Source organism: Metabacillus sp. 84, from assembly GCF_050107715.1.
GTDB lineage: Bacteria > Bacillota > Bacilli > Bacillales > Bacillaceae > Metabacillus_B.
Window position 1 is genome coordinate 1 of record NZ_JBNILN010000019.1, and the last position, 43,191, is coordinate 43,191.

The 43,191-nt window shown below is 45.0% G+C and carries 46 protein-coding genes; 28 read left to right on the top strand and 18 right to left on the bottom strand.

Features of this window, described 5'->3' with window-relative positions; all coding sequences use genetic code 11:
- Positions 1-273 precede the first annotated feature (273 nt).
- Entirely contained in the window at positions 274-1,395 is a 1,122-nt protein-coding gene (locus ACQCV8_RS19175; RefSeq protein WP_426847068.1) for a hypothetical protein, read from the top strand.
- 323 nt (positions 1,396-1,718) lie between these two features.
- Here the strand turns inward: ACQCV8_RS19175 and ACQCV8_RS19180 are convergent, their stop codons facing one another.
- Positions 1,719-1,904: a YhzD family protein gene (locus ACQCV8_RS19180; protein ID WP_426847069.1), complete on the bottom strand. Its 186-nt coding sequence runs from the start codon at positions 1,902-1,904 to the stop codon at positions 1,719-1,721.
- Positions 1,905-2,064: 160 nt separating this feature from the next.
- Between ACQCV8_RS19180 and ACQCV8_RS19185 the strand changes: the two genes are divergently transcribed.
- Together ACQCV8_RS19185 and ACQCV8_RS19190 are read left to right on the top strand one after the other, a co-directional pair.
- Positions 2,065-2,964 (top strand): ABC transporter ATP-binding protein, encoded by a 900-nt coding sequence (locus ACQCV8_RS19185; protein WP_426847070.1) that lies wholly within the window; start codon positions 2,065-2,067, stop codon positions 2,962-2,964.
- Complete coding sequence (locus ACQCV8_RS19190) at positions 2,957-4,207, top strand: ABC transporter permease (RefSeq protein ID WP_426847071.1); 1,251 nt, start codon at positions 2,957-2,959, stop codon at positions 4,205-4,207. The genes ACQCV8_RS19185 and ACQCV8_RS19190 overlap by 8 nt, the downstream gene beginning before the upstream one ends.
- A gap of 133 nt (positions 4,208-4,340) precedes the next feature.
- Here the strand turns inward: ACQCV8_RS19190 and ACQCV8_RS19195 are convergent, their stop codons facing one another.
- A complete protein-coding gene (locus ACQCV8_RS19195; RefSeq protein WP_426847072.1) occupies positions 4,341-4,670 on the bottom strand; it encodes a DUF3889 domain-containing protein in 330 nt (109 codons plus the stop codon).
- A gap of 111 nt (positions 4,671-4,781) precedes the next feature.
- Here ACQCV8_RS19195 and ACQCV8_RS19200 point away from each other — a divergent pair, with 111 nt between their 5' ends.
- Together ACQCV8_RS19200 and ACQCV8_RS19205 are read left to right on the top strand one after the other, a co-directional pair.
- The gene (locus ACQCV8_RS19200; protein ID WP_426847073.1) at positions 4,782-4,973 is read left to right on the top strand and encodes a hypothetical protein; all 192 of its coding nucleotides are present in this window, start codon (positions 4,782-4,784) and stop codon (positions 4,971-4,973) included.
- Positions 4,974-5,087: 114 nt separating this feature from the next.
- A complete protein-coding gene (locus ACQCV8_RS19205) occupies positions 5,088-5,906 on the top strand; it encodes a GNAT family N-acetyltransferase (RefSeq protein ID WP_426847074.1) in 819 nt (272 codons plus the stop codon).
- A 203-nt stretch (positions 5,907-6,109) separates the two neighbouring features.
- Here the strand turns inward: ACQCV8_RS19205 and ACQCV8_RS19210 are convergent, their stop codons facing one another.
- Positions 6,110-6,394, bottom strand: coding sequence for a hypothetical protein (locus ACQCV8_RS19210; RefSeq protein WP_426847075.1), 285 nt, complete (start codon positions 6,392-6,394; stop codon positions 6,110-6,112).
- 539 nt (positions 6,395-6,933) lie between these two features.
- Between ACQCV8_RS19210 and ACQCV8_RS19215 the strand changes: the two genes are divergently transcribed.
- The 4 genes from ACQCV8_RS19215 to ACQCV8_RS19230 all read left to right on the top strand — a co-directional run bounded on the left by ACQCV8_RS19215 (position 6,934) and on the right by ACQCV8_RS19230 (position 12,454).
- Positions 6,934-8,181 (top strand): metallophosphoesterase family protein, encoded by a 1,248-nt coding sequence (locus ACQCV8_RS19215; RefSeq protein WP_426847076.1) that lies wholly within the window; start codon positions 6,934-6,936, stop codon positions 8,179-8,181.
- Positions 8,178-11,195 (top strand): AAA family ATPase, encoded by a 3,018-nt coding sequence (locus tag ACQCV8_RS19220; protein WP_426847077.1) that lies wholly within the window; start codon positions 8,178-8,180, stop codon positions 11,193-11,195. The genes ACQCV8_RS19215 and ACQCV8_RS19220 overlap by 4 nt, the downstream gene beginning before the upstream one ends.
- A gap of 61 nt (positions 11,196-11,256) precedes the next feature.
- Positions 11,257-12,201 (top strand): 3'-5' exoribonuclease YhaM, encoded by a 945-nt coding sequence (gene yhaM / locus ACQCV8_RS19225; protein ID WP_426847078.1) that lies wholly within the window; start codon positions 11,257-11,259, stop codon positions 12,199-12,201.
- Positions 12,202-12,265: 64 nt separating this feature from the next.
- Entirely contained in the window at positions 12,266-12,454 is a 189-nt protein-coding gene (locus ACQCV8_RS19230; protein WP_426847079.1) for a sporulation YhaL family protein, read from the top strand.
- Between the two features lie 219 nt (positions 12,455-12,673).
- On the opposite strand, the gene ACQCV8_RS19235 is transcribed toward ACQCV8_RS19230, so the two are convergent.
- Both ACQCV8_RS19235 and ACQCV8_RS19240 read right to left on the bottom strand, forming a co-directional pair.
- Positions 12,674-12,874 carry a cold-shock protein gene (locus ACQCV8_RS19235; RefSeq protein ID WP_123914794.1) on the bottom strand — a complete coding sequence of 67 codons (201 nt, stop codon included), beginning with the start codon at positions 12,872-12,874 and terminating at the stop codon, positions 12,674-12,676.
- A 227-nt stretch (positions 12,875-13,101) separates the two neighbouring features.
- Positions 13,102-13,989, bottom strand: a complete 888-nt coding sequence (locus ACQCV8_RS19240) for a peptidylprolyl isomerase (RefSeq protein WP_426847080.1) — start codon at positions 13,987-13,989, stop codon at positions 13,102-13,104.
- A 351-nt stretch (positions 13,990-14,340) separates the two neighbouring features.
- On the opposite strand from ACQCV8_RS19240, the gene ACQCV8_RS19245 reads away from it, so the two are divergent.
- Positions 14,341-14,424, top strand: coding sequence for a YjcZ family sporulation protein (locus ACQCV8_RS19245; protein ID WP_035406462.1), 84 nt, complete (start codon positions 14,341-14,343; stop codon positions 14,422-14,424).
- A gap of 102 nt (positions 14,425-14,526) precedes the next feature.
- Positions 14,527-14,613 carry a YjcZ family sporulation protein gene (locus ACQCV8_RS19250; RefSeq protein ID WP_426847109.1) on the top strand — a complete coding sequence of 29 codons (87 nt, stop codon included), beginning with the start codon at positions 14,527-14,529 and terminating at the stop codon, positions 14,611-14,613.
- Between the two features lie 98 nt (positions 14,614-14,711).
- Here ACQCV8_RS19250 and ACQCV8_RS19255 read toward each other — a convergent pair whose 3' ends face one another.
- A complete protein-coding gene (locus ACQCV8_RS19255; RefSeq protein WP_426847081.1) occupies positions 14,712-14,891 on the bottom strand; it encodes a hypothetical protein in 180 nt (59 codons plus the stop codon).
- Between the two features lie 306 nt (positions 14,892-15,197).
- Between ACQCV8_RS19255 and ACQCV8_RS19260 the strand changes: the two genes are divergently transcribed.
- Positions 15,198-15,332: a hypothetical protein gene (locus tag ACQCV8_RS19260; RefSeq protein ID WP_426847082.1), complete on the top strand. Its 135-nt coding sequence runs from the start codon at positions 15,198-15,200 to the stop codon at positions 15,330-15,332.
- 308 nt (positions 15,333-15,640) lie between these two features.
- Here the strand turns inward: ACQCV8_RS19260 and ACQCV8_RS19265 are convergent, their stop codons facing one another.
- The 3 genes from ACQCV8_RS19265 to ACQCV8_RS19275 all read right to left on the bottom strand — a co-directional run bounded on the left by ACQCV8_RS19265 (position 15,641) and on the right by ACQCV8_RS19275 (position 17,599).
- Positions 15,641-16,177: a DUF3267 domain-containing protein gene (locus tag ACQCV8_RS19265; RefSeq protein ID WP_426847083.1), complete on the bottom strand. Its 537-nt coding sequence runs from the start codon at positions 16,175-16,177 to the stop codon at positions 15,641-15,643.
- A 259-nt stretch (positions 16,178-16,436) separates the two neighbouring features.
- Positions 16,437-17,042 carry an HTH-type transcriptional regulator Hpr gene (locus ACQCV8_RS19270; protein ID WP_426847084.1) on the bottom strand — a complete coding sequence of 202 codons (606 nt, stop codon included), beginning with the start codon at positions 17,040-17,042 and terminating at the stop codon, positions 16,437-16,439.
- A gap of 200 nt (positions 17,043-17,242) precedes the next feature.
- Positions 17,243-17,599 carry a YtxH domain-containing protein gene (locus tag ACQCV8_RS19275; RefSeq protein ID WP_426847085.1) on the bottom strand — a complete coding sequence of 119 codons (357 nt, stop codon included), beginning with the start codon at positions 17,597-17,599 and terminating at the stop codon, positions 17,243-17,245.
- Between the two features lie 185 nt (positions 17,600-17,784).
- On the opposite strand from ACQCV8_RS19275, the gene ACQCV8_RS19280 reads away from it, so the two are divergent.
- Entirely contained in the window at positions 17,785-17,967 is a 183-nt protein-coding gene (locus ACQCV8_RS19280) for a hypothetical protein (RefSeq protein WP_426847086.1), read from the top strand.
- A 131-nt stretch (positions 17,968-18,098) separates the two neighbouring features.
- Here ACQCV8_RS19280 and ACQCV8_RS19285 read toward each other — a convergent pair whose 3' ends face one another.
- From ACQCV8_RS19285 to ACQCV8_RS19300, 4 genes are all read right to left on the bottom strand, one after another.
- Positions 18,099-18,620, bottom strand: coding sequence for a tryptophan transporter (locus ACQCV8_RS19285; RefSeq protein ID WP_426847087.1), 522 nt, complete (start codon positions 18,618-18,620; stop codon positions 18,099-18,101).
- A 99-nt stretch (positions 18,621-18,719) separates the two neighbouring features.
- Positions 18,720-19,823, bottom strand: coding sequence for a 3-phosphoserine/phosphohydroxythreonine transaminase (gene serC, locus ACQCV8_RS19290; protein ID WP_426847088.1), 1,104 nt, complete (start codon positions 19,821-19,823; stop codon positions 18,720-18,722).
- A gap of 236 nt (positions 19,824-20,059) precedes the next feature.
- Positions 20,060-20,488 (bottom strand): HIT family protein, encoded by a 429-nt coding sequence (locus ACQCV8_RS19295; RefSeq protein WP_426847089.1) that lies wholly within the window; start codon positions 20,486-20,488, stop codon positions 20,060-20,062.
- Positions 20,489-20,601: 113 nt separating this feature from the next.
- Positions 20,602-22,053: a carbon starvation CstA family protein gene (locus ACQCV8_RS19300; RefSeq protein ID WP_426847090.1), complete on the bottom strand. Its 1,452-nt coding sequence runs from the start codon at positions 22,051-22,053 to the stop codon at positions 20,602-20,604.
- A gap of 243 nt (positions 22,054-22,296) precedes the next feature.
- Here ACQCV8_RS19300 and ACQCV8_RS19305 point away from each other — a divergent pair, with 243 nt between their 5' ends.
- The 5 genes from ACQCV8_RS19305 to ACQCV8_RS19325 all read left to right on the top strand — a co-directional run bounded on the left by ACQCV8_RS19305 (position 22,297) and on the right by ACQCV8_RS19325 (position 26,376).
- Entirely contained in the window at positions 22,297-22,614 is a 318-nt protein-coding gene (locus ACQCV8_RS19305) for a hypothetical protein (RefSeq protein WP_426847091.1), read from the top strand.
- Positions 22,615-23,077: 463 nt separating this feature from the next.
- Positions 23,078-23,827 carry an ABC transporter ATP-binding protein gene (locus tag ACQCV8_RS19310; RefSeq protein WP_426847092.1) on the top strand — a complete coding sequence of 250 codons (750 nt, stop codon included), beginning with the start codon at positions 23,078-23,080 and terminating at the stop codon, positions 23,825-23,827.
- The gene (locus tag ACQCV8_RS19315; RefSeq protein WP_426847093.1) at positions 23,811-25,040 is read left to right on the top strand and encodes an ABC transporter permease; all 1,230 of its coding nucleotides are present in this window, start codon (positions 23,811-23,813) and stop codon (positions 25,038-25,040) included. Before ACQCV8_RS19310 ends, ACQCV8_RS19315 begins: the two co-directional genes overlap by 17 nt.
- Positions 25,041-25,445: 405 nt before the next feature.
- Positions 25,446-25,850: a DUF3992 domain-containing protein gene (locus tag ACQCV8_RS19320; protein ID WP_426847094.1), complete on the top strand. Its 405-nt coding sequence runs from the start codon at positions 25,446-25,448 to the stop codon at positions 25,848-25,850.
- 67 nt (positions 25,851-25,917) lie between these two features.
- Entirely contained in the window at positions 25,918-26,376 is a 459-nt protein-coding gene (locus ACQCV8_RS19325; protein WP_426847095.1) for an S-Ena type endospore appendage, read from the top strand.
- A gap of 178 nt (positions 26,377-26,554) precedes the next feature.
- Here ACQCV8_RS19325 and ACQCV8_RS19330 read toward each other — a convergent pair whose 3' ends face one another.
- Complete coding sequence (locus tag ACQCV8_RS19330) at positions 26,555-27,055, bottom strand: antibiotic biosynthesis monooxygenase family protein (protein WP_426847096.1); 501 nt, start codon at positions 27,053-27,055, stop codon at positions 26,555-26,557.
- Positions 27,056-27,182: 127 nt separating this feature from the next.
- Between ACQCV8_RS19330 and ACQCV8_RS19335 the strand changes: the two genes are divergently transcribed.
- The 4 genes from ACQCV8_RS19335 (at position 27,183) to hemY (ending at position 32,968) form a co-directional block, all read left to right on the top strand.
- Complete coding sequence (locus ACQCV8_RS19335) at positions 27,183-29,324, top strand: transglycosylase domain-containing protein (RefSeq protein ID WP_426847097.1); 2,142 nt, start codon at positions 27,183-27,185, stop codon at positions 29,322-29,324.
- A gap of 127 nt (positions 29,325-29,451) precedes the next feature.
- A complete protein-coding gene (gene hemE / locus ACQCV8_RS19340) occupies positions 29,452-30,495 on the top strand; it encodes a uroporphyrinogen decarboxylase (protein WP_426847098.1) in 1,044 nt (347 codons plus the stop codon).
- A gap of 114 nt (positions 30,496-30,609) precedes the next feature.
- On the top strand, positions 30,610-31,542 hold the full coding sequence (gene hemH / locus ACQCV8_RS19345; protein WP_426847110.1) for a ferrochelatase: 933 nt from the start codon (positions 30,610-30,612) through the stop codon (positions 31,540-31,542).
- Positions 31,543-31,561: 19 nt separating this feature from the next.
- A complete protein-coding gene (gene hemY / locus ACQCV8_RS19350) occupies positions 31,562-32,968 on the top strand; it encodes a protoporphyrinogen oxidase (RefSeq protein WP_426847099.1) in 1,407 nt (468 codons plus the stop codon).
- Positions 32,969-33,112: 144 nt separating this feature from the next.
- On the opposite strand, the gene ACQCV8_RS19355 is transcribed toward hemY, so the two are convergent.
- Positions 33,113-33,430, bottom strand: coding sequence for a hypothetical protein (locus tag ACQCV8_RS19355; protein WP_426847100.1), 318 nt, complete (start codon positions 33,428-33,430; stop codon positions 33,113-33,115).
- Positions 33,431-33,764: 334 nt separating this feature from the next.
- On the opposite strand from ACQCV8_RS19355, the gene ACQCV8_RS19360 reads away from it, so the two are divergent.
- From ACQCV8_RS19360 to ACQCV8_RS19370, 3 genes are all read left to right on the top strand, one after another.
- Positions 33,765-34,337: a TetR/AcrR family transcriptional regulator gene (locus tag ACQCV8_RS19360; protein ID WP_426847101.1), complete on the top strand. Its 573-nt coding sequence runs from the start codon at positions 33,765-33,767 to the stop codon at positions 34,335-34,337.
- Between the two features lie 74 nt (positions 34,338-34,411).
- Positions 34,412-36,619, top strand: coding sequence for a YhgE/Pip family protein (locus ACQCV8_RS19365; RefSeq protein ID WP_426847102.1), 2,208 nt, complete (start codon positions 34,412-34,414; stop codon positions 36,617-36,619).
- A gap of 203 nt (positions 36,620-36,822) precedes the next feature.
- Positions 36,823-37,845 carry a LacI family DNA-binding transcriptional regulator gene (locus ACQCV8_RS19370; protein WP_426847103.1) on the top strand — a complete coding sequence of 341 codons (1,023 nt, stop codon included), beginning with the start codon at positions 36,823-36,825 and terminating at the stop codon, positions 37,843-37,845.
- A gap of 222 nt (positions 37,846-38,067) precedes the next feature.
- Here ACQCV8_RS19370 and yhfH read toward each other — a convergent pair whose 3' ends face one another.
- Positions 38,068-38,202 carry a protein YhfH gene (gene yhfH, locus ACQCV8_RS19375; RefSeq protein ID WP_426847104.1) on the bottom strand — a complete coding sequence of 45 codons (135 nt, stop codon included), beginning with the start codon at positions 38,200-38,202 and terminating at the stop codon, positions 38,068-38,070.
- Positions 38,203-38,410: 208 nt separating this feature from the next.
- Here yhfH and ACQCV8_RS19380 point away from each other — a divergent pair, with 208 nt between their 5' ends.
- Positions 38,411-39,148, top strand: coding sequence for an MBL fold metallo-hydrolase (locus tag ACQCV8_RS19380; protein ID WP_426847105.1), 738 nt, complete (start codon positions 38,411-38,413; stop codon positions 39,146-39,148).
- Between the two features lie 21 nt (positions 39,149-39,169).
- Positions 39,170-40,159 (top strand): lipoate--protein ligase, encoded by a 990-nt coding sequence (locus tag ACQCV8_RS19385; protein ID WP_426847111.1) that lies wholly within the window; start codon positions 39,170-39,172, stop codon positions 40,157-40,159.
- 26 nt (positions 40,160-40,185) lie between these two features.
- Here the strand turns inward: ACQCV8_RS19385 and ACQCV8_RS19390 are convergent, their stop codons facing one another.
- Both ACQCV8_RS19390 and ACQCV8_RS19395 read right to left on the bottom strand, forming a co-directional pair.
- Positions 40,186-40,665: a hypothetical protein gene (locus ACQCV8_RS19390; protein WP_426847106.1), complete on the bottom strand. Its 480-nt coding sequence runs from the start codon at positions 40,663-40,665 to the stop codon at positions 40,186-40,188.
- On the bottom strand, positions 40,628-41,221 hold the full coding sequence (locus tag ACQCV8_RS19395) for a hypothetical protein (RefSeq protein WP_426847107.1): 594 nt from the start codon (positions 41,219-41,221) through the stop codon (positions 40,628-40,630). The genes ACQCV8_RS19390 and ACQCV8_RS19395 overlap by 38 nt, the downstream gene beginning before the upstream one ends.
- A gap of 106 nt (positions 41,222-41,327) precedes the next feature.
- Here ACQCV8_RS19395 and ACQCV8_RS19400 point away from each other — a divergent pair, with 106 nt between their 5' ends.
- A complete protein-coding gene (locus ACQCV8_RS19400) occupies positions 41,328-42,992 on the top strand; it encodes a pyruvate oxidase (protein WP_426847108.1) in 1,665 nt (554 codons plus the stop codon).
- Positions 42,993-43,191 lie beyond the last annotated feature (199 nt).

Genomic DNA, 43,191 nt, shown 5'->3' on the forward strand with positions numbered 1-43,191 from the left:
AAGAACAAAACATTTCGGATACTTGAAGCACCACAAACCTTACGGTTTTCAGTGGTACTCCGTATCCGACCTCACTTTCATCCCACACCTAAAGGAATGGGCTTTCCTGTTCGGAAAATCTGTAAAAACAAGTGTGGTATTAGAGGCCGTAGCTTCAATCACATAAATTCAAGTGCGAAAGTTGAGTGCTTTGAATAAATTCAGAAAAATATTTAAATAAAAAACTTTTATTCACATACTCAAGGGGTATAGCTGAAATAGGGGGTGTTAAAAATGGAAAAAATGACAAAAATATCCGGAATGTTTACCGTAGCTTTTCTAATCGCTGGTTGTTCAAGCTCAGGGGAAGAAGAAAACTCACAGACTGCTGATTTTACTGAAAACAAAACGGCTGATTCACAAGAGGTTGAGGGCACTACTGAGGACAACGGCGAAGATAATGTTGATAGCGATGGCAGCTCAGACACGGAAGAAGGGTCATCGGATGATGGCAGCACTGAAAAAATGGACACATCAGAAGGTGAAACCAACGAAGAAACTAATACCAATGAAGAAACTGGATCGTCTGATGAAAAAGGTGGCGACACAGAAGTTTATGGTGGAGCTCAGTTAAATCCGAATTATTTCATTGACACTCAAGTCATTAGTCAAGATAAAAGTTTTTATATTGCATATTCTATCGATCGTGATAGAGAATCTGAAGAAATGATTTCTCCGGAACAACGCTTGGAAACGTCATTATTTAATAATGATCCTTCTGAGCAGGACATACTCAATTCATATGCTGATTTGACACTTGATTGGCCTAGTTTATACGTGGAGTTTAGTCAACAAGGGAGTGAATTAGACGCAACTTCTGCGCAAAGCCGTTTATTTTACGAGTCGTTGTTTGGTATTAGTGATCTACACGGGATTGAAGATGTTACGTTACTAAATCCTGGTGGTGAAACAAGGGTCACTGTTGCTCAAAGAACGTTCGATGATGCGGTGGTCGTCAAAGAGGAAAGAGGTGCAACACGAGGCTACTATGCAGTCTATGATAAAGAGTTACAAGAGACTTTATTTATTGCTGGCGGACCGTTAGAGGAGCAAATAGTAAATGATAGCGGTGAGCCGATGACGTTCCCTGAAACCATTGAGAAAATGAAGTCGGTTGAAGGCGATGTGTTTTATTCATCAGCGGTTGCGGACGGGATTGAGATTCTTGACTCGTCAATTACGAATGGTGTTGCTCAAGTGCAATACACTATGGATAAAAATTCCGTGACGGACGCAGACCGTACTGTATTTGAAAATGCTGTCCAATTGGCAGCTTTGGATTTTCATGCATGGGAAGTTGAAATTATGAACGATACACTTAAAGAGAGCCGAACGTATCCATTGGTTGGTCAGTAGCATGAAACAAAGAATACCAGCTTGAAATTAAAATAGACCCGCCCCAAAATATTAATTTACTCTAATTTTTTGGGGTATTATATCGTGAGGAATATCAAGCAATGGATCTCCCCGTTCACATTATTTTATTGCTTATCCGGATGTTACAAGTTCATTATCTAAATGTTCCCGATCTATACATTTATTGAGTGAAAATATTGATATATCAGCGAAATAAGAGACCAAATCACTATGCGATTTGGTCTGTACATTAATATGTTATTTCCATTGTTCTCCACAAAAACTGAACTGCTTACTCTTAGAGTCCCGGACCTCTTTTTTTCCTACCGTTCAAATAAAATCATTTTGCCGGCTGCATTCACACACCGGTGGGTATTTTTTGTATAGTTTTTTTCTTCTAGTTTTTTTGTCCCCAGAACTTTTGCTTCCTGATCGTTTGCTGCTTCATAGCTTTCATCCAGCAGCTTTTCCCCGTTTTTCTCGAATACAGTCAAATAATACATTCCCATTTTCATTTCCCCCTTTGATGGCAGTCAAATTTGCAGCTTCTATATATTATTTCGGAAACAGGTTCCGAAAATCCTTCCAGCAGCATTCAATTTCATAATTTAAGATAAAATGAAACTTTTTCCACAAAGAGCCGTAACTATAGATGAAGGAGGGATACACATGTCATTAGTGCTTAATGATGTAACAAAGAATTTTGGTGCGCATACCGCTGTCAATCAGCTGGATATCAGTATACCTGAAAAAGAGATTTTCGGATTTTTGGGTGCGAATGGTGCAGGAAAAACTACGACATTCAGGATGGTTCTCGGTCTGCTGAATCCGAGTGCGGGTGAGATCAGCTGGCAGGGAAAACCGGTCAATTACAAAGTTACAAATCAAATTGGATACCTTCCGGAGGAGAGAGGGCTATACCCTAAGATGAAGGTTAAAGATCAGCTGGTCTATCTGGCTAAGCTGAAGGGGATGAATAAGAGCGAATCTGAAAAAGAACTGGTACGCTGGCTCGACCGTTTTAAAGTTCCCGAGTATTTAAACAAAAAGGTAGAAGAGCTCTCAAAAGGGAATCAGCAAAAAATTCAATTTATTACAGCGGTCCTCCACCGCCCGAAACTGCTTATTCTGGATGAGCCGTTCAGCGGACTGGATCCGGTCAATGTAGAAATGTTAAAAGAAGCTGTTGAAGAACTTAGGCAGCAGGGCACTTCCATTGTATTTTCCAGTCACCGTATGGAGCATGTGGAGGAGCTGTGCAATCATTTGTGCATCATGCATAAGGGCAAGCCGGTTGTTCATGGCGGTCTTAAAGAAATCAAACGGTCTTTTGGAAAGAAAAATGTTATTATTCATGCAGATTTTGATCTGTCTTACCTAAGCGAGCTTCCGGGTGTAGTAAAAGCGAAGAAAATCTCAGAAGGAATCCGGCTTCAGGTAACAGGCGAGGAAGTTTCCCAGGATATCTTATTGGCCATTCAAAACAAGGGCTTTATCCGCAGATTTGAGCTCGAAGAACCGTCTTTAAATGATATTTTCATCGAAAAGGTAGGTGCTTCCTATGAGTAAATTCTGGGTTGTTCTAATGCATACATACCTGAGCAAAATTAAATCGAAATCATTTTTGATTACAACTGGAATCACGGTTTTGCTTATATTGGGAATATCAAATCTTCAAAACGTGATGGAGCTGTTCATTAAGGATGAACCGAAGCAAATTGCGGTGATCGATCAGTCCGGAACATTTTTTGAGCCGTTCCGCCAAAATGCGGAGACTCTGGAACCGGATTTAACTATTAACCAGTCCTCAGCGAATCCGGAAACGCTTGAGAAACAAGTAATGGACGGGGAACTGGATGCATATGTCGTTTTAAGCAGTGATGCTCAGGGGCTTCCGAAAGGGACCTTTCATGCAGAGTCCGTCATGAATGCCGAATTTGCTTATACGCTGGACCAGTCGCTGCAGCAGACTAAGGTTGCCGCAGGAACCGAAAAACTGGGAGTGGAACCCGAACAGGTTGCAGAGCTTCTTGCTCCTGTAGCAATGGAAAAAATCGCGCTTGAGGAAAATGCCAAGTCAGCGGAAGAACTCAATCAGGCCAGGGGACTCGTTTATGTGATGCTGTTTGTTATTTATTTTTCCGTTATTACCTATGCAAGTATGATTGCAATGGAGGTTGCGACGGAGAAAGCTTCAAGAATCATGGAGATTCTGATCTCAAGCATATCCCCGATCCAGCAAATGTTTGCGAAAATACTTGGTATTGCACTGGTCAGCTTAACCCAGCTTGCCCTGATGATCGGCTTTGGTTATTTGGCCGTTAAAGACCGGATGGAAGAGATTGATGCAATGAGCGGTGGAATTTTTGGATTTTCAAATACCTCTCCTGCTACGATTGCGTATTGCATTATTTTCTTTCTGCTGGGGTACTTCCTTTATGCAACTCTCGCTGCGTTTTTAGGATCGCTTGTCAGCCGGATTGAAGATGTGCAGCAGATGATTACACCGATGATTTTCATCGTTGTAGCCGGATTCATGATTGCGATGTTCAACCTCGGTAATCCGGATAATACGTTTGTTACCGTGACATCGTATATTCCGTTCTTTGCCCCGATGATTATGTTCCTTCGGGTAGGCATGCTCGATGTACCGTTCTGGGAAGCCGGTTTATCGATTGTTATTCTTCTCGGAACAATCTTTTTGCTTGCTTACTATGGAGCACGTGTTTACAAAGGCGGGGTTTTAATGTATGGAAATTCAAGCTCGCTGAAAGATATTAAAAAAGCGATTAGCATGGGGAAAGATAACTGATCAAGCAGCAGTGCTGCAGACCGTGCTGCTTTTGAATCTGAAAAGTTCAGTAAACGTCTTTATCAGCAAAACAGCGAAAACCCGGGAATGCTCAAGCAGCTCTCCCGGGTTTTCCTTTACGTTCTGTTTAGCATTATTTCAATTCATGCACTTGAATGGAATGAATCTTCTTCGTGCCGGTTTTGTATTGAACAATAACGAGAACTTCTTTATTGCGCTGTCCATTTGCCAGAGTAAGCTGATAATGTTTGAGGGATTTATCCTGGCGGGTTTGCTCCCATATTTGCCTCGCTGCCAGCACCGGGCTCAACGGATAAGCTTTGGCGGCTTCTTTTTTTGCTTCCTTTGTAAAATCCGGAGTTTTAGCAGCTGCAGCTATTTCGCTGGTAAATGAAACCTTTTCGAGGTTCCATCCGTAGAAAAGAACAAGGGAAGCCAGCAGGATCATACACAATTTTTTCATTTTTATCACCTTCCTGCCGGTTAGCATTCCCGATAAGAAGGCTGATATCCGCTTATACGCAAGTTCACACGGTTTTCTGTGTTGACTATTTAAAGGATGGAGGAAATCAGAATGGGATTTATGGTACTTATTCTTTTATTTGGACTAATTTTCATCATAGTAAAGGCAGGCAAGTCAAAAGGAGGTCACTCCGGCTCAAGCAGCGGCAGCGACGGAGGCTTCTTCTACTCCTCCTCTGACTCCTCAGACAGCGGAGGCGGAGATGGTGGAGGTGGAGACGGCGGAGGCGGGGGAGGAGATTGACATCCACCCATCCAAGCCTTTTCAGCCGCCTGCACATGCCCTGAAACTGAGGCAGATAGGCTTTATTAAACAAATTTTCTTAAATTCCGTACTTCACAAGTTGGGGGATTGGTCATGTTAACGGAAAAGCAGCTTGAGGACATCAAAAGCCTGCAGAAGACATGCGAGGAGCATGAAAACATTCTGCTGAAGCTGAATTGGGAGATGCTAAAAAACCGCGATCATCACGTAAAACAGGATTTTTTTTACTATGAGGAAGACGTATTAAAAGGGTTCACTGCCATATATGGCTTTGGAAACAAGGCGGAGATCTGCGGGATGGTCCATCCCGGGAGCAGGAGGAACCGGATCTTTTTTAACCTCCTTCAGCAGGCAATAGGAGAAGTGAAAAATCAGGGGTATCGGCAAATTCTGCTGAATGCACCAGGAAACTCGCAATCCGCTAAAGGGTTTTTAAGCAAGACTGAGGCAGTATTTGTTTTTTCTGAGCATCAGATGAAGTGGGAAGGCGGTCCGCTTAATCCGGACACTGACCTTGTATTGCGAAGACCGGAAGCAGCAGATTTTCCATTCGAAGTACAGATTGATGTTGACTGTTTTGGATTTTCGCCAAAAGATGCAGAGGAATATAATAGAAGATTAAAAATGGAAAATGAACAGCAATCGTACATAATTGAGTACAAGGAGGAGCCTGCAGGAAAGGTACGGGTTTCAGAAGAAAACGGAGAGGCATGGATTTATGGTTTCGCAATTTCTCCCGAACATCAAAAAAGGGGCATTGGCCGCAAAACGCTGATTTCCATCCTTTCGAAAGAAACAGAAAAAGGAAACCCGGTTTTTCTTGAAGTCGAAGCAAAAAACACAGGTGCCCTGAAACTTTATGAGTCTTGCGGATTTAAAGCTTATTACGCTCAGGATTATTATTTGATATAACACCTTGCAGTGCAGTCAGAATGCCTTTTCACGGGCTGAGGAGTAAAGGAGGTCTGTCATCAGGATAACCACTGAAATGCTGAAAGTTATTAAAAAACAGAACTTCCACTGCAATCGGGAGTTCTGTGTAGTTCATTGACTTGAAAACTGCCGCCCCCGGAACTCCATAGTCATCCCGAATGATGTAAATGGATGACAAAAAGTCATGATCTCTTCCCTTTTCGTTCTAAAAGGACAGGTGCAATATTCAGTAAGATCGAAACAATGGTCAAAAACCATAATACCCTTTCAAAATTAGGTGCTTCCCCTAAAGCTGACCAATCTTCCCTTTTTACCCAATCTGATACAAGACTGTATTCTGCACAAAGTGTCAATGCTGTAAATGATAATCCTAACGCCATAGCATGCTTATAATCCTTTCCTGCTGCATAAAAATAAAGGTTTATAAAAGTTGATGCTATAGCAATAACCCCTAATAATATCCACATACCTATTCCTCCACATATTTTTACTTATCACGTGCAATCACACCAATGTGCTTCACCTCAATTTTAAATCTAATTTTTTTCTTTCATCTTGATCAAAAAATGCTGTTCCGTAAACTTTAGATCATTCTATTTTACTATATATTTCGAAAATTGGAATCAAGCCTCTTTCCATGATCCTATCATTGACGTTTCCTCCGTAAAGTTGATGATTGATGCATTCAGGCACTTATAACCGTGCACTGGAGTTATTAGTAACCGCCGCAAACTGGAGTACCCGTTCCTTGCTGATGGACAGTTTTAGGGCTTTACTGCCACGTTTACAGGGGGTCTGCCTGTAATAAAAGAGTACAGAGACCACGTTTCAATCATTTCAACGATACCTTACTTGCGAAGGGAGGATCCATCATCATCTATTAAAGCAAGAGTAACAGCGGGATTCACCAGAGCTTTCATTTAATGAATCATTCAGGAGAGAACGTGCATTCGCTTTGTCCGGATGATAAAATAAAAGGAAAGGCTTTACGAAAGCAGGGGTTATTATGACATCTTTGAAATTTATTCATGCAGCCGATTTGCATTTGGATAGTCCTTTTGCGGGGCTGCGGCACCTGCCGGTAAGCGTGATTAACCGGCTTAAGGAAAGCACATTTGCGAGCTTTGCCAACCTTATATCCTATACGATTAAGGAAAGAGCGGATTTTCTGATCATCGCCGGAGATTTATTCGATGGGGAAAACAGGAGCCTGAAAGCTCAGCTTCGGCTGAAAAGGGAATTTGAAAAACTGGACAGAGCCGGGATAGAGGTGTTTGTGATCCACGGGAACCATGATCATATGGGAGGGAGGTGGTTGCAGGTGGAATGGCCTGAATCAGTCCATGTTTTCAGTCATGAAGCAGTTGAATGCATTCCATTCCTGAAAGCAGGAGAGCCTGCTGCCCACCTTTATGGCTACAGCTATCCGGAACGTTCCGTAACACAAAACCTAACGTCCTCCTACATAAAAAAAGAAGGGGCCCCTTTCCACATCGGTTTGCTGCATGGATCGGCTGAAGGAGGAAATGAAGAGCATGATGTTTACAGCCCCTTCACGATTCAGGATCTCGAGAGAACAGGATTTGATTATTGGGCGCTGGGGCACATTCATAAGCGGTCTGTTTTGCCATCCCCGGTAACTTCGATTGTGTACCCGGGGAACCTCCAGGGACGCCACAGAAAGGAAACAGGTGAGAAAGGCTGCTATTGCGTATCTATCAATGAGGAAGGTGTGAAAACAGATTTTATCCCGCTCTGTGATGTCATATGGGAAGAACTGTGTGTGAATCTAAATGAGGCTCAAACTGCCGGCAGACTGATGGAATTGTGCAGGGAGGCGAAAGAGCAGCTGAGAACCGGCGGCCGCCCGGCAGTTCTTTCAATTCAGCTCACTGGAGAAACTCCGATGGCAGCAGATTTAAAGCAAAACGATGCAGTAAAGGACATCATGTCTGTTTTAAACGAGGAGGAAGAGGAACGGGAGGATTTTGTCTGGGTTGGGAAAATAACCGATCACACAGTGCTTCAGATGGATAGGGATCGGCTAAGACAGGATTCTGTTTTTTACAGGGACTTCTTTAGGATAACAGAAACGTATCAATCCTTTGCTGAAGCGGCGGCCCCTTTATTTAGTCACGCCTCTGTCCGTAAGCACTTATCTGAATTTACCGAAGAAGAGCAGCTGGAAATGATCCGGGAAGCGGAGAATCTCGTTCTGACAGAGCTTTTGAGGGAAGGGGAGCTTCACAAATGATCATCAGAGAGCTCATTATTTATGGATACGGCCAGTTTGTAAGCCGGCGGATTGTTCTGGAAGAAGGCAGGGAGGTATTGTTTTATGGAAAGAACGAGGCTGGCAAATCCACCATCATGTCGTTTATCCACAGTATATTATTTGGTCTTCCTTCAAAACAGCAGGCTGACAGCAAATACGAACCTAAAAGCAGTGAAATTTTTGGCGGGGCCATAATTGCCGAAGTTCCAGGTACCGGACGGGTGAAAATTGAACGGGTTCGCGGAAAATCCGGTGGAGAAGCTGTCATTGAATTGCCCAGCGGCGGTTCGGCAGGGGAAAAATTGCTTCGAGAATGGACAGGCGGAATGGATCGGACCTTTTATCAATCTGTATTTTCATTTGATTTGCATGGTCTTCAGCAAATTGAGAAGCTAAATGAAGAGGAGATTGGAAAATTCCTTTACGTAACAAGCATGGTGGGTACCGATACGGTGTATAAGCTTGAGCAGAGGCTTGCAAAAGAACAGGAAAGGCTGTTTAAACCAAATGGCAAAAAACCTGTATTAAATGAGCAGCTGGGACGGCTTAAGCGCACTGCTGATGCGGCGGGAGCAGCAGCGCAGCGGGAAAGGGATTACCAGCCGCTTGTACAGCAGGAAGGAGAAATACAGACCGGGATTCAAGAAATCGAGGAACGCTTGGAGTACCTTCGCGAACAGCAATCCTTTTTAAGCAAAGCGATTTCCTGCCTCCCGCTGCTGAATGAACAAAGAAACCTGAAGCAGGAGCTTGCGACCATGCCTGATACGAGCCTTTTTCCTGCAGACGGCACAAATCGGATGGACCGTCTGAAGTCAGAAATGGAGCCGCTGTCGGTACAAGCTCAAAGGCTTGCGGAACAAATCCGATTGCTTACTGATAAAGCCTCCAGTTTAAAACCCGACTATGAAATACTGGAAAATAAATTAGAAATCGAGAGCTTAAAAGGACAATCAGCCGAGTACCAAGCTCTGGAAAAAGAACGGAATGCTCTTGCAGCTGATATTCAGCGCATGACTGCAGAACTCACGGAACTGGCTGATCAAGTCTATGAGAGTCCTCCTCATCAGGAAAAGCTGGCGTCTATCGATACAACAATTAAGATGAAAAGCGCGATTTCTGACGCCTTGGAAGCATCGAAAACCCTTTCCCTCCAAAAAAAGCAGCTCGATGAGCAGTTCGACCGGGCAAGAGAAGCCATTGATTTAAGTGAGGCACGTTATGCCTCACTAGCTGGAAAAACAATGGGTAAGGAAGTGCGGCTGCAGCTTGAGCAGGAGCTTTCCACATTCGAAAAGGATCATAATCCTCTCAATGCAGAACAGCTCAAACGGGAAATTGTCAGTCTGGAAAAAGAGATGGAAAGTCAGAAAAAAAAATCAGGTAACCTTCAAAAAAGCTTTACTGCTTTATTTGTGATGCTAACCATTCTTTTGGGGGCAGGAATGATATGGTCTGTTATTCAACAGCAGTGGATGATCACGGGAATCCTTACAGCCATACTCCTTTTGTCTGGTGTCCTGATCCGGCTCCACAACAGGGGAAGCCGCTCTCTTATGGAGCATCTTCATGAGCGGAAGAGTGTGCTAGAGGGTGAACTCGAAAAAACAAAAGATTCCTCTCCGCGTTCCTTACAGCGGGCTGAAGAAATAAGAGGACTGTTGTGGAAAGACGAGCAGATCAAACAGATGGCAGATTTGGAAAAGCTGCGTACTGAACAGGAAGAAAGAGCATGCGACCGGATCATCGCCAGGTTTGAGGAGTGGGAGAAAGACCGTTTTCAGCTGGAAGAAAGCCTGAACCCGATCAGAAGGGCACTGATGCTGGAAGAAGGAGCAGGAACTTCTTCACTGGCCGAATCTATTGGAATGATAGAAAGATATAAGCAGATCTACTCGGAAAAGCAAAGGAAAGAAGAGCTTTACCGCGCGGCTCAAGCAGCTGCAGAGCAATTCGAACATCATGCTCAAAGCCTCCTCCGTCTTGGGAATGCTCGTGGAAGGAACCTTACGGATGCTATAGAGGAAGCACACTCGGCAATGCTTGTGGAAAACGGGAAAGCAGTCCAAATCATTCATATTGAAGCCCGGCTTGAGGAAGTGAATGCAGACTATCAAGAGCGGCTCCTCCAATTGAACGGCAAAAAGGAAGAATACTATAACCTTCTTAAAACAGCTCAAGTTTATGACGAAGAATCCTTCCGGGTAATGGCCGTTCACCATCAAGAGCGCAGGGAAGCAGAGAAAAAGCTGCTGTGGACAGAGAGACAGCTGGAGGCGAGCGATATAGCTCAGCAGCTTGCAGGCCGCGATTGGCTTCTTTTAGAGGATGAGCTCCGGAAAACTAGAATAGACGCTGAATCAGCTGAGCAAAGTCTGAAAGAGAAACGGGAGCAGGCCTCGCATCTAAAGGCTAAGCTGAGGTCGCTGGAGGCTGATGGCAGCTATTCTGACCATCTTCATGAGCTTGAGGTCCAAAAAGAAGAAGCGAAACAGACAGCGAGAGACTGGGCTGTTCGAACGCTGGCGAGGGATTTTCTCCAGCGTACCATCCAATACTACCGGACGGTCAGAATGCCAAAGCTGCTTGAGAGGACCGTTTATTTTTTCGGAAAGCTGACCAAGGGCAGATATGTGAACGTCTACCTGCCGGAGCGCGAGCAAACCTTCATTGCTGAGAGAATAGACGGCCAGCGATTTAAAGCTGGAGAGCTGAGTCAGGCTACTTCGGAGCAGCTCTATGTTTCACTTAGACTGGCACTGATATACAGCCTGAACGAGACGCTGAATTTGCCGGTGCTGATCGATGACGGGTTTGTGCATTTTGACGGGGAGCGGACGTCACAGATGCTTAAGACGCTGCATGAATTGTCAGCCGGACAGCAGGTGCTTATCTTCACTTGCCATGAACAGCTGGCTGAAGAGTTCGCTGGCGGCGTTCACGTGCTTGAAAGGGATGCAATGGATCAAAAAAGAATCGAAAAAACCGTTTAGAAAAGCGGGCTATCTTAAGTATGCTATACTTATTCACAGATAAAAACAGGGAGGAATCTTCATGTCTAAAGGTATTATGCATTTTGATGTCGGGGAACAGGTTGAGCTTTATTTGCTCATTAAATCTTCAACTAAAGGAGTAGCAAGCAACGGGAAACCCTTCCTGACCCTCATCCTCCAGGATAAAAGCGGGGAAATTGAAGCAAAGCTATGGGATGCCAGCCAAGGGGATGAGCAAACCTATGGAGCGCAGGGAATCGTAAAAATTGCAGGCGATATCCATCATTACCGGGGAAGAAACCAGCTGAAAATTAAAAACATCAGACCTCTTCACGACCATGAGTCCCATGATGTATCCGATTTTCTGGAGACGGCTCCATTACAAAAAGAAGAAATGATGAATACGATCACTCAATATATTTTTGAAATGAAGAATCCAAGTATCCAGCGGATTACAAGGCATCTGGTGAAGCAGCATCAGCAGGCGCTGCTTGAATATCCGGCGGCAACAAAAAATCACCATGAGTTTGTTTCAGGGCTTGCTTACCACGTCGTTTCCATGCTGAATCTGGCAAAATCCATTGCAGCGCTCTACCCATCACTGGATACAGATCTTCTCTATGCAGGCGTCATCCTGCATGATCTTGGGAAAGTCACGGAATTGAGCGGTCCGATCAGCACGGCATATACAGTCGAAGGGAATTTGCTTGGGCATATATCCATTATGGTAAACGAAGTTGCCCAGGCGGCCAAAGAGCTTGGAATAGAATCGGAGGAAGTGGTCATTCTTCAGCATATGATTTTATCCCATCACGGCAAAGCTGAATGGGGAAGCCCAAAACCGCCGATGATTAAAGAAGCAGAGATTCTCCATTATATAGATAATCTGGATGCGAAAATGAATATGCTGGACAGGGCTCTTGAACGGGTGAAGCCTGGAGAATTTTCTGAGAGGGTTTTTGCTCTTGAAAACAGATCCTTTTATAAACCGGTTTTCCATAACTAGCATAATCCTTTCTTCTGGCGCATAAGCATGAGATAAATGCTTGGCTATTGAAGGAGGAACCGGGATGCTGACAATGCCGTGGTGGATTTACTTATGTATGGGCGGAGTGCTTTTCAGCGGATTTAAGTATGTAACTCTATCGAGAGAAGATAAACAAACGGATCTGGAATTCATCGAACAGGAAGGCCGGATTTATCTTGAACGGATCAAAGCTGAAAGAGAGCGGAGAAAAGCTGAAAAAATGACCGTATAATTCTCTTACAGCAGCAGGCTGCGTTCGTGCATAGACACCTGCCGGGTGAGGCGTTAGACTCCAGCGGGAGAAGCAGGACAGGTTAAAAGGTTAGACCCCGCATGCTCAAACTCGGTGGAGCGCTTATGGATTTAGAGTGGAAAGCAGCGGCCGGGTTTATCATAGGTTAGCAAAAGAAAAAGACTCCTGCAGGCAGGAGTCTTTTTATATGGGCAAAACTTATGCTTTTTCTACGTTAGCAGCTTGATCGCCACGGTTACCTTGAACGATTTCAAAAGTAACTTTTTGGCCTTCTTCTAGAGTTTTGAAACCTTCACCTTGGATAGCGGAGAAGTGTACGAATACGTCGTCGCCATCTTCGCGCTCGATGAAACCGAAACCTTTTTCTGCATTAAACCACTTAACTGTACCTTCTAACATTTTGTTACCTCCTAGTGCATGTGCACAAACGTGTTACTATTCTTGCTCTAAAAATATCAAGCTGAAACGTATTCGATCTTAATATCCGAACAAAAATAATTCTTAACTAGGATAACAGGTACGGGAATAAATAGCAAGTGCGGAAAGCCCCGGGTGATGGAAAGGAGAGGAAAAAGGTAAAAAAAGAGAAGGCTCAAAGGCCTCCTCTTACATGTGCGTCTTTCCTATTACTGTCCGGCCGGAGCAGGCTGAGCAGGCATAGCTGGCTGCTCAGGAGCTTTAAACGTGTCTTCAAGCTTCTTATCCTTAACTTCTACGTTTGCGTCCTTGAGCGCTTTGTCGATGCCCGCCTGCATGGTCGCAGGATCTTGAAGTTTTTGTTCTTTAACATCTGCTTCCAGGCCTTTTTTCATTTCCTCGAAGGATTTATACGTTTCATCCACACGAATGATATGGTATCCGTACTCCGATTTAACCGGCTGGCTGATTTCGCCTTCTTTAAGCTTAAAGGCCGCATCTGAGAATTCTTTTACCATTTGCTCTTTATCAAACCATCCAAGAGAACCGCCGGATTGGGCTGATCCGTCAGAGGAATATTCTTTAGCGAGATCCTCAAACTTGCCGCCGTCGTCAAGCTTCTTTTTCACTTCTTTGGCTTTTGCTTCATCTTCAACGAGAATGTGGCTCGCTTTAATTTTGCCCTTCAGGCTTTCATGATATTTCTTAATATCCTCATCTGTAACCTTGACTTCTGCTTCAGCAGCTTTTTTACGCAAAAGTTCCGTTTTGACCATATTGTTAACAGCTTCTTCACCTTGATCTTTAATCAGGGCATCAATTTGTTCAGCACCGTATTGAGACTTGATGGTTTCAAGTTCTTTTTTAATCTCATCTTTAGAAACCTTATATTTTTCACCAAGCACTTTATTATGAACCAATTCCGTCAGAACCTGCTCGCCTGCCCGGGATTTCATTGCCTCGTATAGCTCGTCCTTCGTTACATTCCCAGCTTTTGTTTCAGCCACGACATCAGAACCGCCAGCTTGTCCGCTGCTGCATGCGCCGAGTGTGAAAAGGCTCGTCGCTGTAATAGCCGCTATAGCCATTTTTTTCATTATTCGATACAACTCCTGCCATAGTAGTGTTTGTACTAAATACTATAAAACATTGTGCCATGTTCAGTAGACTTTTGCAACCTAATCTCGCGAGAGTGCACTGTTTAAACGGATTGAATCGAACTAAGAAATGAAAGCTTGCCTTGCTTAACGCCAGTCCAGTCCAGGGAATGCAAGCGCTCTCAAATATAAAAAAGCCATGAATCTCCTATTATGTGAAATTGTGTGAATTTTTGCCAGGCGTGCTTCCTCAGGGAAAACAGAAGAAAGTTTTCCGTTCTGGGCGAAAAACCCAGTCAAGCAAAAAACGTCCTCATATACTGTGATGAACGCGAAAGGAGGCTATATGTCATGGGAGGATACAATTCCGGATTTGCGCTGATTGTTGTGTTGTTTATTTTGCTGATTATTGTGGGTGCAGCTTACATTTGCTGATTAATAAGGGCTGTTCGTAACTGCAAATGCAGGATATACGCCCATTCGCAATACAAATGAAATGCATAGTATATCTTAACCATCGGTAAGGAGGTGTGTTCAATGGGCGGTTCTTACGCTGGAGGTTTTGCGTTAATCGTTGTGTTGTTCATTTTGTTGATCATCGTTGGTGCAGCATACGTTTGCTAATAAGCATCTTAGCAAAAATAATCAATAAGCAAAAAAGCTGGCCATCAGATGGTCAGCTTTTTTGTGTATAAATGGATCGGAGCAGCAGATTCCGAGTTCTATGTATAAAGAATTTCAATATACGAAGAGATCAGCAGAATCGTAATAAGGACATTAATCATTCGAAACACTCTCGTTTGACGGTCTTCAGGAATCTCACGAACGACACAAAGCTGGTTCGTTAATGTGTTGATATAAAACAAGATGAAGACAGCAAAGAAAATGAACAAGATGATCACATGAGATCCCCCCTTTCCTTACTGATACATATAAGATTACCAAAATTCTTTAGAAAAAGATAGGAAAATGCCGGTTTGCATCTGCTGTTCTTTCAATATGCAGGCTTTCCATCTTTTGATAAAAAGGCACTGTTTAACCAGGCTGATGATTCCGCAGCCGGCATTTGCTTATTTATGGACTGGAGTCTGTTCGCTGATAAGCGGCGCTTTGCGGCTTTGCGGCTTTACCGGTCGGCCGCGCCTTCTTTGCGGGCCAGCTGGAGCTTTGATGATCGGCTGAATTTGCATAGGAGGGGAGGGAAGAGGGTGGGATGTATATCCGATACAGCTGGCTGGACGCAGGGTGAAGACTTGGAGCTGTCTGCCGAAATTGGCATCTTTGTCGAACGCTGCCGAAAAATCGATATATGCCTCATTTCGGTCGATAAAATCAAAAAATAGCCGATATATTGGAAAAATAGCCGATATCCAGCAGAAATAGCCGATATAAGTAAAAAATAGCCGATATAAGTGAAAAGTTGCGATCCTTCACGTCTTAAATACACGAAATAAATGGCTTGGACCAGTAATCGAAGCTTAATTCCATGAAAAAAACCCCCGTCCCGCTGTAAAAAGAGAGCAATAATATCCGCCAGACATAAAAAGGCTCTGAACATGTTCAGAGCCTTTTTAATACGGTTGGTTTTCCTGCACCGGTACCGCGTGAAGCATGGCGAATCTTCATCGGGATATGTTACAGCTAATTCCTGCTATTTATGAATCAGGATCTCCAAAGCATTCCGGTCTTCTTCCACAATACAGGTTTTCGGAGCGGCTATAATCAAACGGGCGTATATTAAATCGGGCACACACCAGCCGATATGGAGGGCGGCGGCCAGACAGAAATAATGAACATATTCAGGCATTAAAAGGCTTGCCTGGATGCTGATCGCTGTGAAAATGATAAATGGGGACAGCAAGGTTGCAAGCATCAGCTGTTTATTGATTTTTGCGCAAGGCTTCAGGCGCAGAATCGGGATGATTCCTGCATATTCCATTTTCATTTTTGGCGGTTTTCCGCATGCCATAAGCGGAAGGGAATGAAGCAGTTTATGAACGGGCAAAATCGAAACCAATAATAGAAAGAAAGTCAACATATGCTCTGCATCCAGCTTCTCACTTTGGTCTACCATCGACAAAGGAAGGTAAAGGGCAATAAAAGCTGCAATGGATGCAAGTATAAAATAAATGAATAGACGCTGAAACCCATAGTCTTTCGACAGGTCGATGGTTTTCCAGCAGTTCATACAATCACCATCCCCTAAAAATAAATCCTTACCTACTTTACTGCCGCAGCTTGAAAAAATCAATACTAAAAAACAAAAAAATAATCAAATTAACAAAACATTTATTTTGGCAGTAAAATAGAAGACGGAGCAGGGGGAAATATAAGGCTTCATGCACTTAAATAAGCTCTATAAAAAAAAGCGCAATCAGGGTCTGAAAAGACTCTTTGCGCTTAGTGCAGGTGTTTTTTTCCTCTATGAAGAAGGCTGCTTCCCCTGATTACTGGTTCGCCGCAGCTTTAGGCTGCTCCTCTTCCTTTTCCTCTGCTTCGATTTTCTTTAGACGTCCGTCTTCTTCTTCAAATTCCTTTTCAATGTTGCTGAAAGATCGTTCAAATATTTCCATAAAGTCGTCCCCGTAAATATTGCGGATGATGGCCATCATTTCAATAATTTCAGGAAATTTCCCATAGAGGCTCTGAAGCGGCATCGCTCCTTTGAACACGGCATTTCTAGTAGGATCATAATCCTCCATAAGCTGTAATAGAATTCCTTCTCCTTTAGGAGTCAGCTGAATATACGTGTTCCGTTTGTCGTCGAGTTTCTTTGAGAATTCAAGAAAGCCGCGCTCTTCCAATTTCTTCGAAAAATTAAAAGCAGTTGAGACATGCATCACTCCGAATTTTGCGATTTCGGAAATGGAGGCTCCTTTTAAATGATAGGCGATCCACAGAATATGATGTTCGTTTATGTTTAAATCATAGGGCTTGATCCATTGCTGCCAGTCCTTCTCGATTGATTTCCAAAGCGCTTTGCTTAACTGGGCGATTCTCTGACTAAAGAGCAATGCTTCTTTTACAGTGTAATCCTTTTCATTTTTCTTCATTCCCATTCACCTACTTTTCCCCGTTTCTAATATTCTCTATTATCCCAAAAAAATAAAGATTAATAAAGATGTAAATTAACAAAATTTTTAAATAAATAAATGCAATCCTTTACTATTGAAAGGTATAAGGAAAAAAGGTGCCAAACCGACAAAGTTTGAGCACCTTTTTATTACAGCTATTTCTTATATGGGAATATTCATCAATTTTTCATAGTATTCTCTAACTGCTTAATTTTCTCTTCAATTGCTTCAATTTCTTTTTGCAGGTTTTCACGGTGAGGTTCAATTTCCACCTGGAATTCCTGGAGGGACGTTTGCAGCTCAGTTGAGACCTCTTTAATAACTTCTGCACTGTCTTTCGCTGCCTGTACAATCTGTTCTTTTAAAGCGATGCTTTCCTCTTTTAGCTGATTGATGGTATTAAGCATACGGTCTTTGCTGTCTTTGATCTGGCCTCTCAGATCTTTTCCGGAAGAAGGGGCGGAAAGCAGGGCTGCTGCGCCTCCGGCAACGGTTCCGGCAAGAATTCCGAGGAAAATGGATTTGGCTTTTGACATTCATTCATCACTCCCGTTATCCGATATTAAAACATTCCACATTACCACCAAAAAATCCTTCTTTACATGATACCCCACTGCCGCTCTGTTAAACAGGATCACCAGGAGGGAAGGGAAACAAGTTTCATAGCCGGGTTCGTAAAGGCATATACATAGGCGTAAAAGGGGGAGAAGGAGGATGCTGATTGGGAATTCTATTCTACTTCATTAGTCTCGTTTTCTTACTCGTTTCACTCAATTATGTAAAAAAGGCGCAGCAGGCTGCTTCCTATCCGCCTAAATGGGTGTTAAAGCAGCGGGCGGCAGTGATGGCGGGAGGAGCAGGGATCACATTACTTGTCGGCATCATGCTGTCTTTGCTGCATTAAAATAAAGAGGATTGCTCCAATCAGCATGTCTGATGGACATTATGTGAATGCAATGGGATGTTCAAAAGATCGGGCTGATCGAATAAAGGGGACTGACCGATACCGGTCAGTCCCCTTTGAATCAATCATCTTTAAGCCGAAACGGTTTTTGAACGTTTATTTATGGCTGCAACGATCGGGAAAATAAAGGTTATGGCAATCGTATTCAATGCGGCTGCCGGTAAAACTACAGTTATAAAGAGGGCCGTAAATCCTGCTCCCCCGGGAAGACCTACAAGGAAAAGGGCGCTTCCAAGGAATATAATTCCTGATAATACGGTTCCGATTGCTGTAAAAGCAGGTACAGTCACAGGTTTCGAAGTCATTTTGCCCGCTAAGACAAGCAATGTGAAGAACGCCAGTGCTGTAAGCGGCTTGTCAATGATGTTCGGCAGCTGCCCGCCTGGAAATCCAGTGGTCAATGCTGAAAGAATTCCTGTCAATACCCCCAAAAGCAGTGTGTTCTTTAGGGTTGGAAACAGGGCAATTCCCAAAAACATCATAGTCAGCATCATATCCGGCTTCATGCCGAAAAAAATCGGCGGGATAATGCTGTGCAAAGCAAGCCCAATGGCGACAAACAGGGACATCGTAACCAGTTCTTTTGTTTTCATAACTCAACTCTCCTCTTCTTGGCTCAAAAGTCTGCTTTCCAATGGTGAACTAATTTCCCATTGCAAAAGCGGTTAAACAAATTATAACAGGAGCCCCGCTCATTGAAAAGAAAAAGTGCTGGCGGGATGATTTTTCCTGTAAGCATTCATAAAGCCGGCAAGCTTTTCGCAGGCTTCAAGCGGCACGGCATTGTAAATAGATGCACGGCAGCCGCCGATGCTCCGATGACCGTTTAATCCGATAAACCCCTGTTCTGCCGCCTTCGCAAGAAAGTCCGTTTCTAAATCCTTGTCAGCGAGCGTAAATGTTACATTCATTTGAGACTCACTGCCTTTTTCAGCGTGGGGCATATAGAAGCCTCCGCTGCCTTCAATCGAATCATATAAGGCTGCCGCTTTTTCCCTGTTTTTCTTTTCAAGGCCACGGGTCCCGCCTTGTTCTTCTGCCCACTCTAAAACTAGCCCCAGCATATAAATGGCAAAAGTAGGGGGGGTATTATATAAAGAGTCTGCTTCGGCATGGGTGTTGTAATCGAGAAATTTGGATTGCGGACAGCTGCCCGCTGCAAGCCATTCCTTGTTTGCAATCACAACCGTTACACCTGATGGGCCGAGGTTTTTCTGGGCTCCCGCATAAATCAGACCAAATTTTCCTATGTCCAGCGGCCGGGATAAAATATCACTGGACATGTCCGCAACGAGGCGGGCATCCGTTTCAGGGAATTCATGCCACTGCGTACCATAAATGGTATTGTTGGATGTGATATGAAGGTAGGCGAGTCCTTCGTGCGCGGTCCACTCAGTTCTTAGCGGAATTGAACGGAATTGTTTTTCCTTCGACGAAGCAATGACTTTAGTCTGGCCGATCTTCTGTGCTTCCTTCAAAGCTTTTTCTGCCCATGAACCTGTTACGATATAGCCTGCTGTCTGTCCTTCATGCAAAAAGTTCATAGGAACCATGGAAAACTGAAGGCTTGCCCCGCCTTGCAAAAAAAGAATATCGTGGGTATCGGGAACCTCCAGAAGCCTCTTCAGCCTGTTCTTTGCTTCTGAGTGAACACGGTTATAATGCTTTCCGCGATGACTCATTTCCATAATCGACATACCTGATTCCTGATAGCTGCTGAATTCTCTTTGAGCACGTTCCAATACTTCCAGCGGCAATGCAGCCGGCCCTGCACTGAAATTTAAAGCTCTTGCCATAGTATAGCCCCCTAAAGCGTTAATCGAATAAAATTAGTTTCATCGTATCATAAATGACAGACAGTTTTGAATATTTTTGTTAAAATCCCTCTTAATCCGTGCTGCCGGTCTGCAATGCGGGCATTCGGGAAAGGTATTCCGGTCTAAGCATCGGTGGTCTTGTCTTCCGGGCTGCTTTATTCATGAATACCAAACGGTTCTCACCACGAAAAAACAGCCCATTGAATGGGCTGTTTTCATCGCTGGGATTGAATTCCTTCCCGAATCTGGCCTGCAAGATCCTGAAGGTTTTCAGAGGTGTAATCATTGGTATGGGTTTTCCAAACGGCGCCAAATCCGTCACCTTTGCCGTATCTTGGAATGATGTGCATATGATAATGAAAGACGGACTGTCCGGCGAGCTCTCCGTTATTGTTCAGCAAATTGAGTCCTTCAGGCTGAAATTGTTCTTTAATCGATCGGGTAATGGCAGGAACAGCCTCAAAAAAATGCCGTGCAATTTCAGGAGTCATTTCGTAAATGTTTTCTTTATGTACTTTGGGCACAACAAGGGTATGTCCTTTTGTTACCTGGCTGATATCCAGAAAGGCGATAACATGCTCGTTTTCAAAAACCTTGGCTCCCGGTATTTCCCCATTAATGATTTTGCAGAAAATGCAGCTCATTTAATCATCCCTTTCACAACTGTTTAGGGGTATTTTACCATAACGATGTCAGAGGATGGAACTTGCGGGAACTAAAAGAGAAGGACTGCAGGTGTAATCTGCAGCCCTGTAGACTAGGCTGCGTTTCCGCCGCCGGATACTTCCAGTTCAAGCGGGAGTTTTTCCTTTCTTGCTTTTCTGGCCGCCCGCACAAACAGCACAATGATCAGAGAAGTTATGAAGGCTGCTGCAATCAGTGCAGCGTTCATAGGAAGACGAAAACCGATTGGTGCATTCAAAATATAAGTCATTGTAGCCATTGTCATGAAAATTCCAGGGATCATGGCGACCCAGTAATTTTTCTTGGCAATGAACAGGTACATGGCCCCTACCCAGAGGGCAATAACCGCTGTGGACTGGTTTGCCCATGAAAAGTACCGCCAAAGCAAATTGAAGTCGATGTTTGTAAGTGCATAAGAGATGACAAAGAGCGGCAGTGCAATCCATAACCGGTTTAAAAACGTTTTCTGCGTAATGGTAAAGTAATCGGCAATAATCATTCTTGCGCTTCTAAAGCAGGTATCTCCGGAGGTGATTGGCAGGACTATCACGCCAAGAACAGCGAGCGTCCCGCCGATAGCTCCAAGCATTATGGCGGAGGATTCACTTACGACCGCAGCCGGACCGCCATTCGCAAGCACTTCATTCAGCCCTCCGGAACCATTAAACAGGCTCATGGCTGCAGCAGCCCAAATCATGGCGATGATTCCTTCTGCTATCATCATGCCGTAAAAGATTTTTCGGCCGTTCTTTTCATTTTTAGCTGTTCTTGAAATAATCGGTGTCTGGGTTGCATGAAAACCCGAAAGTGCTCCGCAGGAGATGGTCAGAAACAGCAGCGGAAACACGGGCATATTATCAGGGTGCATATTTTGCAGGGTCAGCTCTGGAATCGGCGCGCCTGTAAACACGAGCATTCCGCCTACCCCTAAGGCGCTGATCAGCAAAAGTGCACCAAAGTATGGGTAAAGCCTGCCAATGATTTTATCAATGGGCAGCAAAGTGGCAAGGATATAATACAAAAAAATAGCTCCTACGATCAGCCCCATTGTCACACTGCCTCCGAATAGATCTCCGAGCAGGGCAGCGGGGGCGCTGACAAAAACAGTTCCTGTTAAAAGAAGCAGCAGGATTGCAAAAATATTAACTACATGTTTCATCGCTTTTCCCAGGAATTTTCCCGCAAGCTCCGGAAGATGCGCGCCGCGGTTTCGTATGGAAATCATTCCTGTCAGGTAATCATGCACTGCTCCGGCAAATATGCAGCCGGCTACAATCCAGATAAATGCTACAGGTCCGTAGAGCGCTCCCAATATGGGTCCGAAAATCGGACCGACACCTGCGATGTTAAGCAGCTGGATCAATGCATTCTTTTTCGTTCCCATCGGAAGGTAATCCACTCCGTCCTGATGAGTGTATGCCGGAGTTGAACGGTTTTCCTTAATGCCAAATATTTTCTCGATCACTTTCCCGTAAATGAAATAGCCTGCAATCAACAGTGCAATTCCTGCAAGAAATGTATACAAACAATCCCCTCCGTTTGTTCAATATAAAGTTTGCCTTAGATAGAAAACGCTTACACAATTCTTCTCTTAAACCTAACATGTTTCAGAATGAATAGCTACATGGATGATTTTTCAGGAAAGGAAAAACCGGAGCCTGCGAATGAGGTTACAGGATTGGAACGGAAGAAAATGGAACCTATCTGAACGATCAAACGTAATGGATAGAGATAACCAAAATACAGGTATAAATGGAGGGGGATTTAGATGAAAAAAGTTATTTCTATGCTCTTGACCGGCCTCGTATTAGCAGGTACAAGCTGGACCATTTCTTTTTATGCAGGCGGAGAAGCAGCGGACTATGCATTTTTTGTAGGACTGCTTGGATTTGCCCTTATTTACTTTTTTTCATCATCCGGAGGTGCTTTTTCCAATACGGTGGATGTGGCTCTACAATCTGCCACGGGGACTAAGATGGAACATCAAAAACATAAATTTCAGATTAGCTATGCGCTTATCGCAGCAGGAATATTTACACTATTTGCCCTCCTTATTATGCTGGTTAAATACGCAGAATATTTTTAAGGCTGAAGGAGTGAGAAGGGTTACGTTGGGGATGCCGCAGACTGAGGATAAAACAGGAAAGCAGGACCTGCAGCGTTTGGCAGGCCCTGCTTAAGAAGAAGGGAAGGACTCATTTTTAAAACGGTAATATGCCTTCGACAAACACCTCATTTGATAGAAGCGGCTGGCTTAAAAAGGTTTCAATCAGAAATTCTGCCTTTAACAAACACCTCATTTTTAAGCGATGTGCTCGCGGATACAATCCTTGACTTCCACTCTGGTGAACTGTTTAAGCTTTTACGTCTTTGACAAACACCTCATTCGCAAAGTAAATGAACTTCCTTCTTCCCTATTTAGAATGCTCGATGGCATGAGCCTCTATACTGGATAATTTTGCTTAAAGCCACCGGCTTACACGACAGCGGCCCAGTCGTTTTGTTATGATACATACATGAACAATACAGTATGGAGAGGGATTAAGGATATGACACTTTTGCATGTAGATGGTGTAACAGGGGGCTACACAAGAAATCCGGTCTTGAAAGATGTTTCTTTTTCTGTTGAAAAAGGCCAGATTGTAGGGCTGATCGGATTAAACGGGGCCGGGAAAAGCACGGCCATTAAACACATCATCGGGCTGATGGAACCGAATAAAGGAAAGATCTCCATTAATGGGCAGACGTTTGATGATCATCATGAACAATACAGGCAGCAGTTTACGTTTATCCCTGAAACGCCGATTCTTTACGAGGAAATGACGCTTTATGAACATTTGGAGCTTACCGCGATGGCGTATGGACTTTCGAAAACTGAATTGGATTCAAGACTGGCTCCGCTTGTGAAAGAATTCAGAATGGAAAAGCGCTTGAAATGGTTTCCTGCTCATTTCTCCAAAGGGATGAAACAAAAAGTCATGATCATGTGCGCCTTTCTGGTTGAGCCGGAACTGTATATTATTGACGAACCTTTTGTGGGTCTGGATCCGCTTGCGATTAATTCATTGCTTGAGAAAATGGATACGGCTAAGCAAAGGGGGGCAGGCATTCTTATGTCCACGCACATCCTTGCGACTGCGGAACGCTATTGCGATGCATTTATTATTTTGCATAATGGTGAGGTGCGTGCCAAAGGGACCTTAAGCGATTTGCAGCGGGAATTCGGGATGAGTGGAGCGAACCTGGATGATCTTTACATTCAGCTGACGAAGGAAGAAGATTATGAAGAGCGTTCTTGAGCTGTGGAACAGCCGTCTCGAAGAGCATATAAAGGAAGTCCGCTCCTACTTGAGGTATATGCTCAACGACCATCTTTTAATTGTTATGATCTTTCTCCTGGCAGGAGGGGCGCTATGGTATCAATCGTGGCTGAAAGAGCTTCCTGAAGCATTTCCGGCTGAAATGGCAACTGCAGCTGTACTTGCTGCTGTCCTCATTCTTTCGAGTGTACGAACGTTATTTAAAGAAGCAGATTTAGTATTTTTGCTTCCGCTTGAAGGGAAGATGAACCCTTATTTAAGGAAAGCGAAAACCTATAGTTTTATCCAGTTTATGCTGCCAATCATTTTGCTGTTTCTTTTGCTCGGCCCGCTCTATCTTGCTGTTTCCTCTGCGGGAGCTTGGTATTTGGCAACGGGTGTTTTGCTGTTATTGCTAATCTGGTGGAACATGGACTGTGATTGGTACATATCCTTTTCACAAGAAAATATATCTATAGCTGGGGATCGGCTTGTCCGGTTCGCATTGAATGCTGCAGTCCTGTATTTTGTCCTTTCAGCTATGCCTGTTTATGCTCTTATCATTGCCTTGCTTATGGGAATGCTTTATATGTATTACAGACGTACAGCAAAAGGCAAGGGACTTAGATGGGATCGGCTTATCCGAGCAGAGTACCGCAAAAAGCAGTCCTTTTACCGGCTAGCCAATTTGTTTACAGATGTACCTAAGCTTCGTAAGGAAGCAAAACGAAGGATCTATCTTGACTGGATTCTAAGCAGCATTAAGTTCGGACAAGAGCATGTTTACCTGTACATGCTATCGAGAGCCTTTATTAGAGGAACGGATTATTTAGGAGTTTTCATCCGGCTTACCGTCATAGCCGGAGCCGTTGCTTTTTTTGCAGAAACCAATCTTTATGGAGCGATTGCGGTTATCCTGGCCGCCATTTTCTTGACTGGTGTGCAGCTGATCTCGCTAGTGAAGCATTTCGATATGCTCTCCTTGCCGGATCTGTACCCAGTCAGGACAGAAGTGAAAAGTAAAAGCTTTTACACACTTCTTCGAACGATCCTTCTCACACAAGGCTTTCTCATTGGAGCTGTCCTAATGCTGAAATTGGAGTGGATTCAGGGAGCTGCTTCAATAGGAGCGGCTGTCGTATTTGTGTTCATTTTCGTTTATGGCTATGTGAGAAGAAGGGTGGAAGCCATGACAAGCAGGGGGAATCAATAAAAAAAGTTGAAATGTCCCGGGCTTGTCTGAACGATCACACTGAGTGAACATATTCCAATAGGTAACCCCTGGTATGCTCATGTGCATACCAGGGGTTTTCTTATGCGAAAATACTGCTGCTCTTAGCTGCAGATGGCAGCCAGCAGTGTTTGTCATTACTGCGTCTCTCCTTTCCTGCTATTCCTGAAAGAGCCTTCACACCTCTCCGATCCAATCTGAAGCCTAAACAACCAGCAAACCGCTTAAGCTTTTCAAGGTCTAACTATTGAACAATCCTTTTTGCGGACATCTTGAGGAGGAATTCAATTTAATGAAAAATTATTATCTACGCTTAGTCCTATCTCCCATACCATTTTCTTCAAAAACCATAGAATATTTTATCTTTACAAAAGGAGATGAATTACTATGGCAAGCTGCTGCGGCTGTTGTCCGGACGATTCAATGAGAGGCGATATCGTTACGGATGATTTTTGCGGTAATTTCAATGTACCATGCAGGGGAGGAGGCAACCCTCTGCCCGAGCTGCTGTGGAGGGCGGCAAATGTATTAAACGGAGTGGAAACAGCAGGCACGGTAAGTGTATATTATGATAGCGGCTGTGCGGATGAACTGCTGATGATTCCAATTGTCCTTGTTAATGGAGCAGAGGAAAATCTCGCTCCAATTTTAATAGCCCCTGGCAATACAAGATCGTATACGACTAAAAATTTGGTAGGCTTGCTTATTGTATGTTCTTCCGAAAGCAATCAGCAGGGCTCCTGCAGAGGGAAATATTGCATCACGTATCACTATGATGTACTTGCTGTCTAAAACTCTAGTATTGAATGCGTCATCAAAGCACGATTCTTATTGACCTTTATCGAAGTGAGGCGAGAAAATGGATGACACAAGATGGATTGAAAGCCGATGTCCGGAATTTATTTATCCAAAGGGCTGTCAGGGCATATATCCGCCTAAACCACCCTGTCCCAAGCCAAAAATAGAAAAACGCCTCATTTCTGATGAGGTTTGCGGAAATATTAGTCAGCCCTGCGACGGAAGCTTTGTGGAGTATTGGAGAGCAGTCGGTCTGCCGCAATTCCCTTCAGCCACTGTATCGGTCGTGAATAAAAGTGATTGCATCATGACTGTCCGGGCAGATACGAACGGTGACGGTGTGCCGAATGCTACTCTATTTCAGCTGACTGAAAGGAATCAGACGAAATCTGTGACGATCGGCAGCATTAGTCAGCTTGAGGTAAGGTGTCAGAATGGCAGTACGCCAAGTGGAACGTGCAGCGGTACTTTTTGCCTGACCCTCCACTACGAGAGAGACATTATCCATCTATTGGATTAACAATCCGGATGCTCAGGCAAAGAAAAGAGCCTGCACTGTGTGAAAATAGTGTCAAAAGTTTGTCATTTCCTTGGAAATATTCCAAAATTGAGCATTTCAATAATGTTTCATTTGTCTAAACATGGTATAGTATTTGTCGTTAATGCAAAAAGGATCCGCTTTACGCGGATCCCTGCCATTACTTTAAAACTTGATAGATGGTCACGTAAGAAGGTCGGGGGAAGATGGATTTTTGATCAACCCCGTCAGAGGTTCCTCTCTTTTTGTGGGCCTGCTCATAGGCGTTTGACTGCTGCCAGTTTTTAAAAGAGGCTTCGTCCTCCCACAATGTGAGGATGACATACGTATCATCGCGCAGCGGTCGGAGAACGCGGATTGCAGCGAAGCCGGGTTCGTTTTCAATCATCCTGGCCCGTTCCTTAAAGCGCTGCTCAAACAGCGGTTTTCCTTCTTCTGTAACAGGAATGTTATTTAATACAGCGTATCCGGCTCTCTCAAATAACCCGGCTGTGTCGAGCACCTCATACCTTTTCGGTTCCTTCAGCATCGTTTCTCCATCTGTCTCGTGAATCAGCATCGCACTCTCATCCGTATGCATCAGGAGCATATTCTCCTGCGCATTTCTTTCTGCAATACCCTCTAAATAGTCAACTGTTCCAAATGTCATGTACAAGTTCATCGGAATCACCTCTTGTTCATTATAGTCAGTATTCAAGTTCAGAGCCATTCATGAACTGTACATATTAATACCTGAAAATACCAATCCTAAAACCTAAACAGGAAATCCCACAGAATCGGGTGATAAAATGAAGCGTTTTACAATAAGGACGGCTGCTGCATTGGGAATTATCATCATTTTTTCATTAACAGGTTATCTTACTATATTAGTTGCCGGCAGCACGATGATTGATGAGAAAAAACTGGTCATGCCTTCCGCCACACGGCTTGTGGATGCAGAGGGAAAAGAAATAACCCGGCTGTATGAGCAAAACAGAGAGATTGTCGGGATTGAAAAAATACCCAAACACGTTCAGCAAGCATTTATCGCAGTTGAGGATCAGCGATTTTATGAGCACAGCGGGATTGATGTGAAGGCAATTGGACGGGCTGTTTATAAAGACATCGCAGCAGGAGGAAAGGTTGAGGGCGGGAGCACGATCACTCAGCAGCTCGCAAAAAATGTCTTTTTGTCAGGTGAAAAATCCTGGCTTAGAAAAACAAAGGAAGCTGCGATAGCCATCAGTCTTGAAAACAAATACAGCAAGGAAAAGCTTTTGGAAATGTATTTAAACCAGCTTTACTTCGGGCATGGCGCTTATGGAGTAGAGGCAGCGTCCCGTTATTTTTTCCAAAAGGATGTTTCTGAACTGACAGTGGAAGAAGGGGCAACGCTTGCTTCGCTTCCAAAAGCTCCGTCTTCCTATTCTCCGATTCTTCACCCTGAAAAAGCGAAGGAGCGGAGGGATACGGTGCTCTCTCTTATGGAGGAGCAGGGACATCTCTCAGCAGAGGATGCAGTGAGCCTCCAGGGGAAAACACTTGGGCTGAATGTCAGCAAGAAGCTTGACCGCCCATGGCTATACAGCTATGTTGACCTCGTGATGGACGAAGCAGAGGAAACCTACTCGATTTCGAATCAGGAGCTGCTGCGGGGCGGATATACCATTACGGTCCCCCTGAATCAGGAGATTCAAAAGAAGGCTTATGAAGCGTTTCAATCCGATTCAAACTTTCCGGGAACAAATAATGAAGCTCAAGGTTCATTTGTCCTGCTGGACAATCAGACGGGGGGTGTAATGGCTGCTGTAGGCGGCAGGGATTATGTTCCAAAAGGGTACAACCGCGTAACTGCAAAAAGGCAGCCGGGTTCTACGTTTAAGCCGCTGGCTGTTTTCGGACCTGCCATGGAAGAAAACCTGTACGAGCCCTATTCGCTTCTCTCGGATTCCTTTCAAACCTACGCAGGCGGCTATGCACCGGAAAACCATGATGACCGGTACCAGGGACAGGTGACGATGTTTGACGCACTCATAAATTCCAAGAATGCTCCTGCTGTTTGGACGATGAACGAACTTGGAATCGAAAAGAGCAAAACATACCTGGAAAAGCAAGGGGTAGGTGTCGAGGATGACGGACTGGCTATTGCTCTCGGAGGTCTGACAGAGGGAGTAACGCCTCTGCAGCTTGCCAGCGCTTATCGCGTCTTTCCTAAAGAAGGCATGTATGCGGAAGCGTATTTCATTGACAGCATTCAGGATCGGAACAGGAAGGTCATCGGGGAAAGGGAGCAGAAAGAATCCAGAGTCTATTCTAAACAGACCGCGTGGAATATGACGAGGATGCTTCAGCACACGGTCAGCGAAGGGACAGCGAAAGACGGCTCTTATTCTGGAGACCTGGCAGGAAAAACCGGAACAACCTCTTACCCGAAAAAAGAAGGAGCCGTGATGGATGCCTGGTTTGCAGGCTTTACTCCTGAAGTAACCGGCGCCCTGTGGATGGGATATGACCATACGACGGAAACCCGGCATTTAACGGCTGGGAGCTCTTATCCGACGAAGCTTTTCAAAGCCATTATCAGCGAAGCGGAATCCGTGCCGAAAACAGCTTTTGCTGTGCCACAGGGTACGGATGATCTTGAAAAGCCAATCAGACTGAAAGCCCTCAATGATATTCATGCTGATTATGCGTTTGAGCCTCTCGGATTAATAACGGTCTCGCTATCGTGGGAAAAGCAGGAAGATCCGCGTGTTGAGTACAGGATTTATGAAAAGGATGGAGGCAGTGAAAAGCTGATTGGCAAGGTGAAAAATGGCAGCTCTTATGACATCCCTTTCAGCAATGTGTTCTCATCAGCTTCCTATAAAGTGGTGCCTTTTAATGAACAGACGAACGAAGAAGGCAAAGGCACGCCATATGTTCAGCCTAAGATTTTTTCCGGCATGTAAAAGAAAGGAGCCCCCGGGCTCCTTTTTAGTCTATTTTTTGACAAATGCCCGTCTCTGCTATACTAATGAAATGAGAACGTTTATATTGGAAACACATACATACGAGATTAAGTAAGGTGGGAGAATCATGGAATCCAAACCATTCAATGATGCCTTTTTGAAGGCTTGCAGAGGGGAAAAGACCGATCATGTACCGCTATGGTTCATGAGGCAGGCGGGACGCTCCCAGCCGGAATACCGGGAAATTAAAGAAAAATACGGGTTATTTGAAATAACTCACCAGCCTGAGCTTGCAGCTTACGTTACAAGGTTGCCCGTAGAGCAGTATAATACGGACGCCGCCATTCTATACAAGGATATCATGACTCCGCTTCCGGCAATTGGAGTGGATGTGGAAATTAAGACTGGAATCGGTCCGGTGATCAGCAATCCGATCCGGAGCGTAAAGGATGTTGAAAGGCTTGGGGAAATTCATCCTGAAGAAGACATCCCGTATATCCTCGATACCATCAGAATTCTGACGAAAGAACAGCTTCAAGTTCCGCTTATCGGGTTCGCAGGAGCTCCATTCACATTGGCAAGCTATATGATTGAAGGCGGTCCATCCAAAAATTACAACAAAACCAAGGCATTTATGTACTCTGAGCCCAAAGCGTGGTTTGCGCTCATGGATAAGCTTGCCGATACGATGATTACGTATATTGAATCCCAGGTAAAGGCGGGAGCTAAGGCCATCCAGATTTTTGATTCATGGGTTGGGGCTTTGAATGTTATGGATTACAGAACGTTTATAAAGCCGGTCATGAGCCGTATTTTCACAAGCCTTGCATCGCTTGAAGTACCGCTTATTATGTTTGGTGTCGGGGCAAGCCACCTTGCCAGGGAGTGGCATGACTTGCCGCTGGATGTTGTTGGCCTTGATTGGAGGCTTTCCATTGATGAAGCAAGAACTCTCGGATTGACGAAAACCCTTCAGGGCAACCTCGATCCTGCCATATTGCTTGCGCCATGGAACGTAATAGAAGAAAGACTGGCTGACATCGTCGATCAGGGAATAAAAACCGATCGGTATATCTTTAACCTGGGTCACGGAGTGTTCCCGGATGTGCAGCCGGACACACTTAGAAAAGTAGCCTCATTTGTTCATGAATATTCTGCGGCCCGCAAATAACTGAAAAAACATTCCAAGAGCATCCTGCTTGGAATGTTTCCTCTTAAAGTGGCAAAATGGAAAACATAAGGGAAAGGATTGTGTTCCTTTTCACAAAATAAAAGAGGTGCTTGGATCATGAAAACAAAGATGGGCCTTCTCGTAATGGCTTACGGAACTCCATATAAAGAAGAAGATATTGAACGGTATTATACGCATATCCGCCACGGCAGACCCCCGGCGCCTGAAATGCTCCAGGATTTAAAAGACCGCTATGAAGCGATCGGAGGGATTTCTCCGCTGGCGAAAATCACTCTCGAACAGGCAGAAAAGCTTGAGCGGCATTTGAACACGGTTCAGGATGACATTGAATTTACCATGTATCTTGGCTTAAAGCATATCGAGCCTTTTGTTGAAGACGCCGTTAAGCAAATGCACGAAGACGGCATTACAGAGGCTGTGAGCATTGTCCTTGCTCCCCACTATTCAACCTTCAGCATTAAATCCTATAATGGACGGGCAAAGGAAGAAGCAGAAAAGCTCGGCAATCTCTCCATTACTTCGGTTGAAAGCTGGTACCGGGAACCGAAGTTTATTCAATACTGGTCTGACCGGGTCAAGCAGACGCTGGATGCGATGTCAGAGGAAAATAGAAAAACAGCCGTACTCATTGTCTCTGCCCACAGTCTGCCTGAAAAAATTATCGCGGCAGGAGATCCATACCCGGATCAGCTGAAAGAAACGGCTGATTTAATTGCCGAAGCGGCAGGTGTACAGAATTATGAGATCGGCTGGCAAAGCGCCGGGAATACCCCGGATCCATGGATCGGACCGGATGTACAGGATCTGACCCGCGATTTATATGAACAAAAAGGATACAGAAACTTTATCTACACACCCGTAGGGTTTACAGCCGACCACCTTGAGGTCCTGTTTGATAACGACTATGAGTGCAAAGTCGTAACAGATGAACTGGGAGCAGGCTACTTCAGGCCGGAAATGCCGAATGCACAGGATGAGTTCATTGACTGCCTGTCAACTGTAGTGCTCAAGCATCTTCATAAGTAATGAAAAGAAGGCGAATACAATGAACACAAAAAAAATTGTGATTTTAGGCGGCGGGCTTACTGGTCTTTCCGCCGCCTACTACCTGCAAAAGGAACTGGCAGCCCGTTCAGAGAAAGCGGAGATTACGCTCATAGAAGCAAGTCCGAGACTCGGCGGGAAAATCAAGACGGTCCGCAAAGACGGATACGTGATTGAAAGAGGCCCTGATTCCTTTCTAGAAAGAAAATCAAGTGCTCCCGAGCTTGTAAAGGATCTCGGCCTGGAAAGCCAGCTTGTAAACAACGCGGTCGGCCGTTCGTATGTTATGCTTAAGGACGGCCTTCACCCCATTCCAAGAGGAGCTGTAATGGGGATACCGACGCAGGTAAAACCGTTTGTGACTTCAGGCCTTTTTTCTTTAACAGGCAAGCTCCGGGCAGCGGGAGATTTTATCCTTCCTAAAGGCGAACAGCAGAACGATCAGTCATTGGGCCGGTTTTTCAGACGGAGGCTTGGGGACGAGGTAGTAGAAAATCTGATTGAGCCGCTTCTATCCGGAATATATGCAGGGGACATTGACAAGCTCAGTCTGATGTCTACCTTCCCGCAATTTTACGAAACGGAGCAGGAGCATAGAAGCCTGATTCTCGGAATGAAAAAATCTGTGCCCGGCACAAGCCAAAAGCATGATCCTTCCAGAAAGAAGGGGATTTTTCAGACGCTGACGGGCGGCCTGGAAACACTCATTGAAGCACTTGAGAAAAGCCTGACCGGCGTCCGGGTCTTAAAAGGGACAAGAGTAAATGCAATCAAAAAGCAGTCCAATGGAACGTATGAAATTGGTCTGAGCAGCGGATTGCAAGTGGAAGCAGATTCCGTCATTATGGCTCTGCCGCACACAGCTGCAGGGAGCTTGTTAGAGGATAGCGAATTTGATTATTTCCGCCAAATGCCTTCCACGTCAGTAGCAACGGTTGCTCTCATTTTTTCAAAGGAAAACGTCAGCATGACCAAAGAAGGAACAGGCTTTGTTATCTCAAGGAACGGCGGCTACTCCATTACCGCATGTACATGGACGAACAAAAAATGGCCTCATACAGCACCGGATGATAAAGTAATTCTTCGCGCCTACGTAGGCAAGGCAGGAGAAGAAACCATCGTTGACCAATCTGATGAACAGCTCGCAGCGATCGTGATGGAAGATTTAAAGAAAACAATGGCGATTAGCGGTAAACCAGAAGATTATGTGGTCAGCAGATGGAAGCAGTCGATGCCGCAATACAATGTGGGGCACCGTGAGAACATGGAAAGAATCAGCCATTATACAAGTCAAACATACCCTGGTCTTTACCTTGCAGGAGCGTCCTTCGGGGGAGTCGGTCTTCCGGATTGCATTGATCAGGGTAAGGCAGCGGTAAAGAAGACAATGGAGTATTTAAAATTATAGATGCAGCTTTGATAATGAGATTAAGCTGGGGCACCGTAAGCACAGGCGTTTCATTCGCATCACGTTGAAGAAGCAGGGGACAGGCATTGCGTCTGTCCCCTGCTTTTGCTGCCGTCCTTTACTCCGGCACCGGATCTGGGGAGCTTAGACGCACGAGGGTCTGGCAGCTTGATGTTTTCCCTCCCGAATTGTTTTTGCAGCAATAAAGCTTGGGATCAGCCACCACACCGTCGCATCGAAACAGGATTTAGGCGCAGCAGAGAGCGGGACCTGTCCCGCATGAATGCCTCCGGCCCATGATACGACCTGTCCCGGAAGACCACCTCCGGCCCCTGATACGACCTGTCCCGGAAGACCACCTCCGGCCCCTGATACGACCTGTCCCGGAAGACCACCTCCGGCCCCTGATACGCTAAAGGAATGGGGGTCAGAGGCAAAGACTGTTTCTTCTTGATCCTTCAACGCTTCTATTGCTATGGGGAAGAGCAAGACTAGTAGACATAATCGGGGTCGGAGGCGTCCTCCGACCCCTTTCTCGGCTGAAACGCGGGACAGAGGAGCTGCGTTGTTCTCCCTTGTCCTGTAATGGATTTGCTGGGGTAGGGACAGAGGTTTAGTGCATTAGCAGAGTGGGGGACGGAGGCAAAACCCATGCAGTGCTTAGCTCTCCATTTAGAATCACCATTCCGGTTGCCCACTGATTTTAAAGACCTTGCAATCTCAAAATAAAGAGAGTATAGTGAAAGTACTGACTGACTAAAATGTTCAATTGGTCATTTTTAGGAGTGAAGAAGAAGTGAGTATTGACCGGAAGCGGCTGATTATTGATGCAGCAACAAAATCGTTTACTCAATTTGGATATAAGGCCACTACCATGGATCTTGTAGCCAAACAGGCGAATGTCGGAAAAGGGACGATTTATACGTTTTTCAAAAACAAAGAAGAGCTGTTTGACGAAATTTTTACGGCGCTATTAGCGGAAATAAAGCATGCTGCGGATGAAGCGATCCATCCTGAATTCAGTTTTTTCGAGAATGCGCACCGGGCGCTGTACAGCGTTCTGGAGTACCGGAAAAAGCATCAGCTGACCATTAAAATTTTTCAGGAAAGCACAGAACTTGGAACACCTGCGGTTCTGGAGGTCGTTTCAAGGCTTGAAGGAATGGTCATCGGCTACATTAAGCAGCGGATTCAAAAGGCCGTAGAAAAGGGCGAAATAAGTCCGTGTGACCCGGAGCTGACGGCGTTTCTGATGCTGAAGCTTTACATCTCGCTCATTTTCGACTGGGAAAAGAACCACGAACCGCTTACGAAGGAAAAAATCGCCGAACTTTTTGAGCTTTATTTTCTTAAAGGGTTATCCGTCTAGGTAATCCTGTCTTTTTTGCTTAAGAATGACTAAATGAACAAAATGGTCAGAAGTACATTACAGGAGGTTTTAACATGTCACTGCTCGCTAAAGAGTGGAAGGCGCTGCTAACAAACAAAAAGATATTAATACCGGTCATTGCGGTTCTGTTTATTCCTGTGTTATATGCTGGAATGTTTCTTTGGGCGTTTTGGGATCCTTATGAAAATCTGGAGCAGCTGCCGGTTGCAGTCGTTAATCAGGATAAGGGGGCTGAATACGAAGGGGAAGATCTTCAGGTCGGCAAGGATCTTGTCGGTAACCTGAAAGAGAATCCTGATTTCAAATGGGTTTTTGTAGACCAGGAAACAGCCGATAAAGGATTAGAAAATCAAAAATATTACATGAAGATAGAAATTCCTGAAAATTTCTCAGAAAATGCAACTACGCTTCTTGATGACCAGCCTAAAGAGCTGGAAATGAAGTATGTGCCAAACGAAGGGTTTAATTTCCTTTCTGCCCAGATCGGAAATACAGCAATTGAAAAGATTAAAGAAGAAGTGGCTAATGAAGTTACCAAAACGTATGCAGAGGGAATTTTCGGAGATGTAGAAAAACTTGCAGACGGAATTGGAGAGGCAAGTGAAGGTGCCTCTGAAATCGATTCAGGCACAGGCGACCTTAAAGCCGGTTCAGGTACACTGAAGGATGGTTTGAGCCAGCTGGCTGAGAACTCCATTAAGTTTAAAGAAGGAGTCCAATCTGCTTCAGAAGGAACCAAAGACCTTCAGAGCGGAATGAACGATCTTGACAGCGGTCTCGGAGAACTGAAAGAGGGCTATAGTGGTCTGCAAGGCGGAATTAATGAGCTTGCAGACGGAAATGCTCAGCTTGCAGCAGGATCTGAAGAGCTAAACAGCGGTACCGGTGAACTGAATGAAAAGGTTCCGCAGCTGACAGATGGAGCGAAACAGGTTAGTGAAGGGACTGCCGCTCTAGACCAAAAGTTTGCAGAATTTGATAAAGGACAGCAGGAAGCCAAGGAAGGTGCGGAGCAGCTTTCAGGCGGAATTGACCAGCTGCAGGCTAAATTGAAGGAGCTGGAACCAGTCCTTGCAGCCCTTCCAAAGGATCAGCGAGATGAATTGACAGCAGCGATTGACCAGCTGAATACAGGAAGCGATGAGCTGTCAGCCGGAGTGGGAGAGCTTGCCAAAAATTCCTCTTTAATCGCGGGGCAGACAGATAAGCTTGCACAGGGTGCAGCAGCCGTTTATGAAGGACAGCAAGGCGTTCAAACAGGTGTGAGCGAACTCGCTGAAGGTCAGAAGGATTTGAATGCAGGCATTCAGAAATCCGCCGAAGGATCTTCTGAACTCAGCAAAGGAGCAGCCGATTTTGGAACGGGTCTAAACGATGCCAAGGAAGGATCGGCCGCACTTGCCAGCGGCAGCACCGAGCTTACCTCCGGCGTCGGCGAGCTTGAATCCAATTCTGGCGAGCTTGAAAAAGGCGCAGGACAGCTTGCTGATGGTGCATCTGAACTGGATAAAGGCGTTGGCGGCCTTTCAAGCGGTACATCTGAGTTAAGCCAAGCACTTGCTGATGCTGCAGATGAAACGAAGGATACGAAAGGCTCTGAGCCGCTTTATGAAATGATGGCCAAGCCCGTTGGTGTACAAAGCGAGAAAATGAACGAGGTCCCTAACTATGGAACAGGGTTTACACCGTATTTTCTTTCCCTCGGATTGTTTGTCGGAGCGCTGCTGATCTCTATTGTATTCCCGCTTAAACAGTCGGCCGGGGATCCAAAATCAGCTTTGTCCTGGTTCTTCAGCAAATTCGGTGTATTGCTGGCAGTCGGAGTTATTCAAGCTTTAATTGCAGACGCAGTCCTGCTTTTCGGACTGCAAATAGAAGTTCAGAATGTCGGACTGTTCATCCTCTTTAGTATTTTGACCAGCTTGGTATTTCTGACTCTGATTCAATTCTTTGTTACCTCTCTCGGTGACCCGGGACGGTTTGTGGCCATTCTTATTTTGATTTTGCAGCTTACGACATCAGCAGGAACATTCCCGCTGGAGCTCATTCCCGAGCCGCTGCAAATCTTTAATTACTGGCTTCCAATGACGTATTCCGTCGCCGGATTTAAAGCCGTAATCTCAAGCGGTGATTATAGTTATCTTTGGAGCCAATCTGCTGTTTTAATCGGCATGATGCTTCTCATGATGGCCGGTACAATTATTTATATGTTCTTCCAGGTAAGAAAAAATAAACAAATAAAGACAGCGGAAGAAGTATAACCGGTCAGCAGCCCGGCTCTCGTGATGGGAGCCGGGTTTTTTTTGATTCAGGCATAGCATAAAAGGACAGGCTTGCATTGTCTTAATCGCTGCAGCCTAATGGCGATAAAATGTATCTTCTATGAATCTTATATTGAAATGATGAAAACATTTTCATATAATGGTAAATGTAAGCGCTTGCTTACAGGGGAGGCGTGGAAAAAATGGCAACGATAGAGGATGTGGCGAGAAGTGCCGGGCTGTCCCGGACTACTGTGTCCAGGGTGATTAATGACCACCCCTATGTATCTGCTTTGAAAAAAAGAAAAGTAATGGAAGCGATGGAGCAACTGGGCTATGTTCCAAATTCCGCTGCAAGAAGCCTTAGAAATCAGCGGACCGGTGTTATTGCTGTACTCATTCCAAGGGTGATGAACCCGTTTTTCAGCCAGCTGATCGAAACCCTTGAGCTTGCAGCATCTGAAAGCTTCTATCAGCTAATAATCTGCCAAACTCAATATTCAGCTCAAAAGGAATTAACCTATTTAAATTTGCTTAAAACAAGACAAGTAGATGGCGTCATTTTAACCTCTGCCGAAAATGACTGGGGCATTATAGAGGAATATCTGGATTATGGACCGGTTGTCTTATGCAATGAATTTGAGGAAAAAGCCAATGTCCCGATGATTTTTATGGATCAGAAGGAAGCGGGCTATAAAGCGACGAAGCATATGATTGAGCAGGGACACCGGAAAATTGCCTACTGCTGCGGCAGGTATCGGAGCAACGTTGCTGCTGCGCGGGAGGAAGGGTTCAAGCAGGCTTTATTTGAAGCAGGCCTGCCGTTCGATGAGTCCGATTCTTACCGGGAAGCAATCACTAGTGAAGACGGAAAGGATATTTTTCAAATGATCCGTCAAAGCCAGAACCGTCCAACGGCAATTTTTACAGGATCGGATGAAGTCGCAGCTGGAATTATTTCCGAGGCAGCCCGTTGCAATTGGAAGATCCCTAATGATCTCGCCGTCGCCGGATTTGATAATCAGGTTATCACAGAGCTTATGAATCCGAGGATCACGACAGTGGAACAGCCTGTTTGTGAAATGGCGCTGAAAACGATGGAAATCATGATGTCCAGAATCCGGATGAAGCAGTTTTCCGGAAAAGAAATGCATAAATTCTCTATGAAGCTGATTGTTCGTGAATCTACTAAACTACAGGCTGAACTGGCAAGGATTCCATACTAAAATGGACCTGCCGGCTCGGCTTTTTGTATGGGCGCCGATAGCAGTGATTGACCCAAACCCAATTCCGGCTAATCCTTGTAAGCTAGGCGATGCTAAAGCATGGTGCTCATTAATAAAACATGCTGATTGGAGCGGAATAGGTGAGACCCGCCCGCCTGAGCATAAGCGGACCAATCACCAGCAATTTTTACAGAAAAAAAAGAGCCACCCGGCTCTTTTTTATTATAAATCCTGAACGTTCATGCATGTGCTGCAGGTGTTGCCGTAGCACTCGTGCTGCTCTTCAATCTCTTTTCCGCATTCGGAGCATTTCTTCCCAGGTAAGTTTCTAAAAAATTCAGTTAATTTAACTAACATGTTATCCCCTCCATGTCGTTTTGATATATTTATTGTATTATAACAGTGGTGATTTAGTCAACACCTGTTTTGTAACAATATGATAAAGTATTCAAAATAAGCTTCACTCCCGTTTCCAGCATAACTCTTCTTTGCTTTCAGCTTGCGGTTCACTGGGTCTATTAGGTATATTGAACGGTAGAGAATTCTTTTTAAGGCGGTGCAGAGTGTGAAGCTGACGGTGATTGGACATTGGGGAGGCTTTCCTGGACCTGGAGAAGCTTCATCCGGCTATTTGTTTCAGAAGAACGGATATAATCTGCTTGTTGACTGTGGAAGTGCTGTGTTGTCCCATCTCCAGTCTTATGTGCAAATTAAGGATCTTCATGCCGTATTGATCTCTCATTATCACCATGATCATATAGCTGATATTGGACCGCTTCATTATGGCCGCCTTGTTTCCGGAATGGCAGAGGAAGGAGTGCCGCTTTTGCCGATTTATGGACATACTGGAGACAGTGAGGGATTTAACAGGCTTACCTACAAGAATGTTTCAAAAGGCATCTCATATGATCCCTTTCAACCCCTCAGGATAGGACCTTTTCAAATTGAATTTCTTAAAACCAATCATCCGGCAGAGTGCTACGCATTCCGGATTTCAGATGGAGAGTCGTCTGTGGTCTATACGGCAGACTCAAGCTATAAAAAAGAATTGATTCCATTTGCCAAGGAGGCCGATCTGCTCCTGACGGAATGCAATTTATATGCCGGCCAGGATGGCGGCGGGGCAGGTCATATGACCAGTCTTGACGCAGGGGCTATCGCAAAGCATGCCGGTGTGAAGGAATGCATTCTCACCCATCTCCCTCACTTCGGGAAGCATGAGGATTTGCTCACGCAAGCAAAAACTATATACGAAGGACCAATCAGGCTGGCCGCAAAAGGTTTAACCTGGTCAGTGAATTAAGGAGGAAGCAAGATGGCGCAAATGCTGTTTATCGACAACAATCATATTACAGACCCGAGGATGAACCTCGCTATCGAGGAGTACTGCCTCAAAAATCTCGATCCCGAGCAATCGTATCTTTTATTTTACATAAATGAGCCTTCTATTATTATCGGGAAAAATCAGAACACGATTGAGGAAATTAACACGAAATATGTTGAGGAACAAGGACTTCACGTAGTCAGAAGGCTCTCAGGCGGCGGAGCCGTTTATCATGATCTGGGGAACCTGAACTTCAGCTTTATCACGAAGGACGACGGGGACAGCTTCCACAATTTTAAGAAGTTTACGGAGCCTGTCATTGAGGCGCTTAAAAGGCTCGGTGTAAATGCTGAGCTCAGCGGAAGAAATGATATTCTGGCAGAAGGCCGCAAAATCTCAGGCAATGCCCAATTTACGACCAGGGGCAGAATGTTCAGCCATGGAACGCTTTTGTTTGATTCTGAGATGGAAAACGTAGTTTCAGCTCTCGTCGTAAAAAAAGACAAAATCGAATCAAAGGGAATCAAATCGATTCGCAGCCGTGTGGCGAACATCAGCGAATTCCTTGAGAAAGAAATAACAATCGAAGAATTTAGAACCATCCTGCTCAGCTATATATTTGACACTAATGGAGAAGTGCCCCAATATGTGCTTACTGACGAAGATTGGGACAACATAAGGAAGCTGTCAGAGGAACGGTATCAAAACTGGGACTGGAATTACGGAAAGTCTCCAAAATTCAACCTGCAGCATTCCCACCGTTTTCCTGTCGGGCAAATCGACATCCGGATGGAAGTAAGCAAGGGAACCATACATGAATGCAAAATTTTTGGTGACTTTTTCGGAGCGGGCGATGTTTCTGAAATTGAGGAGCTGCTTACCGGGGCTAGGTACGAAAAATCGGAACTGGAGAAACGGATGAGACCGGTGAACATCCAGCACTATTTTGGAAACATTACTAAAGAACAATTTATGGATTTGCTTTACTGAAAAACGGCCGTTTAGAGCGGCCGTTTTTATATATATGGGCTGGCATCCATAATCCGTTCCGCAGCTTCCATGAGCTTTGGCAGAAACTGAAGGATCATACTGGATCGTTCTTTAATATCAGTCTGCGAAGAAATGCCCAGGTCTGCAGCTGCTGAACGAAAAGCAGCCTCATATCTATTCTGAACTTCCGGTCTTGCATCTGCCTCCAGGATTTTCTGGCACCGGGCGAAGTTTGCCGTAATCCAAAACATGGCTTCTCTATGATAACCAGAGTCGATCAGATTCCGGCTTCCCTCTATGGCAATCGGCTTTGCAGCCCGGGTAATGTCCGAACTGAAAAAGAAGCGGGTCTTGGCAATCCCGGATGCCTCGTCAAATACAAGTTCAAGCTGATCGAGATGGTGTGCCGTTCTTTGAGGACTCATATCTTTGCAGCCAAGAAGGGTAATCAACTCTTCATACACCCCGTCAAAGATGAGAGGTTTGAAGTACTTTTCGCGCTGCAAGGTAGCGAAGCCTTACCGTCGGATTCTGAAGATCCGCAGTGAGAATCACGTGTGCACAAACCCCGCACGGAAAAAGCCATGCGGTTACTGCATCAGGCCATGAGGCTTCAGAATCTGCACAGATAAGCCCTGAAGTGATTCGGTCCATAGCATTTGAACACCTTTTCCGCACCTCTCCCCGTTCCGTGAATTTGGCAGAAACCGTTCTCTGAAGGCGGCGCAAATGGCCTGTTGGATCAGCTATAATCGTATCTGTTTTAAATCCATGGGCCAGATGATAGGAAGATAAAATGGTTTCAGCTGTTTTAAAAAGGTGCCAGGGAAGATAGGTTATTTCGAGAAGCACCCCCTTATAATAAAACTTTCCAAGCTTCGGACGCTCCGTTTTATCATCAGAGGCAACCATTACGTCTATATCAGAAAACTCAGGCAGCTCCTCCCAGTCATGCAGGGAAGCTGTTGACCCGGTAAAATAAGCCCCTTTAAACCATGGTTTTTCACCGGGATGCTGTTGAACCCAGTCTGCCGCTTTTCTTCTCGCTTCGCCAACTCTCATTCCCTTTCCCCCTTTTTGTTCTCTATTATACTTTCATAAGATTCAAAAACGGTTCAAAGGGTATGAAACAGGGAAGGCTTTGTCGAATCAGAAAGGGTGAAAAAAGATGGCAAGAACAGGGGAGATTTTGGCGGATATTCTGGAAAGGTGGGGAGTGGACCACCTTTACGGAATGCCTGGTGATTCCATTAACGAATTTGTAGAAGAACTTAGAAAAGCCAGAAACGAGCTCCGTTTTTATCAGGTAAGGCATGAGGAGGTCGGTGCGCTTGCAGCAGGGGCATACGCGAAGCTCACCGGAAAAATTGGTGTTTGCCTCTCCATAGCAGGACCGGGAGCGATTCATCTTCTGAACGGGCTCTACGATGCAAAGGCAGACGGTGCGCCCGTCTTAGTAATAGCAGGACAGGTACATAGCACTCAGATTGGAACAGATGCGTTCCAGGAAATAAACCTCGAGCGGATGTTTGATGATGCGGCTGTATTCAACAAGCGGGTTCAATCTCATGAACAGCTTCCGGACCTTTTGAATCAGGCAATCCGTACGGCATACGCTGAAAAGGGGCCTGCCGTATTGATTGTACCGGATGACTTGTTTGCTGAAAAAGCAGAATGGGATCAGCCCCTGACTTCGGATATCCTTGCGGAAACAACGGGGTTTCCTGACCAGAAGGATATGAAGCTCGCTGCCGAAATGATTGACAGGGCTAAGAAGCCGGTCATTCTCGCAGGAAAAGGAGCGCTCGGGGCTAAAGAAGAACTGGCCCTTTTTGCAGAAAAAATTGGTGCACCTGTTGCGGTATCGCTTCCCGGAAAAGGGGCAATTTCCGATACGCACCCGCTGTCTCTTGGACATATCGGTCAGATCGGGACAAAACAATCGTATTGGGCTATGCAGGAAACCGATCTGCTGATTATGATCGGGACTTCCTTTCCGTACAGAGAATTTCTTCCTGAAAAGGCGGATGCCATTCAAATTGACCTGGAAACAAAATTTATCGGAAAAAGGTATCCGGTCGCATGCGGTTTAAACGGCGATGCTAAAAAGGTTCTGGAATCCTTAATACCCTCCGTTTCCTATAAAAAAGACCGGAAATTCCTTGAAGACAGCAAGAAGCGCATCGAAAGCTGGAGAAAGGAAATCGAAAAGGATAAAGAGCTTGAGACGGACAAGCTCATGCCCCCCCAAGTAATGGCGGAGGTTCAGAAGGTGCTTGCTGATGACGCGATTCTGTCTGTGGATGTCGGGAATGTAACCGTTTGGGCAGCACGGTATTTGGACCTGGACCGTCAGAGTATGCTCCTGTCAAGCTGGCTCGCAACTATGGGCTGTGGGCTGCCGGGAGCGATTTCAGCAAAGGTGGCCGAGCCTGAAAAACAAGTATGGGCTTTATGCGGAGATGGCGGCTTTACCATGGTCATGCAGGATTTCGTTACAGCTGTGCGGTACAAGCTTCCATTTGTGACCGTCATTTTTAATAATCAAAAGCTTGGAATGATCCATTATGAACAGCAGCAGATGGGCCATATTGAGTACGGTACAGAGCTTGGGAGCATTGATTTTGCTGCATTCGCAGAAGCATGCGGAGGAATAGGTGTCCGTATTGAAAGCCGTGATGAAATGAGGATGGCTCTTAAACAGGCTTTACATGCAGACAGACCGGTAATTCTTGATGTGCAGATCCAAGAAGAACCGCCGCTTCCAGGAAACATTTCCTATGATCAAGCGATTCATTACAGATTTTCCGAACGGGAAAGCCCATTCCTTTAGGTGTGGGATGAAAGTGAGGTCGGATACGGAGTACCACTGAAAACCGTAAGGTTTGTGGTGCTTCAAGTATCTGAAATGTTTTGTTCTTTTTTTTATTGTCGCATTGAATCAGTTTTTAAATAAAACTGATACAATAAACCTATGAATGAATATAGAAGAACAAGTACAACCGTATCATTGCTCAACTATCATTTTGTCT

What these genes read in the sequence shown, in the direction of transcription:
- ACQCV8_RS19210 (WP_426847075.1), bottom strand. Translation starts at nt 6,394, where the DNA reads ATGTGGATATTATTAGGGGTTATTGCTATAGCATCAACTTTTATAAAC.
- ACQCV8_RS19395 (WP_426847107.1), bottom strand. Translation starts at nt 41,221, where the DNA reads ATGAGAGTTGGCGAAGCGAGAAGAAAAGCGGCAGACTGGGTTCAACAG.
- ACQCV8_RS19370 (WP_426847103.1), top strand. Translation starts at nt 36,823, where the DNA reads ATGGCAACGATAGAGGATGTGGCGAGAAGTGCCGGGCTGTCCCGGACT.
- ACQCV8_RS19365 (WP_426847102.1), top strand. Translation starts at nt 34,412, where the DNA reads ATGTCACTGCTCGCTAAAGAGTGGAAGGCGCTGCTAACAAACAAAAAG.
- ACQCV8_RS19245 (WP_035406462.1), top strand. Translation starts at nt 14,341, where the DNA reads ATGGGAGGATACAATTCCGGATTTGCGCTGATTGTTGTGTTGTTTATT.
- ACQCV8_RS19230 (WP_426847079.1), top strand. Translation starts at nt 12,266, where the DNA reads ATGCTGACAATGCCGTGGTGGATTTACTTATGTATGGGCGGAGTGCTT.
- ACQCV8_RS19250 (WP_426847109.1), top strand. Translation starts at nt 14,527, where the DNA reads ATGGGCGGTTCTTACGCTGGAGGTTTTGCGTTAATCGTTGTGTTGTTC.
- yhaM (WP_426847078.1), top strand. Translation starts at nt 11,257, where the DNA reads ATGTCTAAAGGTATTATGCATTTTGATGTCGGGGAACAGGTTGAGCTT.
- ACQCV8_RS19215 (WP_426847076.1), top strand. Translation starts at nt 6,934, where the DNA reads ATGACATCTTTGAAATTTATTCATGCAGCCGATTTGCATTTGGATAGT.
- ACQCV8_RS19315 (WP_426847093.1), top strand. Translation starts at nt 23,811, where the DNA reads ATGAAGAGCGTTCTTGAGCTGTGGAACAGCCGTCTCGAAGAGCATATA.
- ACQCV8_RS19185 (WP_426847070.1), top strand. Translation starts at nt 2,065, where the DNA reads ATGTCATTAGTGCTTAATGATGTAACAAAGAATTTTGGTGCGCATACC.
- ACQCV8_RS19190 (WP_426847071.1), top strand. Translation starts at nt 2,957, where the DNA reads ATGAGTAAATTCTGGGTTGTTCTAATGCATACATACCTGAGCAAAATT.
- hemE (WP_426847098.1), top strand. Translation starts at nt 29,452, where the DNA reads ATGGAATCCAAACCATTCAATGATGCCTTTTTGAAGGCTTGCAGAGGG.
- ACQCV8_RS19310 (WP_426847092.1), top strand. Translation starts at nt 23,078, where the DNA reads ATGACACTTTTGCATGTAGATGGTGTAACAGGGGGCTACACAAGAAAT.
- ACQCV8_RS19240 (WP_426847080.1), bottom strand. Translation starts at nt 13,989, where the DNA reads ATGAAAAAAATGGCTATAGCGGCTATTACAGCGACGAGCCTTTTCACA.
- ACQCV8_RS19180 (WP_426847069.1), bottom strand. Translation starts at nt 1,904, where the DNA reads ATGGGAATGTATTATTTGACTGTATTCGAGAAAAACGGGGAAAAGCTG.
- ACQCV8_RS19335 (WP_426847097.1), top strand. Translation starts at nt 27,183, where the DNA reads ATGAAGCGTTTTACAATAAGGACGGCTGCTGCATTGGGAATTATCATC.
- ACQCV8_RS19285 (WP_426847087.1), bottom strand. Translation starts at nt 18,620, where the DNA reads ATGAAAACAAAAGAACTGGTTACGATGTCCCTGTTTGTCGCCATTGGG.
- hemY (WP_426847099.1), top strand. Translation starts at nt 31,562, where the DNA reads ATGAACACAAAAAAAATTGTGATTTTAGGCGGCGGGCTTACTGGTCTT.
- ACQCV8_RS19320 (WP_426847094.1), top strand. Translation starts at nt 25,446, where the DNA reads ATGGCAAGCTGCTGCGGCTGTTGTCCGGACGATTCAATGAGAGGCGAT.
- ACQCV8_RS19220 (WP_426847077.1), top strand. Translation starts at nt 8,178, where the DNA reads ATGATCATCAGAGAGCTCATTATTTATGGATACGGCCAGTTTGTAAGC.
- ACQCV8_RS19385 (WP_426847111.1), top strand. Translation starts at nt 39,170, where the DNA reads ATGCTGTTTATCGACAACAATCATATTACAGACCCGAGGATGAACCTC.
- ACQCV8_RS19235 (WP_123914794.1), bottom strand. Translation starts at nt 12,874, where the DNA reads ATGTTAGAAGGTACAGTTAAGTGGTTTAATGCAGAAAAAGGTTTCGGT.
- ACQCV8_RS19275 (WP_426847085.1), bottom strand. Translation starts at nt 17,599, where the DNA reads ATGTCAAAAGCCAAATCCATTTTCCTCGGAATTCTTGCCGGAACCGTT.
- ACQCV8_RS19400 (WP_426847108.1), top strand. Translation starts at nt 41,328, where the DNA reads ATGGCAAGAACAGGGGAGATTTTGGCGGATATTCTGGAAAGGTGGGGA.
- ACQCV8_RS19265 (WP_426847083.1), bottom strand. Translation starts at nt 16,177, where the DNA reads ATGAACTGCTGGAAAACCATCGACCTGTCGAAAGACTATGGGTTTCAG.
- ACQCV8_RS19175 (WP_426847068.1), top strand. Translation starts at nt 274, where the DNA reads ATGGAAAAAATGACAAAAATATCCGGAATGTTTACCGTAGCTTTTCTA.
- serC (WP_426847088.1), bottom strand. Translation starts at nt 19,823, where the DNA reads ATGGCAAGAGCTTTAAATTTCAGTGCAGGGCCGGCTGCATTGCCGCTG.
- ACQCV8_RS19195 (WP_426847072.1), bottom strand. Translation starts at nt 4,670, where the DNA reads ATGAAAAAATTGTGTATGATCCTGCTGGCTTCCCTTGTTCTTTTCTAC.
- ACQCV8_RS19295 (WP_426847089.1), bottom strand. Translation starts at nt 20,488, where the DNA reads ATGAGCTGCATTTTCTGCAAAATCATTAATGGGGAAATACCGGGAGCC.
- yhfH (WP_426847104.1), bottom strand. Translation starts at nt 38,202, where the DNA reads ATGTTAGTTAAATTAACTGAATTTTTTAGAAACTTACCTGGGAAGAAA.
- ACQCV8_RS19270 (WP_426847084.1), bottom strand. Translation starts at nt 17,042, where the DNA reads ATGAAGAAAAATGAAAAGGATTACACTGTAAAAGAAGCATTGCTCTTT.
- ACQCV8_RS19205 (WP_426847074.1), top strand. Translation starts at nt 5,088, where the DNA reads ATGTTAACGGAAAAGCAGCTTGAGGACATCAAAAGCCTGCAGAAGACA.
- ACQCV8_RS19330 (WP_426847096.1), bottom strand. Translation starts at nt 27,055, where the DNA reads ATGAACTTGTACATGACATTTGGAACAGTTGACTATTTAGAGGGTATT.
- ACQCV8_RS19325 (WP_426847095.1), top strand. Translation starts at nt 25,918, where the DNA reads ATGGATGACACAAGATGGATTGAAAGCCGATGTCCGGAATTTATTTAT.
- ACQCV8_RS19200 (WP_426847073.1), top strand. Translation starts at nt 4,782, where the DNA reads ATGGGATTTATGGTACTTATTCTTTTATTTGGACTAATTTTCATCATA.
- ACQCV8_RS19305 (WP_426847091.1), top strand. Translation starts at nt 22,297, where the DNA reads ATGAAAAAAGTTATTTCTATGCTCTTGACCGGCCTCGTATTAGCAGGT.